General features: G+C 63.3%; 53 protein-coding genes, 1 tRNA gene and 1 pseudogene. 26 read left to right on the top strand and 29 right to left on the bottom strand.

Going from position 1 to position 53,382, the window contains the following annotated elements:
• Positions 1 to 229: 229 nt before the first annotated feature.
• From NKH01_RS30845 to NKH01_RS30820, 6 genes are all read right to left on the bottom strand, one after another.
• On the bottom strand, positions 230 to 2,011 hold the full coding sequence (locus NKH01_RS30845; protein WP_353024070.1) for an NAD(P)-binding domain-containing protein: 1,782 nt from the start codon (positions 2,009 to 2,011) through the stop codon (positions 230 to 232).
• A gap of 139 nt (positions 2,012 to 2,150) precedes the next feature.
• Positions 2,151 to 4,184 carry an aldo/keto reductase gene (locus NKH01_RS30840; protein ID WP_353024068.1) on the bottom strand — a complete coding sequence of 678 codons (2,034 nt, stop codon included), beginning with the start codon at positions 4,182 to 4,184 and terminating at the stop codon, positions 2,151 to 2,153.
• 56 nt (positions 4,185 to 4,240) lie between these two features.
• The gene (locus NKH01_RS30835) at positions 4,241 to 5,338 is read right to left on the bottom strand and encodes an ABC transporter ATP-binding protein (RefSeq protein ID WP_023720570.1); all 1,098 of its coding nucleotides are present in this window, start codon (positions 5,336 to 5,338) and stop codon (positions 4,241 to 4,243) included.
• An 8-nt stretch (positions 5,339 to 5,346) separates the two neighbouring features.
• Entirely contained in the window at positions 5,347 to 6,213 is an 867-nt protein-coding gene (locus NKH01_RS30830; RefSeq protein WP_352481103.1) for a carbohydrate ABC transporter permease, read from the bottom strand.
• A complete protein-coding gene (locus NKH01_RS30825; RefSeq protein WP_352481102.1) occupies positions 6,210 to 7,070 on the bottom strand; it encodes a carbohydrate ABC transporter permease in 861 nt (286 codons plus the stop codon). The genes NKH01_RS30830 and NKH01_RS30825 overlap by 4 nt, the downstream gene beginning before the upstream one ends.
• Positions 7,071 to 7,278: 208 nt before the next feature.
• Positions 7,279 to 8,550, bottom strand: coding sequence for an ABC transporter substrate-binding protein (locus tag NKH01_RS30820; RefSeq protein ID WP_352481101.1), 1,272 nt, complete (start codon positions 8,548 to 8,550; stop codon positions 7,279 to 7,281).
• A gap of 106 nt (positions 8,551 to 8,656) precedes the next feature.
• Between NKH01_RS30820 and NKH01_RS30815 the strand changes: the two genes are divergently transcribed.
• Positions 8,657 to 9,529, top strand: a complete 873-nt coding sequence (locus NKH01_RS30815; protein WP_352481100.1) for a helix-turn-helix domain-containing protein — start codon at positions 8,657 to 8,659, stop codon at positions 9,527 to 9,529.
• 14 nt (positions 9,530 to 9,543) lie between these two features.
• Here NKH01_RS30815 and NKH01_RS30810 read toward each other — a convergent pair whose 3' ends face one another.
• The 3 genes from NKH01_RS30810 to NKH01_RS30800 form a co-directional block, all read right to left on the bottom strand.
• Positions 9,544 to 10,782, bottom strand: coding sequence for a M24 family metallopeptidase (locus NKH01_RS30810; protein WP_353024064.1), 1,239 nt, complete (start codon positions 10,780 to 10,782; stop codon positions 9,544 to 9,546).
• Positions 10,783 to 11,098: 316 nt separating this feature from the next.
• Positions 11,099 to 11,437 carry a hypothetical protein gene (locus tag NKH01_RS30805; protein ID WP_353024062.1) on the bottom strand — a complete coding sequence of 113 codons (339 nt, stop codon included), beginning with the start codon at positions 11,435 to 11,437 and terminating at the stop codon, positions 11,099 to 11,101.
• 278 nt (positions 11,438 to 11,715) lie between these two features.
• Positions 11,716 to 11,790: transfer RNA gene (locus NKH01_RS30800), tRNA-Gly, on the bottom strand.
• Positions 11,791 to 12,021: 231 nt separating this feature from the next.
• On the opposite strand from NKH01_RS30800, the gene NKH01_RS30795 reads away from it, so the two are divergent.
• The 4 genes from NKH01_RS30795 to NKH01_RS30780 all read left to right on the top strand — a co-directional run bounded on the left by NKH01_RS30795 (position 12,022) and on the right by NKH01_RS30780 (position 14,875).
• On the top strand, positions 12,022 to 12,519 hold the full coding sequence (locus tag NKH01_RS30795) for a prolyl-tRNA synthetase associated domain-containing protein (RefSeq protein ID WP_353024060.1): 498 nt from the start codon (positions 12,022 to 12,024) through the stop codon (positions 12,517 to 12,519).
• 86 nt (positions 12,520 to 12,605) lie between these two features.
• Complete coding sequence (trxA, locus tag NKH01_RS30790; protein WP_352481097.1) at positions 12,606 to 13,598, top strand: thioredoxin; 993 nt, start codon at positions 12,606 to 12,608, stop codon at positions 13,596 to 13,598.
• A gap of 163 nt (positions 13,599 to 13,761) precedes the next feature.
• Positions 13,762 to 14,433: an LON peptidase substrate-binding domain-containing protein gene (locus NKH01_RS30785; protein WP_023720579.1), complete on the top strand. Its 672-nt coding sequence runs from the start codon at positions 13,762 to 13,764 to the stop codon at positions 14,431 to 14,433.
• 205 nt (positions 14,434 to 14,638) lie between these two features.
• Positions 14,639 to 14,875: a Trm112 family protein gene (locus NKH01_RS30780; RefSeq protein WP_023720580.1), complete on the top strand. Its 237-nt coding sequence runs from the start codon at positions 14,639 to 14,641 to the stop codon at positions 14,873 to 14,875.
• Positions 14,876 to 14,965: 90 nt separating this feature from the next.
• Here NKH01_RS30780 and NKH01_RS30775 read toward each other — a convergent pair whose 3' ends face one another.
• The 3 genes from NKH01_RS30775 to NKH01_RS30765 are packed head-to-tail and all read right to left on the bottom strand — an operon-like array spanning position 14,966 to position 20,731.
• Entirely contained in the window at positions 14,966 to 18,268 is a 3,303-nt protein-coding gene (locus tag NKH01_RS30775; RefSeq protein ID WP_353024056.1) for an error-prone DNA polymerase, read from the bottom strand.
• Positions 18,265 to 19,743 carry a DUF6504 family protein gene (locus tag NKH01_RS30770; protein ID WP_353024054.1) on the bottom strand — a complete coding sequence of 493 codons (1,479 nt, stop codon included), beginning with the start codon at positions 19,741 to 19,743 and terminating at the stop codon, positions 18,265 to 18,267. The genes NKH01_RS30775 and NKH01_RS30770 overlap by 4 nt, the downstream gene beginning before the upstream one ends.
• A complete protein-coding gene (locus NKH01_RS30765) occupies positions 19,676 to 20,731 on the bottom strand; it encodes an ImuA family protein (RefSeq protein WP_353024052.1) in 1,056 nt (351 codons plus the stop codon). Before NKH01_RS30765 ends, NKH01_RS30770 begins: the two co-directional genes overlap by 68 nt.
• A 183-nt stretch (positions 20,732 to 20,914) precedes the next feature.
• Between NKH01_RS30765 and NKH01_RS30760 the strand changes: the two genes are divergently transcribed.
• Positions 20,915 to 21,337: a metallopeptidase family protein gene (locus tag NKH01_RS30760; protein ID WP_023721935.1), complete on the top strand. Its 423-nt coding sequence runs from the start codon at positions 20,915 to 20,917 to the stop codon at positions 21,335 to 21,337.
• Positions 21,338 to 21,424: 87 nt separating this feature from the next.
• Here NKH01_RS30760 and NKH01_RS30755 read toward each other — a convergent pair whose 3' ends face one another.
• Together NKH01_RS30755 and NKH01_RS30750 are read right to left on the bottom strand one after the other, a co-directional pair.
• Positions 21,425 to 21,631, bottom strand: a complete 207-nt coding sequence (locus NKH01_RS30755) for a DUF1737 domain-containing protein (RefSeq protein ID WP_023721934.1) — start codon at positions 21,629 to 21,631, stop codon at positions 21,425 to 21,427.
• 24 nt (positions 21,632 to 21,655) lie between these two features.
• Positions 21,656 to 22,537 carry an HpcH/HpaI aldolase/citrate lyase family protein gene (locus tag NKH01_RS30750; protein WP_353024049.1) on the bottom strand — a complete coding sequence of 294 codons (882 nt, stop codon included), beginning with the start codon at positions 22,535 to 22,537 and terminating at the stop codon, positions 21,656 to 21,658.
• Between the two features lie 278 nt (positions 22,538 to 22,815).
• Here NKH01_RS30750 and NKH01_RS30745 point away from each other — a divergent pair, with 278 nt between their 5' ends.
• The 7 genes and pseudogenes from NKH01_RS30745 to NKH01_RS30715 form a co-directional block, all read left to right on the top strand.
• Entirely contained in the window at positions 22,816 to 24,369 is a 1,554-nt protein-coding gene (locus NKH01_RS30745; RefSeq protein ID WP_353024047.1) for a DUF4153 domain-containing protein, read from the top strand.
• A 4-nt stretch (positions 24,370 to 24,373) separates the two neighbouring features.
• Entirely contained in the window at positions 24,374 to 25,066 is a 693-nt protein-coding gene (locus NKH01_RS30740; RefSeq protein ID WP_352481091.1) for a response regulator transcription factor, read from the top strand.
• A gap of 74 nt (positions 25,067 to 25,140) precedes the next feature.
• The gene (locus tag NKH01_RS30735) at positions 25,141 to 26,640 is read left to right on the top strand and encodes an ATP-binding protein (protein WP_502895842.1); all 1,500 of its coding nucleotides are present in this window, start codon (positions 25,141 to 25,143) and stop codon (positions 26,638 to 26,640) included.
• A 31-nt stretch (positions 26,641 to 26,671) separates the two neighbouring features.
• Positions 26,672 to 27,838 (top strand): NAD(P)/FAD-dependent oxidoreductase, encoded by a 1,167-nt coding sequence (locus NKH01_RS30730; RefSeq protein ID WP_353024044.1) that lies wholly within the window; start codon positions 26,672 to 26,674, stop codon positions 27,836 to 27,838.
• 210 nt (positions 27,839 to 28,048) lie between these two features.
• A complete protein-coding gene (locus NKH01_RS30725; protein ID WP_353024042.1) occupies positions 28,049 to 28,444 on the top strand; it encodes a hypothetical protein in 396 nt (131 codons plus the stop codon).
• Positions 28,445 to 28,679: 235 nt separating this feature from the next.
• A complete protein-coding gene (locus NKH01_RS30720) occupies positions 28,680 to 29,555 on the top strand; it encodes an MBL fold metallo-hydrolase (RefSeq protein ID WP_353024040.1) in 876 nt (291 codons plus the stop codon).
• A 58-nt stretch (positions 29,556 to 29,613) separates the two neighbouring features.
• Positions 29,614 to 29,779 (top strand): annotated as a pseudogene (locus NKH01_RS30715) (IS630 family transposase); the annotation flags it as partial.
• Between the two features lie 16 nt (positions 29,780 to 29,795).
• Here the strand turns inward: NKH01_RS30715 and NKH01_RS30710 are convergent.
• Positions 29,796 to 30,221 carry a GNAT family N-acetyltransferase gene (locus NKH01_RS30710; RefSeq protein WP_352496013.1) on the bottom strand — a complete coding sequence of 142 codons (426 nt, stop codon included), beginning with the start codon at positions 30,219 to 30,221 and terminating at the stop codon, positions 29,796 to 29,798.
• Positions 30,222 to 30,387: 166 nt separating this feature from the next.
• On the opposite strand from NKH01_RS30710, the gene leuD reads away from it, so the two are divergent.
• From leuD to leuB, 5 genes are all read left to right on the top strand, one after another.
• Complete coding sequence (gene leuD / locus NKH01_RS30705; RefSeq protein WP_023721924.1) at positions 30,388 to 30,993, top strand: 3-isopropylmalate dehydratase small subunit; 606 nt, start codon at positions 30,388 to 30,390, stop codon at positions 30,991 to 30,993.
• A gap of 60 nt (positions 30,994 to 31,053) precedes the next feature.
• Positions 31,054 to 31,983, top strand: coding sequence for an Ivy family c-type lysozyme inhibitor (locus NKH01_RS30700; RefSeq protein WP_352516119.1), 930 nt, complete (start codon positions 31,054 to 31,056; stop codon positions 31,981 to 31,983).
• Between the two features lie 148 nt (positions 31,984 to 32,131).
• Positions 32,132 to 32,515, top strand: coding sequence for a RidA family protein (locus tag NKH01_RS30695; protein WP_352495997.1), 384 nt, complete (start codon positions 32,132 to 32,134; stop codon positions 32,513 to 32,515).
• A 51-nt stretch (positions 32,516 to 32,566) separates the two neighbouring features.
• Positions 32,567 to 32,917, top strand: a complete 351-nt coding sequence (locus NKH01_RS30690) for a VOC family protein (RefSeq protein ID WP_352570210.1) — start codon at positions 32,567 to 32,569, stop codon at positions 32,915 to 32,917.
• Positions 32,918 to 33,053: 136 nt separating this feature from the next.
• Entirely contained in the window at positions 33,054 to 34,157 is a 1,104-nt protein-coding gene (leuB, locus tag NKH01_RS30685) for a 3-isopropylmalate dehydrogenase (protein ID WP_353024037.1), read from the top strand.
• Positions 34,158 to 34,215: 58 nt separating this feature from the next.
• On the opposite strand, the gene NKH01_RS30680 is transcribed toward leuB, so the two are convergent.
• Both NKH01_RS30680 and NKH01_RS30675 read right to left on the bottom strand, forming a co-directional pair.
• Positions 34,216 to 34,929, bottom strand: a complete 714-nt coding sequence (locus NKH01_RS30680) for a DUF805 domain-containing protein (protein ID WP_352859656.1) — start codon at positions 34,927 to 34,929, stop codon at positions 34,216 to 34,218.
• A gap of 88 nt (positions 34,930 to 35,017) precedes the next feature.
• Positions 35,018 to 36,850 (bottom strand): DEAD/DEAH box helicase, encoded by a 1,833-nt coding sequence (locus NKH01_RS30675; RefSeq protein WP_352495995.1) that lies wholly within the window; start codon positions 36,848 to 36,850, stop codon positions 35,018 to 35,020.
• Positions 36,851 to 37,050: 200 nt separating this feature from the next.
• Between NKH01_RS30675 and NKH01_RS30670 the strand changes: the two genes are divergently transcribed.
• The 3 genes from NKH01_RS30670 to NKH01_RS30660 all read left to right on the top strand — a co-directional run bounded on the left by NKH01_RS30670 (position 37,051) and on the right by NKH01_RS30660 (position 38,881).
• Positions 37,051 to 37,200, top strand: coding sequence for a hypothetical protein (locus tag NKH01_RS30670; protein WP_023721917.1), 150 nt, complete (start codon positions 37,051 to 37,053; stop codon positions 37,198 to 37,200).
• A 103-nt stretch (positions 37,201 to 37,303) separates the two neighbouring features.
• Positions 37,304 to 38,338 carry an aspartate-semialdehyde dehydrogenase gene (locus NKH01_RS30665; RefSeq protein WP_023721916.1) on the top strand — a complete coding sequence of 345 codons (1,035 nt, stop codon included), beginning with the start codon at positions 37,304 to 37,306 and terminating at the stop codon, positions 38,336 to 38,338.
• A 159-nt stretch (positions 38,339 to 38,497) separates the two neighbouring features.
• Positions 38,498 to 38,881 carry a GNAT family N-acetyltransferase gene (locus NKH01_RS30660; RefSeq protein ID WP_352516117.1) on the top strand — a complete coding sequence of 128 codons (384 nt, stop codon included), beginning with the start codon at positions 38,498 to 38,500 and terminating at the stop codon, positions 38,879 to 38,881.
• A gap of 3 nt (positions 38,882 to 38,884) precedes the next feature.
• Here NKH01_RS30660 and NKH01_RS30655 read toward each other — a convergent pair whose 3' ends face one another.
• Positions 38,885 to 39,292: an ACT domain-containing protein gene (locus NKH01_RS30655; RefSeq protein ID WP_352481080.1), complete on the bottom strand. Its 408-nt coding sequence runs from the start codon at positions 39,290 to 39,292 to the stop codon at positions 38,885 to 38,887.
• A 258-nt stretch (positions 39,293 to 39,550) separates the two neighbouring features.
• On the opposite strand from NKH01_RS30655, the gene NKH01_RS30650 reads away from it, so the two are divergent.
• Both NKH01_RS30650 and NKH01_RS30645 read left to right on the top strand, forming a co-directional pair.
• Positions 39,551 to 39,961 carry a DoxX family protein gene (locus NKH01_RS30650; RefSeq protein ID WP_023721914.1) on the top strand — a complete coding sequence of 137 codons (411 nt, stop codon included), beginning with the start codon at positions 39,551 to 39,553 and terminating at the stop codon, positions 39,959 to 39,961.
• Between the two features lie 192 nt (positions 39,962 to 40,153).
• Complete coding sequence (locus NKH01_RS30645; protein ID WP_023680734.1) at positions 40,154 to 40,417, top strand: YMGG-like glycine zipper-containing protein; 264 nt, start codon at positions 40,154 to 40,156, stop codon at positions 40,415 to 40,417.
• A gap of 93 nt (positions 40,418 to 40,510) precedes the next feature.
• Here NKH01_RS30645 and rpsP read toward each other — a convergent pair whose 3' ends face one another.
• From rpsP to NKH01_RS30610, 7 genes are all read right to left on the bottom strand, one after another.
• Entirely contained in the window at positions 40,511 to 40,912 is a 402-nt protein-coding gene (rpsP, locus tag NKH01_RS30640; protein ID WP_023721913.1) for a 30S ribosomal protein S16, read from the bottom strand.
• A gap of 51 nt (positions 40,913 to 40,963) precedes the next feature.
• Positions 40,964 to 41,290: a chorismate mutase gene (locus NKH01_RS30635; protein ID WP_023721912.1), complete on the bottom strand. Its 327-nt coding sequence runs from the start codon at positions 41,288 to 41,290 to the stop codon at positions 40,964 to 40,966.
• A 7-nt stretch (positions 41,291 to 41,297) separates the two neighbouring features.
• Positions 41,298 to 42,908 (bottom strand): signal recognition particle protein, encoded by a 1,611-nt coding sequence (gene ffh, locus NKH01_RS30630; RefSeq protein WP_023721911.1) that lies wholly within the window; start codon positions 42,906 to 42,908, stop codon positions 41,298 to 41,300.
• A gap of 312 nt (positions 42,909 to 43,220) precedes the next feature.
• Entirely contained in the window at positions 43,221 to 44,189 is a 969-nt protein-coding gene (locus NKH01_RS30625; protein ID WP_352962056.1) for a CPBP family intramembrane glutamic endopeptidase, read from the bottom strand.
• A 147-nt stretch (positions 44,190 to 44,336) separates the two neighbouring features.
• Positions 44,337 to 44,939: a DUF1236 domain-containing protein gene (locus NKH01_RS30620; RefSeq protein WP_023721909.1), complete on the bottom strand. Its 603-nt coding sequence runs from the start codon at positions 44,937 to 44,939 to the stop codon at positions 44,337 to 44,339.
• 63 nt (positions 44,940 to 45,002) lie between these two features.
• Positions 45,003 to 46,100, bottom strand: coding sequence for a zinc-binding metallopeptidase family protein (locus NKH01_RS30615; protein WP_353024031.1), 1,098 nt, complete (start codon positions 46,098 to 46,100; stop codon positions 45,003 to 45,005).
• Between the two features lie 90 nt (positions 46,101 to 46,190).
• The gene (locus tag NKH01_RS30610) at positions 46,191 to 47,438 is read right to left on the bottom strand and encodes a flavin monoamine oxidase family protein (RefSeq protein ID WP_352845393.1); all 1,248 of its coding nucleotides are present in this window, start codon (positions 47,436 to 47,438) and stop codon (positions 46,191 to 46,193) included.
• A gap of 185 nt (positions 47,439 to 47,623) precedes the next feature.
• Here NKH01_RS30610 and NKH01_RS30605 point away from each other — a divergent pair, with 185 nt between their 5' ends.
• Positions 47,624 to 48,424, top strand: coding sequence for a lytic murein transglycosylase (locus NKH01_RS30605; RefSeq protein ID WP_353024073.1), 801 nt, complete (start codon positions 47,624 to 47,626; stop codon positions 48,422 to 48,424).
• Between the two features lie 58 nt (positions 48,425 to 48,482).
• Here NKH01_RS30605 and NKH01_RS30600 read toward each other — a convergent pair whose 3' ends face one another.
• Positions 48,483 to 48,977 carry a hypothetical protein gene (locus NKH01_RS30600; protein WP_353024029.1) on the bottom strand — a complete coding sequence of 165 codons (495 nt, stop codon included), beginning with the start codon at positions 48,975 to 48,977 and terminating at the stop codon, positions 48,483 to 48,485.
• 13 nt (positions 48,978 to 48,990) lie between these two features.
• On the opposite strand from NKH01_RS30600, the gene NKH01_RS30595 reads away from it, so the two are divergent.
• Positions 48,991 to 49,371 carry a hypothetical protein gene (locus NKH01_RS30595; RefSeq protein ID WP_352516116.1) on the top strand — a complete coding sequence of 127 codons (381 nt, stop codon included), beginning with the start codon at positions 48,991 to 48,993 and terminating at the stop codon, positions 49,369 to 49,371.
• Between the two features lie 99 nt (positions 49,372 to 49,470).
• Here NKH01_RS30595 and NKH01_RS30590 read toward each other — a convergent pair whose 3' ends face one another.
• Positions 49,471 to 50,694 carry an argininosuccinate synthase gene (locus tag NKH01_RS30590; RefSeq protein ID WP_023721903.1) on the bottom strand — a complete coding sequence of 408 codons (1,224 nt, stop codon included), beginning with the start codon at positions 50,692 to 50,694 and terminating at the stop codon, positions 49,471 to 49,473.
• 178 nt (positions 50,695 to 50,872) lie between these two features.
• On the opposite strand from NKH01_RS30590, the gene NKH01_RS30585 reads away from it, so the two are divergent.
• A complete protein-coding gene (locus tag NKH01_RS30585) occupies positions 50,873 to 51,514 on the top strand; it encodes a LysE family translocator (RefSeq protein ID WP_023721902.1) in 642 nt (213 codons plus the stop codon).
• Here NKH01_RS30585 and NKH01_RS30580 read toward each other — a convergent pair.
• Both NKH01_RS30580 and rlmN read right to left on the bottom strand, forming a co-directional pair.
• Positions 51,486 to 51,965: a hypothetical protein gene (locus NKH01_RS30580; protein ID WP_353024026.1), complete on the bottom strand. Its 480-nt coding sequence runs from the start codon at positions 51,963 to 51,965 to the stop codon at positions 51,486 to 51,488. The genes NKH01_RS30585 and NKH01_RS30580 overlap by 29 nt on opposite strands.
• Positions 51,962 to 53,194, bottom strand: a complete 1,233-nt coding sequence (gene rlmN, locus NKH01_RS30575) for a dual-specificity RNA methyltransferase RlmN (protein ID WP_352481073.1) — start codon at positions 53,192 to 53,194, stop codon at positions 51,962 to 51,964. Before rlmN ends, NKH01_RS30580 begins: the two co-directional genes overlap by 4 nt.
• Positions 53,195 to 53,382 lie beyond the last annotated feature (188 nt).

Below are 53,382 nucleotides of genomic sequence, written 5' to 3'. Positions count from 1 at the left end.
CTGGCCCGTCTGCTTCACTGCCATCGCGATTCCCTCAGACCGTCCACCTCAGAGAATCACAATCAGCGAATTACGCAACAGGCCCCTTGTGGGAGAAGGTGTCGCCGAAGGCGACGGATGAGGGGTGCTCCAGCTTGGCACCCACGGCGATCCGTCCAACACCCCTCATCCGTCTCGGCGCTACGCGCCGATCCACCTTCTCCCACAAGGGGAGAAGGGAAAGGCGGCCCTATCGCACCGGCGCTCCATAGACTGGCGTCGGAATGCCTTCCATGCGCGCCTTGATCTGCAGCGCCACGAATTTTGAATAGAAGCGCGACAGCGCAAGATTGCCGCCGTGGAACCACAGCGCTTCCTGCGCTGTCGGCTTCCACATGTTGCGCAACTCGCCTTGCCACGGACCCGGGTCGCCTTTCACGCCCGAGCCAATCCCCCAGCACGGCCCGACCTTGTCGGCGACTTCGCGCGAAACGATCGCCGCCACTGTCTCGTTCATCGAGAGATAGCCGGTGCAGGCGATGATTGCGTCGGCCGCCAGTTCCGTGCCGTCGTCGAAGAGGATGCCTGTCGGCGTCAGCGACTTGATCCCGACGCCGCTACGGATGCCGATCTCGCCGTCGATGATCAGATCGCAGGCGCCGACGTCGATGTAGAAGCCCGAGCCGGTGCGGTAGGCCTTCATCAGGAGCCCAGTCTCGTCGTCGCCGAAATCGATGGCGAAGCCGGCGCTGCGCAAGCGGTCGTAGAAGGCAGCATCGCGCGCCTTGATGACGTCGTAAAGCGCCCGCTGGCCTTGCGGCAGCAGCGCGAACGGCGTCGAGGCGACGATCATGTCGGCCTTTTCAGTGGTGATGCCGCGGGCCAGCGCCTTTTCCGAGAAGATCTCGAAGCCGATCTCCATCAGCGTGTCCGACTTGACCACCGTCGTCGGCGACCGCTGGACCATGGTCACCTCGGCGCCGCTCTCCCAGAGATCGACGCCGACGTCATGGCCGGAACTTGCCGCGCCGATGACGGCGACCCTTTTGCCGCGGAATTTCTCGCCGTTGGAATACTGGCTGGAATGCAGGATCTCGCCCTGAAAGACCTCGGCACCCGGCAGGTCGATGCGCCTGGGCGGGCCATAAGCACCGGTCGCGAAGACGATGTGCCTGGGCTTCAGCGTGATGCGCTCGCCGGCGCGGTCGAGCTCGACCGTCCAGACCTTTTCGGTCTCGTCATAGGAGGCACTGACGCATGCCGTAGAGGTCCAGTAATTGAGCTCCATGACGCGCGTATACATCTCCAGCCAGTCGCCCATCTTGTCCTTGGGGGTGAACACCGGCCAGTTTTCCGGAAACGGGATGTAGGGCAGATGGTCGTACCAGACCGGGTCGTGCAGCACGAGCGAGCGATAGCGGCTGCGCCAGGAATCGCCGGCCTGGGCGTTCTTCTCGATGACGATGGCCGGCACGCCCAATTGCCTGAGCCGCGCCCCCAGCATGATGCCGCCCTGGCCGCCGCCGATGACCAGGCAATAGGGCTGCTGGCTAACGCCGAGGTCACGCGCCTCGCGGCGCCTTGCCTCCAGCCAGGTTTCGCGTTCCGGATCGGCCTTGTGGCGGACGCCCAGCGGCCGCGCCGGGCCTTTGCGCTCTTCAAACCCCTTGAGATCGCTCATCGCCGTGAACAGCGTCCGGCACTTGCCGTCCCTGAGGCGCATGATGCCTTGGCCCCACGCCGATGACGTCTCGAAAGAAAACCAGGCTTCGATGGTGCCTTCGTCCGAGGTGGCTTCGCCGCTGAGCTGCCATTGAGCAGGCCTTGTGGTTGCCAGCGTCGCCGCCAGCATGTCGCGGATCGCGGCGCGGCCTTCCATCGTCCTGATGTTCCAGGTGAAGGTCAAAAGATCGCGCCAGTAGCAATCCTCGACGAACAGATTGGTTGCGGCCTCGACGTCGCCCGCTTCGAGCGCTCGCGCAAAAGAACCGAGCCAGGTGGCCGCCTGTTTCGACGGTGAAATGTCGAGCATCTGTCTTCCCTATCTTCCAGTGACGTTTGCGCTGCCGCCATTCTTACCCTGTCCCGGTTCTTTGCGGGAGAGGGTGAGGGCAGCGCAAACAGTCCGGAAGCTATGGCGCAGCGCAAGGTTGAAGCGACTGCCGCTGCTGTCAGGCCCGCGCGCGGGCCTGATCCGAACCGCTGTCCAGCCATGCAAGGTCGTCCGGCGAAAGCGAAATGTCGAGCGCCTGGAGGCTGTCTTCCAATTCGTCGAGCGTGCGCGGCCCGATCAGCGGGACGGACGGGAAGGGCTGCGCCAGGACGTAGGCGAGCGCGACGTGAATCGGGCTTTTGCCGAGCCGCTTGGCGAGCTCGATGGCACGGTCGCGGCGGCCGAAATTCTTCTCCGAGTACCAGACCCGGACCAGCTCCTCATTGTCGCGCCGGTCGCGGCCGGCGCGGTCGGTGAAGAAGCCGCGGCCCTGGCTCGACCAGGCGAAATTCGGCATCTGCCGGGCGGTAAGCCAGGTCTTCCACGCGTCGCTGGAGGAGGTGACGCAGCCTGCCCAGATCGGCTCCAGCATCTCGGCCAAGGAGAAATTGTTGGAAAGCGCGCCGGGCTTCTGCTTGCCGGTGCGCTCGGCATAGGCAATCGCCTCGTCCATGCGTTCCATCGTCCAGTTCGAGCCGCCGAACGGACCGCGGATGCGGCCGGCCTTGACCTCGCGGTCCATCGCATCGACGAATTCGTCGACCGGCACGTCCGGATTGTCGCGGTGCATGAAATAAACGTCGATATGGTCGGTCTGCAGCCGCTCGAGCGACTGGGTGAGCTGCTTGCCGATGACGTCGGGATAGCAGAGCGGCGAGTGCGCGCCCTTGCCGATGACCACGGATTGCTCGCGCACGCCGCGGTTTTTCAGCCATTGGCCAAGCAGGGTCTCGGTATAGCCGGAACCGTAGACGAAGGCCGTGTCGAACAGATTGCCGCCGGCCTCGAAATAGGCGTCGAGCAGGATGGCGCCCGACGAAAAGGTGCGGAAATCCTCGAAGCCGAGCGCCAGGCACGAGGCCCGCCGCGGCAGGCCCGGAATGCTGCGCTTGGGGATGGCGGTCCCGCCGGAGCGCAGCTTCCGTCCGGAGATCGTGTTGACGCGCTTTGCCGGTTTCTCGATGTCGTATTCGAGCCCGATCGCGGCACGCCATTTGTCGAGCACGCGCAGATTGCCGAGACTGTCGGCCCAGCCCATGCCGGGCCAGGCGAACTCCTGCTTCCCGCCGAGAATGGCCTCGCCGGCGGCGTCGACCTCGAACGCGTAAAGCCAGCCGTCCTCCTTGACCTCGACCACCTCGGTGTAACCCGGACGGATGATGCGGATTTCGCCGGTGCCGCCTTGCTGGCCGCCGGCATACCAGAAATCCGCGACCTCGATGCGGCCTTTGCTGCCGAGAATGCGCAAGACATTGTCCTGAGCGAGCGAGATGCTGCAGGAGACTTCCGCGACGATGCCGCCCGGAAAATGCAACAGCGCCGACGCCCATTCGTCGACACCGGATTGGCCGAGATGCGCAGTACCCACCACTTTGTCCGGCTCGGCGAAGGGCTTTCCCGCCGCGGCGCCGGCAATCAGCCGCGCCATCGACACGGGATAGCCGCCGACATCGAGGATGCCGCCGCCGGCAAGATCCTTGGCGTAAAGCCGGTGCTCCGGCATGAAGCCCGGCATGGCGAAGCCGAAGCTGGATTTGATCATCTTGATCTCGCCGATCGCGCCGGCACTGATCAGCTCGACCAGCTTGGCCGTCTGCGGATGCAGCCGGTACATGAAGGCTTCGCCGAGAAAGGTGCCGGCCTTGCGCGCCGCATGGATCATCGCGTCGGCCTCGAAGGCGGTCAGGCCAAGCGGCTTTTCGCAAAGCACATGCTTTCCGGCCTCGGCTGCCTTGATCGCCCATTCGGCATGGCTCGGATGCGGCGTCGAAATATAGATCGCGTCGACATCCGGATCGCCAAGCAAAGCCTCGTAGCCGTCGAGGATGCGGGCGCCGGGGAAAGCCTCGGTGAGCCCGGCCTTGCCGGGATTGCGCGCCCCTAAGGCGACCAAGGTGCCGGTGCGCGAATGGGCGACGCCGCCGGCAAAGGCCTTGGCGATGTTGCCGGGCCCGAGAATGCCCCAGCGAATTTTTTCTGGTTTGGAAGTCATGTCAAATCTCCGTGGGGTGGCCGCGAGCAATCGCGATCGGACAAAAGAAAGATGGGTTAGCGAATGCGTGCGCCGGTGGCGTCGAAGAGAAGCGAGCGGTCGGCCTTGATCGACACCACCAGGTCGTCGCCGTTGGCGCGATGCCGCGAGGCCTCGCGCTCGATGATCAGTTCTTCGCGCCCGCCCCCGGTCCCGGAATTGGCATAGACATAGCTCACCGATCCCAAGTGCTCGGCGACGTCGGCCTTGAGGGTAAGGTCGCAATCGCCCTGGCCGGCGTCGAAGAAATGCTCCGGCCGCACGCCAACCACGACATCGCCGCCTATCGCAGGCAAGGCATCGGAAAGCGGCTTGCGCAGTCGCACGCCGCGATGGTTGACCAGCTCCACGATCGCCGCGCTGTTGTCGGTTCCGACCACTTTCGCCGCCAGAAAATTCATCTTCGGCGAGCCGACGAAGCCGGCAACGAAGCGGTTGGCGGGGTCGTCGTAGAGATCGAGCGGCGCGCCGATCTGCTCGATATTACCGGCGTTGAGCACGACGATCCTGTCGGCCAGCGTCATCGCCTCGGTCTGGTCGTGCGTCACATAGACCATGGTAACGCCAAGCTCCTTGTGAAGGCGCGATATCTCGACGCGCATCTGCACCCGGAGCTCGGCATCGAGATTGCTGAGCGGTTCGTCGAACAGGAACACTTGCGGCTCGCGCACGATGGCGCGGCCGATGGCGACGCGCTGGCGCTGGCCGCCCGACAATTGCCGCGGCCGCCGCTTCATCAGCTCGGCGATGCGCAGGATTTCGGAAGCCCGCTTCACCCGCCGCTCGGTATCTGCCTTGGGGTTGCCGGTCATTCTCAGGCCGAAGCTCAGATTCTGCTCAACCGTCATGTGCGGATAGAGCGCGTAGGACTGGAATACCATGGCGATGCCGCGATCGGCCGCCTCGACGTCGTTCACCACCTTGCCGCCAATGGCGATCTCGCCGTCGCTGATGTCCTCGAGCCCGGCGATCATCCGGAGCAGCGTGGACTTGCCGCAGCCGGAAGGGCCGACGAAGACGACGAATTCGCCGTCATCGATATCGATATTGGCGCCGTGGACGATCTCGAAGACGCCGAAGCGCTTGATGACGTTTTTGAGTGTGACTGCCGCCATGCTGATCCTTACTTGATAGCGCCGGCGGCGATGCCGGCGACGAAATGGCGCTGCAGAAGCACGAACACGACGAGCATTGGCGCCGTCAGCATCACCGCGCCCGCCATGATGCCGCCCCAGGACACCTTGGTGAGACCGATCAGCGTGCCGAGTGCCACGGGCGCGGTCATTGCGCCCGGCTTGGAATTGATCAGCAGCGGCCAGAGATAGTTGTTCCAGGAGGCAAGGAACAGGATGATGGCGAGCGCTGCCAGCATCGGCCGCGCCAGAGGCAGTGCGACGAACAGGAATATCCGCCATTCCTTGACGCCCTCGACTTTGGCGGCGTCGAACAGTTCGTGCGGCATCATCGAAAAGCTCTGCCGCATGAAGAGCACGCCCAGCGAATTGAACAGCGGCGGCACGATCAGCGCCACCCAGGTGTTGGCGAGCTTGAAGTCGCGCGCCACCATGATGAATTGCGGGATCAGCACGACCGCATAGGGCAGCGTGATGGTGCCGAAGATGATGGCGACGACCATGCCCTTGCCGAAGAAGTTGTAACGCGCCAGCGCCCAGCCGGCCATCGAGGTCAGCATCACCGACAGGAAGGTGTAGGTCACCGCCACCGAGACGGAGATGCCGATGGCACCGATGAAATTGGTGCCGCGCTGCAGATTGCTGACATTGTCGAGGAAATTGCCGTGCGGCAAAAGCTCGATGTCGGGGCTGAAGATGCCGTTGTCGGGCATCGTGGAAAAGACCACCATCATCCACAGCGGAAACAGCCAGACCAGCGCCAGCGGCGTCAGGAACAGATGCAGCGCGATGCTGCGGCCCAATCTGGCCTGGGAACGGCCGACCCGGGAATGGCTGATTGGGGAGCGCGAGGTCATTTCGGTTCCCTCGTCAGCCATATCTGCACCAGCGAAATGGCAATCGCCAGTCCGGCCATGGTGTAGGCGATGGCCGAAGCGTAGCCGAAATTGAGCGACCGGAAGCCCTGGCGATAAAGCAGCAGCCCGAGCGTTTCGGTGCCGCCGCCCGGCCCGCCGCGCTCGGTGATTAGGAAGGGCTCGGTGAACAGCTGCATGGTGCCGATGATCGACAGCACGGCGCAGAACACGATGATCGGCTTGAGCAGCGGCAGCGTGATGTAGAAGAACTGTTTGACCTTGCTGACCCGGTCCAGGGTCGCCGCCTCGTAAACATCCTCGGGGATGGACTGCAGGCCGGCGAGCAGGATGATGGCGTTGTAGCCGGCCCAGCGCCACGTCACCGCCATCATGATGACCGCCATCGCCGGGGTGACGTTGGTAAACCAGTCGACGTTGGGCAGGCCGATGCTGTTCAGCAATTTGTTGATGATGCCGTAGTCCAGATTGAACATCAGCCGGAAAACCGCCGAATAGGCGACCTCGCCGACCACGACCGGCGCGAAGAAGGCAAAGCGGAACAGGCCACGCGCCTTGAGCAGCGGCGAGTTCAAAAGCACCGCCATCACAATCGCTAGCGAAATCATCACCGGCACCTGGATGACAAGGATCAGCAATGTGTTCTTCAAGGCATTGAAGAAGGCCGGATCGCCGATCAGCCGGCCCCAGTTGAAGGTCGGCGCGAACCGCCACGGCACGGTGCGCGTCGCCTGGAACGAGATCAGGAAGGAATCGATGATCGGCCACAGCCAGAAGATCGAGAAGATCAGCAGATAGGGCGCAAGGAAGCGATACGCCGTGGCGTTCTGGTAGCGCATCGTTTTCCTCCTTTCTGCTTTTTCAAGTCTCTTGCCTTCTCCCCTTGTGGGAGAAGGTGGATCGGCGCGTAGCGCCGAGACGGTTGAGGGGTGCTGGCCGGAGTGCCGTCAGCGCCAAGCTGGAGCACCCCTCATCCGTCGCCTTCGGCGACACCTTCTCCCACAAGGGGAGAAGGGGAGCCGCGCGCTCGGAGCCGCCTCGTTTAGATCACGACTTGACCGGCAGGCCGGTCGCCGCGGCGATCTGGCTTGCGGCATCGTCGAGCGCTGCCTTGGCGTCGGGATAGCCCCCGGCCAGATATTTGGTCTGCACCGCGCGGATGATGATTTCGGCGTCGCTCTGGAACGGCGTACCGCGGCTGGGGACGACCTTGGGCAGGGTGCCGAGGATGTCCTTCCACACGGCTTGGCCACCCCAATAGGGCAGGCCCTCGGAGACATAAGGGTCGTTGAGCGCCGAAATTAGCGACGGCACCAGGCCGAAGCCTTTCAGCATGGTGATCTGGCCCTCATTCGTCCCTAGCGTGTATTTCAGATAGGCGTAGGCGGCTTCCTTGTTCTTCGACACCGAGGTGATGGCGAGCGAGGAGCCGCCGAGATTGGCGGCGCGCGGACCGTCGGCGGTCAGGCTCGGCATCAAATAGACGCCCCATTTGCCTGTCCCATCGGGCGATTCGGTGCGCACAGTGCCTTCATACCAGCCGCCATACATCTGCGTGGCGACCTTGCCGGCGGTGTTGTTGGTGATCTTGGTGCTCCAGTCGGCAGAGGAAATGATGCCGGCGTCCTTCATCTCCTTGATCTTGGTCATGGCATCGACGCATTTGGGCTGGTTGACCGTGATCGATTGACCATCGGCGGAGAAGTAGGCGCAGCCCTGCTCGTTGGAGATCATGCGGAAGAATTCGGAATCGCCGTTGAAATCGGCGTTGGTCATCGTGACGCCGGGATTGGCGGCCTGGATCTTCTTGGCGGCAGCGATGAAATCGTCCCAGGTCTTGATCGAGGACGGATCGACGCCGGCCTTCTCGTAGAAGTCGCGTCGGTAGAACATCGCCACCGGCCCCGAATCCCACGGCATCGCATAGGCCTTGTCGTCCACCTCGAGCTCGGTGCGCTTGAAGTCGGGGAATTTTGCCTGGTCTTCCGCGGTGTAGCCGAGCGTGTGCAGGTCGACGAAGCAATCCGGGAACTGGCTCCAGTAGTTTTCCGCTTCGCCGTTCTCGATCGTCACGATGTCCGGCAGGCCCTCGCCACCGGCGGCACAGCCGGCGATCGACTTGTCGTAGGTCGGCTGGTTGCCGAGGTCCTCGACCGTGACCTTGATGTCGGGAAACTGCTTGTTGAAGCCCGCTATGGTGGCCTTCAGCGACGAAGCGGCGATATTCCAGCTCCAGATCGTGATTTCACCGGACTGCGCAAAGGCCGGGCTGGAGCCCAAGGCAAGCGCGAGCGCGGCGCAGGTCGATTTTATGCGCATTGAAATCCTCCCATTTCAGTTGCTCTCTGTTTGCGAGCGTGGCTAGACTAGGCCTCGGGAAAGCCTTGTCCGCGACAAAGGGAATAAGAAATGAGCGGAAAGTAAGATGCCGGAAAGGCCGTTTTACCAGCCTGGCGCCAGCAGCGTAGAGGGCCTGCCGCTGCTGCTGCAGATGTTCCACACCCAGCCCCTGGTGATGCTCAAGCCGCATTGGCATGCCCAGGTCGAGGTGAATTTCATCGTGCGCGGGGCCGTGCATTACCGCATGGACGGGCACGAGCTTTCGCTCTCTGCTGGCGACATGTGTCTGTTCTGGGGTGGCCTGCCGCACCAGATGGACGAAGCCTCCGACGATGCCATCTATGCCGGCGCGCATCTGCCGCTGGTGCATTTCTTCCGGCTGCATTTGCCGATCGAGGTCCGCAACAGGCTGATGACCGGCGCGACGCTGGTGACTGACGCCACCGACCGGTCGGACGACCACAATTTCGAGCGCTGGAACCGCTATGCCCGCTCCGGCGACCCGGTGAAGGCCGAGCATGCGGTCAACGAGCTTTTGCTGCGGCTGGAGCGGGTGCGCTTCGAGCCTTACCGGCTCGTGCCCGAAACTCCGGTCGAACAGGAGATAGGCAGTCCCTTCGATCAGCAATCGCTGCGCAATGTCGGGCGCATGTGCGACTTCATCGCCGAGAATTTCCTCTACGAGATCGATTGCGTCGACATTGCCGCGGCGGCCGACATCCATCCCAAATACGCCATGAGCATCTTCAAGAAATCGACCGGCATGACGCTCAACGAATATGTGAATTTGCTGCGCCTCAGCTACGCGCAGGCGCTGCTGATGCATCAGGATGCCAATGTGCTGCGCGTCGCCATGGAATCGGGTTTCGGCTCGCTCAGCGCCTTCAACAAGTCGTTCCGCAAGCTTTCCGGCATGTCGCCGTCGGATTTCCGGAGGGGCGTGGCCGGCGCCAGATAAGGGGCCGGCTGGATTCAGCCTATAGTCTCCAGGCGCCTCGGCAAGCGGTTCATCGGCAGCGGCCCGTTCGCGGTGATCAGGAACTGGTCTTCGAGATTGAAGCTGGCGAGACCGTCGATGTAGAGCGGGATCTCGAATGCCAGCACCATGCCGGCTTCGATCACGACATCGCTGTCGGCCGAGATGAACGGCCATTGCTCGGAAAACACGGAATGGCCGACGCTGTGGCCGAAATGGCCGCGGCGATAGGAACGCAGGCCCTGGCGCGCCAGGCTTTCGCTGGCGGCGCGATGAACGGCGGCGAACGGCTTTCCGGGCATAAGCGCGGCAAGCCCATCGGCGAAGGCGCGTTCGGCTATCGCATGCAATTCGGCCTGTTCGGGCGACGGCGGCCCGAAGGTGAAATTCCGCGACATGTCCGAAGCATAGCCGTTCACGCTGCAGACCATGTCGGCCTTCAGCGGATCGCCGGCGGCGGCGACCGCATCGGCGCTTTTTGGGCGAGCGCCCAGCGTGACGTATTCGGCCGTCGCGATTTGCTGCGATAACCCGGCGGCTGCATCGGCGATGCCTTGCCGGTAGAGCGCGACCAGATCCGACTGACGCATGCCGACCGCTGCATGCTGCTGCAGCCGCGACAGGCCGGCTTCCGACAGGACGATGCCCTGCTGCAGAAGGTCGATCTCGCTTTGCGATTTGATTGCCCGCAGCCTGTCGAGGATCGGCGAGCCGTTGACCAGGGCCGTGCCGGGCAACATCGCCTGCATCGCGGACAAATCGCTGGCCGAGACAAAATCCAGCTCGATGCCGAGCGTTGCACGCTCCAGCCCGAGTTCGGCGAGCATCGTCTTCAGCTCGCGGACAGAGCGGGCAAGCTCAAAGGTCGCTGGACGTGCAAAACCGGGGGCGCGGCCAACCAGGCCGGCCTCGATGCGCTGCGCAACGGGCCGGCCGGCCGTCGCCGGCTCAAGCGACGCGGATTCGATCCAGATCGGATGCGTGCGCACCACGGCATCCGCCACCGCCGCCCGGAGCTGGGCAGCCTGGAAATCGGCAACCACTACGCCGATCGGCAGGTCGTCTCGTCTCGGGATGACCACGAAACCGGCGCCGGCCCGGCGGAACAGGCCGGCCGGGCCGATCCAGGCGCCGGTGGCATATTGGAATGCCTCAGGCTCGCAAAGCACCAATGCCTCGATATTGGCACGCTGCATCAGGTCTGTTGCGCGTTCTCGGTCGACAAAGCCGGTCACGGGATCTCCTCGCATGCAATCGAATCCGACGCCGATGCGGCGGCGTTTGGCCTCAGCGTAGCTTCAGTGCCGCTGTGGAGCAGCTTTTTTCTGGAAGCGCTGTTGACCTGCCGACCCTAAAAGCGCGTTGCGTTCGACCGGCCTCATGCGACGCGCTTCAGGTTCTTGTTTCATGCATGTCGGTGTCGCAAAACCGCTGCACAGTTTTGCGCGACATGCATCAAAGGCCTTGAGAGTTCGAACGCCAGGCGGGGAAACGAAAAAAAGCCGCGGCGAACCACGGCTTTCAACGCGACAAGTTGTCAGTTTCGAATGCTTACTCGGTTTCGTCAGAGGTGTCGTCGGCAGTGTCTGCCGCGTCTTTCGCGGCCTTCCTATCCAGCGCTGCCTGCAAGGCCAGGGTGGCCTGCGGTGAGGCCGGTGTCGTGGCAACGACCGCCATTGCATGAGCAACTCCGGTCGTCGACTTGTCCTTGGCCGCGGCCGAGGTGGCGGCTCCGTGTCCCTGCGAGCCGGCCCCAGCCGCGTTTCCGCCGTTGCCGTGGCTGCCGCCATTGCCGTTCCCGCCGCCATTGCCGCCGGGGGCAGCGAGGACCGGAGACGCGACAAGGGTGAGAGCGGCCGCCGCTGCGAATAGATAGGTGCGCGTTTTCATAATTCCTCCTTCGAGTGGCCCTCCCGCCAGGATGGGTTCCAGTGAGAAACGTGAGGACTTTCCAAAGTGGAGCCCGCTGTCCAACAAGTTCCGTTCAAATAGAGCATTCTGCAAGACGGACCTTGGTCCGAGGACGACACGCAAAAGTCCTGAATTCTATCTGCAGCGTACTTGGCGCGACCGCAGCGCCTGCTGGCAAGTGCGTCCTGTGCCGCCCAAATGCGAAAAAGCCGCGGCGGACCGCGGCTTTTCGATGCTTGATTTCCCTTGAGAGAAACTGGAGCGGGTGAAGCGATTCGAACGCTCGACCCCAACCTTGGCAAGGTTGTGCTCTACCCCTGAGCTACACCCGCTCGCGCGGCTTTCGGGCCGCAAGCCGCGCCTATATGGCTGAAGAGCGCGGCGATTGCAACAGGGAATTCGCAGGCTTTTTGCTTCGCCGGCAATGCGGACAAGCCGTCCCGCGACACGTCGCAAGGCAATCACCCCTGCATTGCGCGACGGGCTTGTCTTGGCCGCATCATTGGCCGTAAACGGCGTAGGCCGAACAAGCCGTTGAAAGCGGGCCATCAGAAGAAAGACCGATGCCGAAGACCGAAGCCGACCTTTTCGCCTTTCTTGCCGGACTCGGGATCGAGGTATCGACACAGCGGCACCCGCCGCTGTTCACTGTCGCCGATTCGCAGGTGCTGCGCGGCGAGATCGCCGGCGGCCACACCAAGAACCTGTTCCTCAAGGACAAGAAAGATAATTTCTTCCTGGTCAGCGTCGGCGAGGAGGCGGTGGTCGATCTAAAGCAGATCCATCATCTGATCGGCGCCGCGGGCCGCGTGTCTTTCGGCCGGCCGGAGATGCTGATGGAGCTTCTCGGCGTCGTCCCGGGCGCGGTCACCGTTTTCGGGCTGATCAACGACACGGAGGGAAGGGTCAAGGTCGTTCTCGACGAGGAGCTGATGAGCCATGCTGTGGTCAACGCCCACCCGCTGACCAATGAGGCGACGACTTCCATCGCCGCCACGGACCTGGTCAAATTCGTCGAGGCAACCGGACATGATGCTGTTATCTTGAAAGTCTCGGCATGATCGCCACATGGGTGACTGAAACCGGGTTCTGAAGAAGGATGTTGCGCCTGTCCCTTGGCCGGCGGCGCGACCGAAAGGGCGACGAGATGAGCGATAGCAACCCCTTTGGCCGCCCATTTGGCAGCAATGGCGGTCAGTATGCCACCACCGTGCAGTATGGCGGCACCGATGCCGCGCGTGAGAAGGTCGCACTTGCGGAGGTGCCGGCCGACGTCATCAAGGACACCACGACCGCTGGATTTGCCGCCGACGTCATCCAGGAATCGCGCCGCCAGCCGGTGCTGGTCGATTTCTGGGCGCCATGGTGCGGCCCCTGCAAGCAATTGACCCCGCTGCTGGAAAAGGCGGTGAAAGCCGCCGGCGGCAAGGTCAAGCTGGTCAAGATGAACATCGACGACCATCCATCGATCGCCGGCCAGCTCGGCATCCAGTCGATACCGGCGGTCATTGCCTTCAAGGACGGCCAGCCGGTCGACGGCTTCATGGGCGCCATTCCCGAGAGCCAGATCACGCAATTCATCCAGAAGGTCGGCGGCAAGGATGGTGGCGCACCGCAAGTGGCCGAGGCGCTGGCCGCGGCCGCCGAGGCGCGCGAGGCCGGTGACGTGCAGACCGCGGCCGACATCTACGACGCTATCCTGGAACAGGCGCCGGAGACGATCGAGGCGATCGCCGGCTTGGGCGATCTGCTGTTCGAGGCCGGCGATACCGAAGGTGCCGATGCGATGCTGGCGCGGGCGCCGGAGGCAAAGAAGGATGCGCCGCAGCTCGCCGCGCTGCGCGCCAAGATGGCGCTCGCCGCGCAAGCAGCAGTGCTCGGCAATCCGGCGGAACTGGAACGGCGGCTGGCCGAAAATCCCGGGGATCACCAGGCGCGGTTCGAGCTTGCGATGATCCAGAACGCCAAGGGTGATCGCATGGCGGCGGCCGACAATCTGCTGGCGATCATCAAGGCCGACCGCTCGTGGAACGACGATGGCGCCAGAACCCAGTTGCTGCAGCTCTTCGAGGCATGGGGCATGACCGACGAGGCAACGCTGTCGGCACGGCGCAAACTGTCGTCGCTGCTGTTTTCCTGAGCCGGCGCAGACTGTTTTGTCCGGCGGGCTTGCGGTCGGCGGCGGCTGCGCCAGATTAGGTTTTCGGACGGCATTCGATTTCGGGTTTCCGGTGTCGCGCCTTGTGCCGGCCGGGAGGAGACGGGTTTGGTGCGCTTCCTGACGAAGCGATCGGAGGATTGAGGTGCAGGCGGGAAACGCGCATTACCGACTCGCTGCGGACTTACCGTCGACCATGCCGATCTTTCCGCTTGAGGGCGCATTGCTGCTGCCGGGAGGCCGCATGCCGCTCAACATCTTCGAGCCGCGCTATCTGCAGATGGTCGATGAGGCGATCGCCGGGGCGCGGCTGATCGGCATGATCCAGCCCAGCCTCGACGGTGCGCTGCGTCCCGACGGCGAGCCGGAACTCTGCAATGTCGGCTGTGCCGGGCGCATCATCGCGCTGTCCGAGAGCGGCGACGGTCGTTATCTGATTTCGCTGCAGGGCGTGTGCCGGTTCCGCATTGTCCAGGAACTCACCGTCAGGACGCCGTTTCGCCAGTGCCGGTTGGCACCCTTTCTCACCGATCTCGACGACGACCAGGCGGAAGCCGAGATCGACCGGCCGGCGCTGCTCAAAGCGTTTCGCGCCTATCTGCAGGCCAACGATCTGGAGGCCGACTGGGAAAGCGTCAGCCGCGCCGAAAACGCCATGCTGGTCAACGCGCTGTCGATGATGGCGCCCTACGGGCCGGCCGAGAAACAGGCGCTGCTCGAAGCGGCCGATCTAAAGACACGTGCCGAAACGCTGATCGCCATCACCGAAATGGCGCTGGCGCGCGACAATGAGGATTTCGGTTCGAGTTTGCAGTAGGCTCTTGCCTTCTCCCCTTGTGGGAGAAGGTGGATCGGCGCGTAGCGCCGAGACGGTTGAGGGGTGCTGGACGGAGTGCCGTCGGTGCCAAGCTGGAACACCCCTCATCCGACCGAGATTCGCTCGGCCACCTTCTCCTACAAGGGGAGAAGGGAAGTCCGCGCGCGAAACCCCGAAGCGGTTGCCTTGTGGAAGGACGGATCGAATGGCGGATGGACGTGACGGGAACAGGACTGTCGATCCCAAGCTGCTGGAACTGCTGGCCTGCCCGCTGACCAAGGGGCCGCTTGCCTGGGATCCGGAGCGCGGCGAGCTTGTCTCGCGGGTGGCAAAGCTTGCCTATCCGGTGCGGGACGGCATTCCTATCATGCTGCCATCGGAGGCGCGGGTCATCGCCATAGACGATGCCATGCCACCGCCGCGCCTGGGTGGCTCGGAATAAGGGCCGCTCCGCAGCGATCCTTCGCGCCCCCCTCTGTCCTGCCGTCATCAAATTCCGCACCGCAGCAACGCTCTGACGAAGACAGGGGGCCTATTGAAAATTGCGTCCCTTGGGCATGACCTTCTCCGCCTTTCCCAATAATTCCGTTTGCGCGATGCTGCCCGGCCGAGCCTCGTCTGTACGGCTCGAAGGCTCAGGTCCTGCCTCTTCCAGCAGCACCGACAGCCACGGCGTCAGATCCTCGACCTTCTCGGCGACGATATGGATGACGTCCGATTCCGATTGCAGCTTGCCGGTGACGCGGATGAGACGTGCGCCCATGACGATGGGGCGGAAGCGGTCGAAAGTCCTTTCCCAGAAAATGATGTTGGCGACCGCATTCTCGTCTTCCAGCGTCAGGAAAATCGCCTTGCCATTGCCCGGCCGCTGCCGCACCAGCACGAGGCCGGCGACCGAAACGCGCCGGCCGTCCCGCACCTGGCCGAGCCGCGCATTGGGCGTGACGCCGGACCGATCCAGCCTTTGACGCAGGAAGGCGACCGGGTGCGCCTTCAGCGACAGGCCGAGCGAGCGGTAGTCGTGGACGACGTGCTCGCCGAGCGGCATTGTCGGGAGCCGGGTTTCAGGCTCGAGATCGCGCAAGCGGATCGCCGGCTGATCGAACAGCGGCAGCTTTTCGGCGGCACTCTTGCCGTCGAGCGCGCGGACCGCCCATAGAGCGTTGCGGCGGTTCAATCCAAGCGAGCGGAAGGCGTCGGCCTGCGCCAGCTTTTCGATCTCGTCGACGTTGAGGCCCGAGCGCAGCCAGACATCGCGCACGGATGTGTAGCCGTCGCCGCGCCTCACCACAAATGCTTCCATGCGCTCCTTCGACAGGCCTTTGACCTGGCGAAAGCCAAGCCGGACGGCATGGCTGGTCCGGATGACACCGCGCATTTGAACATGGCGGTCGAGAATGCGGGCCGGATCGAAAGGCGATTGCTCCAAGGCGCAATCCCAGCCGGAAAAGTTGACGTCGACCTCTCGGATCTCGACGCCATGATCATGCGCGTCGCGGACAAGCTGAGCCGGCTGGTAAAAACCCATCGGCTGGGAATTCAGAATCGCGGCGCAGAACACGTCGGGATAGAAGGTCTTGAACCAGCAGGAGGCATAGACCAGCAGGGCGAAGGAGGCGGCATGGCTTTCGGGAAAGCCGTATTCGCCAAAGCCCTCGATCTGCTTGAAGCAACGCTCGGCGAAGTCTTTTTCGTAGCCCTTGGCAACCATGCCGTCGACCATCCTCTTGCGGTAATTGCCGATCGTGCCGGTGCGCTTGAAGGTGGCCATGGCGCGGCGCAATTCATCGGCCTCGCCCGGCCTGAAGCCGCCGGCAACGATGGCAATCTTCATTGCCTGTTCCTGGAACAGCGGCACGCCCAGCGTCCTGCCGAGTATTTTTTCCAGTTCCGGCTTCGGGTATTCGGGCTTTTCCTTGCCTTGCCGGCGGCGCAGATAAGGGTGGACCATGTCACCCTGGATCGGGCCGGGCCGCACGATTGCCACCTCGATGACGAGATCGTAGAAGTTTTTCGGCCGCAGCCGCGGCAGCATCGACATCTGCGCGCGCGATTCGATCTGGAAGACGCCGATCGTGTCGGCGCGGCAGATCATGTCGTAGACATGTTTGTCCTCGGCCGGGAGAGTGGCCAACACATAGGGTTGGCCATATGCGTCCCGCGCCTCGGGATAATGATCCTGGAGCAGGGTGAAGGCGCGCTGCAGGCAGGTCAGCATGCCGAGCGCCAGCACGTCCACTTTAAGGATTTTCACCGCGTCGAGGTCGTCCTTGTCCCACTCGACCATCTTGCGCTCGTCCATCGCCGTCTTGACGATGGGTACGATCTCGTCGAGCCGGTCCCTTGTGATGACGAAACCGCCGACATGCTGCGACAAATGGCGGGGAAAGCCCATGATCTCGTTGGCGCATTCGATCACATGCCTTGTCGAGGGATCGGTCTGATCGAGGCCGCCGGCTTTTGTCTCCTTTTCGCCGAGCTCCGAGGTCGACCAGCCCCAGATCGAACTGGACAGCGCGCTCCGGACGTCGTCCGACAGGCCCATCGCCTTGGCCACTTCGCGCACCGCAGAGCGGCCGCGGTAGCTGACGACGGCGGCGGCCAGCGCGGTGCGCTTGGTGCTGTATTTGGAATAGATGTACTGGATGACCTCCTCGCGCTTTTCATGCTCGAAATCGACATCGATGTCGGGCGGCTCGTTTCTTTCTTCGGAAATGAAGCGCTCGAAAAGCGTGTCGATCTTGTCCGGGCCAACTTCGGTGATGCCGATGCAGAAGCAGACGATCGAGTTGGCGGCGGAGCCGCGCCCCTGGCAGAGAATGTTCTGGCTGCGGGCGAATTTGACGATGTCGTAGACAGTCAGGAAATAGCGCGCGTAGTTCAGGCGCTCGATCAGAGCGAGCTCCTCCTCGATGCGCTGCGTCACAAAAGCGGGCACGCCCGAGGGGTAGCGGATGGCGGCCCCCTCCTTGGCCAGCCTTTCCAGCTCGGCCTGTGGCCCGAGGCCCGATTCCGTCGGCTCGTCGGGGTAGTTGTATTGCAGGTCACTGAGCGAGAAGCTCAGCTCGCCGGCAAAACGCAGCGTTTCCGCCAGCGCTTGCGGATGCCTGCGAAAAAGCCGTGCCATCTCCAGCGGCGGCTTTAAGTGACGCTCGGCATTGGCCATCAACTCCAGCCCCACCTCGGCGACGGGCACATTGAGGCGGATCGCCGTCAGCACGTCCTGCAGCGGGCGCCGTTCCGACGTATGGTAGAGCACATCGTTGGTCGCCATCAGCGGGATGCCGGCCAGCTCGGCCATCGCCGCCGCCTGCTCGATACGGAAGCGGTCGCTGCCGCGGTAATCCGGCGAAACCGCAAACCGCAGGCTTTCGCCGAAGCGATCCGTGAGCCGGCTAAGCACAGCAAGGCTATCGGCCGCGCCCGTCGACACATCCGGCAGGATGGCCAGCGACAAGAGATCGCCCCATTCGAGAAGATCGCTTTGTTTGAGAAGCGTTGCTCCCTTTTCGTTTTCGTCGCGCAAATTGGCCTGCGTCAGCATGCGGCAGAGATGGCCCCAGCCCTTGCGGTTCTGCGGGTAAGCGAGAATGTCCGGCGTGCCGTCGCAAAATACCAGGCGGCAGCCGGGATGATAGGAAACACCCTCCACCTTGGCCTGCTGCCAGGCGCGCACGACGCCCGCCACCGTATTGCGGTCGGCGAGCCCGATCGCTGAAAACCCCATGAATTTCGCCGCGACCACCAGCTCCTCCGGTTTCGAGGCGCCGCGCAGGAACGAGAAGTTCGACTGGATGCCGAATTCGGCATAGGGAACGGCTGTCAGCGCATTCATGCGAAGACTCCATGCATGAACCAGCGCGGAGCGGGCTGCGAGGCGCCGTAGAGGCCTTGGCGGTAAAGCCAGTAACGGCGGCCGTCGGCATCCTCGATGCGGAAATAGTCCCGGGTCGGCGCATCTTCCCGTCCCGCCGCCTCTCGCCACCATTCAGGCGCAATGCGCTCCGGCCCTTCGGCGCGCGCGACCCGGTAGAGCGCGCGCCGCCAGCGGAAGTTCAAAGGTGGGCCTTCCGGCATTTCGGTGGCCGGCACCTCGATCGGCTCGGGCGAACGGAAAAGCCGGATCGGCCGTTCCGGCTGGAAGACGGTCGTGGGAGCATCCTTCACCTTGTCCGGCTGCTTCGGCGGCGAGCTTCTCTGCGGCGCTTCGGCGAAGGGAATGGCGGCGACGGCGCGCTCCGGCAGATGGCTCTCGACGGCGACCGGCTTCAAGACCGCGCCTTCGCCGAGCCGGGCGCGGATGCGGTCGGCAAAAAGCGCGATGTCGGCGCCCCCGTCGTTCGTCTCGCCGGCAAGGTCTGCCTGCTGCATGTCGAAGGCGGCGGCGGTCAGCACCGAGAGGCGCGCGAGATCGAAACCATAGCCGGCGTCGATATCCTGTTCGAGCGCGGCAAGCCTTTCGTGAAACAATTTCTGGATCAGCAGCGGCTCGCGCAAAGGTCGCGAGGTGCCGACGGCGATGCGGCTGACGCCGCCATCGACGCGAAAGAGCAGCAGCGCCAGCCGCCTTGCGCCCTCGCCGCGACGCTCGAGGTCCTTCTTCAATGTGGCCGCCAGCATGCCTGTCAGCCGCTCGATGTCCTCGGTCAGCATGATCGGCTCGGCGAGGTGGCGTTCGACCGAAAGCGGCGCGACCGGCAGGCGCGGCGACACGGCTTCGTCGAGGCGGCCGAGCGCCTGGTCGAGGCGCAATAGCAGCGATGCGCCGAAGCGGCGGGCCAGCGGCGCGCGCGGTGCCGCCATGACGGCGCCCGCCGTGCGCAGGCCGACGCTTTCGAGGCTGGCGCGGACCTCTGGATCGATGCGCAGTGCCGCCAACGGCAAGGGCGCGAGAAGCGCTTCCTCCTCACCATCGGGAACGATGCGGTCGCCGGCAAACCGCGCCGCCGCCCAGGCCGAGCCCGGCGTGGCGGCAAGCCCGGCGCGGACATCGAAGCCCTGATGGAAAAAACGCGACAGGATGTCGTCCAGCATCGAGCGTTCGCCGCCGAAAAGATGGGTGCAGCCGGTGACGTCGAGATAGAGGCCATCGGCCCCGTCGAGCGCCACCAGCGGGGTATAGCGGTCGCACCAGTCGGCGAGGCCTTCGAGCAGGCGCCGGTCGGCTTCCGGATCGGCCTCCACGATGTCGATCGAGGGATGCATGGCGCGTGCATCGGCTATGCCCATGCCGCGTTTCAGGTTAAGCGCCTCGGCCCGCTCGTCGAGGGCGGCGATGCGCTGGGCGTTCCGGTCGCGGTGACTGATCACCAGCGGCAGGTGATCCGACGGCCGGGAACGCCAGGACCGCCCCAGGCGCTGTCGCAGGATCCTCTCGGCGGCGAGATGTGGAAACCACAGGGACAGGATTCTTTGCCCATTCCTCGCCCCGTCTTTCTTCGAATATGCGTTCATCGGGGTTCCACTCCAGTGTGAATTTTCCGGGCAAGGCAGTGCGGCTCTTGCCGATGGTGATGGTGAAGGCGGGCCGGCCGATCGAGCCGGCGAGCGGCCCGGCGATCGTCTCGCGCGCTGCCGCCGGTGCCGCCGACAGGATGAGGCGGACGGGCGCTGCCGTCGGCTCGGGCTCGCCGGCCTGGCGCAGCAGGAACAGCGGCCGGCCGGCACTCTGCGCCCGGGCGTGCAGCCGCCGCGTCGCGGTGAGATCCAGCCGCTGCGGGTTGCCACGGATTTCGAGGATGACTGCGGCCAGCGCCGTCATCCTGGCGGCCTCATCGGCGACCCACAGCGCATCGAGCAGCCTTGGCGCCTCGGAAAACAGCAATTGCTCCGGCTCGATGCCGAAGAAGGCGTGAAGCCCCCCGGCATAGGGAAAGCCGGCCTCGCGGAAAACCTCGGATGTGCCGATCCACAGCACCGGCAGTCGCGGCCCCTGGCTGAGGATCAGGCTGATGAGCGACAGGACAAAACCGGCGACTGCTCCGGCATCGCGGGTCGCGGCGCCATGAAACTCGCTCAGCGCCGCCTTCGGCAGGCCGCCGCTCAGCGCAGCATCGAGGCGCTCGGCACCGGTGCGCAAAAACGCATCGGGCGGCGCCACGGCGAGGCCGCGACGGACAATCGTCAGATTCCGAGCGGGTGTCGGATTCCGAGAGGATGCCAGACTCTGGCGAGGCACATCCGCGTCAAACGACGAACCGGCCGGCGCTTCCAGGCGCTCGGACAAGGTCCCTTCGATCTTCGCGATCTGGCGGCGCAGGGCAAAAACAGTCTCCCGCGCCACGGCGCTTGTCGCCATGACGGTCAGCTTCCACTCACAATTGTTCCTGTTATGTTCCTATAGATTCCAGAGGGCGGCCAAAGAGTCAAGCGGAGTCATGGGGAATTTATTCCTGCCTTGATGGCATGGTCCGGGCGCTCCAGCCCGACCATTTGCCGAGTCCGGCCCGAAAGCCTATATGCCGGGATCAAAGGACAAAGCATGGCTCGCATCTACCAAACACGCATCTGGCACGACCAGCTTTCGCCAACGATGGAGGAAATCGAGCTCCTGGCGCTGGAGGCCTATGCCCATCTGCCGGAGGAGTTTCGCAAGCTGACCGGCGAGATCGTCATTCAGATCGCCGAATTCCCGACCGACGAGATCATGGACGACCTTTCGCTGGAAACGCCCTTCGACCTGCTCGGCCTGTTCGAGGGGCGCGGCATCGCCGAGCGCTGGAATCCGCAGACCGGCGAAGGCCCGAACCGGATCACGCTCTACCGCCGCGCCATCCTCGACTACTGGGCCGAGAACGAGGAGACGCTGGGCGACATCGTCACCCATGTGCTGATCCATGAGATCGGTCACCATTTCGGCCTGTCGGACGATGATATGGAGAAGATCGAAGAGGCAGCGGAGTGACGTCGTTTTGACTGGAGAGCGCAGCGTTCCTTCGCGCCAGCGTCCAGAAGTGTCCCGCATTCGCGGGCACCCGAAGCGATGTCAGCGCTACCAGTCGCTGAGCTTGGTGTCGGGGCCGTATTCCTGGCCTTCGATGTCCTTCACCACCGCCTGGCCGCAGCGCATGGTCTTGGCATTCTTGTCATAGGCATAGGTCGGCGAGCCGAACAGGTGCCAGCCCTTGTTGAGCGCCGCCGTCACCTTGTGGCAGAAGCTGGCGTCGTCCGGGCCGGACAAAAAGCGGTAGAGTTTCATTTTCAATCCCGTCGTGAGTTGCAATCATGCGCGAACAGCGGCGGCCTTCGCCAGCAGTTTTTCGGCCTGCGCCAGATGCAGCCGCTCGACCATCTTTCCGTTCAGCGCAATCACCGCCTTGCCGGTATTTTCGGCGAGCGCGAAGGCATCCTTGATCGCGCCCGCCTCGGCCATCGCTTCAGGCGAAGGCGCAAAGGCCCGGTTTGCGGCCTCGATCTGGGCCGGATGGATCAGCGATTTGCCGTCGAAGCCCATGGCGGCCGCTTCCGTGCACTCGCGCGCAAACCCGTCCATATCGCTAAAATCATTGAAGACGCCGTCGAGCAGGTCGAGGCCGCCGGCGCGCGCGGCGAGCACCATCTGCATCAGCCACGGCACGAGATAGCGCCGGTCGGGCGTGGTGAGAATTCCGGTGTCCTTGACCAGATCATTCGTTCCGGCAACGAAACAAACCAGTCGAGAGGCTGGGTCGCGGCCAAGCTCGGCGATCGGGCCGATGTTGAGCAGCGCCTTGGGTGTCTCCATCATCGCCCATAGCTTGACCTCGTCCGGCGCAAAATTGTCGTCGAGAACGTCACCGGCCTCGAGAATGTCGCGCGGCGTGTCGACCTTGGGCAGCAGGATGGCGTCGGGAGCGCATTTTGCCGCAGCCAGCAGATCGTCGGCGCCCCATTCGCTCGACAGCGCATTGATGCGCACAACCATCTCGCAGCGCCGGTTGGAACGGCCGGCGAAAATCCCCGCCAGTTTTTCGCGCGCGGAAAGCTTGTCGGCCGGGGCGACGGCGTCCTCGAGATCGATGACGACGGCATCGCAGGCCAGCGACCGGATCTTGGCCAATGCCTTGTCGTTCGAAGCCGGGACGTAAAGCACCGAGCGGCGCGGGCGGGAGGGTTCGGCAGTCATGTCCGATCTATGCCGCCTGCAGACGGCCGAGGCAAGCCGTGCATAAAAACTGCACGCAATTTCGGAAAATCTCCTCGTCTCCGCCCCGCTTGCCACCCGACAGAATGCGACAAGGGCGGCATGCAAGAGCAAACAAATTGCCGTTGGTCCCTGCCGTACCGGCTTCGCCGCGACAGCTGGTGGCTTGTCGATCCGCCCCCGGCAAACCTCCTCCCTTTCGTCCGCAAATCCCCGCCCAGATATTCCGGCCGCATCAAAGCGGCCGAGAAAGCCCGATCATGACAGCGTTCCTCACGCCGGCGCCGAGCTATTGCAGCCGCTTCGGCGTTGCCGTCCTGCGCGTCGCGCTGGCCGATTTTTTCTTCTATAGCCAACCGGCCGGCATCACGCTTTTCCTGTTCGGCGTTGCGATTGCCACCACGAGCATGGCTGTCCATCCTCTCGGCTCCTTCAATGATGGCAGGCCCTGGTTCAAGCCAGTTGCGCTGCTTGTGGCGCTGCTGCCGGTCGCGGAAAATGTCAGTGCGCTGTCCGTCTCGATCGGGCTGGCGGCGCTGGCCGTCTTCGCGCTTTCGCTGGCCGGGCGGTTGAAGCACGGGGTTGCCCGCATTGCCGGCCAACTCTCGCTATTCCTGCTTGCAACGCCCTTTCGGTTCATCCTGGATTTCTTTCGCTGGCGCAAGGCGGCCCGGCAGCTTGGCCGACGGCGCGTGCGCCTTGCGACGATTGCCGTCTGGGTCATGCCGCTAAGCCTCGGCGCGGTGTTTCTCGCGCTGTTCGGCGCCGCCAATCCGGTCGTCGAATACTGGCTGTCGCTGATCGACCTAATGGCACTGCTCGAGCTCATCCAGCTGCCGCGTCTCGCCTTCTGGCTGTTCGTGCTGGTCGGCGTCTGGGCCTTTCTGCGCCCGCGCCTACCGCGCTTTCTCCGCTCCATTCCGCGTGTGCTGTCGCCTGTGCCTGTCGGCCGGGCGACGACAAAACCCGCCAAGGCGATCGAGGACATCATCTTCGGCAAGGCCGCGATTCTTCGTGCGCTGGTCGTCTTCAACATCCTTTTCGCGATGCAGACCGCGCTCGACGCCACCTATCTGTGGGGCGGCATCGCGCTTCCCGACCGGCTGACCTACGCCGCCTATGCGCATCGCGGCGCCTATCCCTTGATCATCACAGCGCTGCTCGCAGCCGGCTTCGTCCTGGCGGCGCTGCGGCCGGGCAGCACGACCTCCAGCGATCCGCTCATCCGCCGGCTGGTCTACGTCTGGGTGGCGCAGAACATCGTGCTGGTCATCTCGTCGATCCTGCGGCTCGACCTCTATATCGGCATCTACGCGCTGACCTACTGGCGCATCGCCGCCTTCGTCTGGATGGGACTGGTGGCGGCGGGCCTTGCCCTGATCATCGCCCGCATCGCGTTCGAAAAATCCAATGAATGGCTGCTTTCCGCCAATCTTCTGACGCTTTCAATGACGCTCTATGCCTGCTGCTTCGTCAACTTCGCGGCGCTGATCGCCAACTACAATGTCGAGCACTCATTCGAAATGACCGGCCAAGGCACCGAACTCGATTTCTGGTATCTGCGTACGCTCGGTCCCAGCGCCTGGCCGGCGCTCGACCGTTTCCTCGAGCATCAGGGCAGGACGAATGCGGCCAGCGTTTCCTCGTACCGCGAACTCGCCCGTTTGCTTGGGCAGGACGAGGCCCGCTACCGCGCCGGCCTAGAAAACTGGCGCGCCTGGAGTTTTCGCGACTGGCGGCGCCTTCGTGCTCTCGACACACGTATCCCGTTCGTGGTTCCTCCGATGTCCGAACCCTTCATGCCGGGCCGCTGATTTGATGCCGCACCACATACTGGTCGCCGACGACGATCCGCACATTCGCGAAATCATCTGCTTCGCGCTCGAAAAGGCCGGCATGAAGACGCTGGCGGTGCCGGACGGCGCGGCTGCCTTGCAGGCGATCGAACGCCGCGCGCCCGATCTCGTCGTGCTCGACATCGGCATGCCGGAAATGGACGGGCTGGAAGTGTGCCGGCGGCTGCGCCACACATCCGACGTGCCGGTGCTGTTCCTGTCAGCGCGGGATGAAGAGATCGACCGCATCCTCGGGCTGGAAATGGGCGGCGACGACTATGTCACCAAGCCGTTCAGCCCGCGCGAGCTGGTCGCCCGCGTCAACGTCATCCTGCGCCGCGCCCGGCCTGCGCCCGAACATGCCGACGATCGGCAATTCTCGCATGGCAGACTGGCCTTAGTGCCGGCAAGCCATACAGCCAGCTTCGACGGCAAGCCGCTGGTGCTGACGGGCATCGAATTCGCGATCCTGAAAGGGTTTTTGGCGCGTCCCGCGCATGTGCTCGGCCGCGACATGGTGATGGCTAATGCCTATGCTGCCAATATCCACGTCGCCGACCGCACCGTCGACAGCCATGTCCGCAACATCCGCGCCAAGCTGGCGGCGGTCGGCTGCGTCGATGCAATCGAGACCGTGCATGGCGTCGGCTTCCGGCTCGGCAAATGCGGCGCGTGAGCGCCCAAGAACGGATTGGCAGCAAATGGCGGCCACGGCTTGCCACGGTCGTCATTGCCATCCTGATCATGGTGATGGCACTGCCGCTGGCCGGCCTGTTCTTCTTCCGGCTGTACGAGAACCAGCTGATCCGCCAGACCGAGGCCGAGCTGATCGCGCAAGGTGCCGCCCTTGCCGCGATCTATGCGCTAGAGGTCCGTGAGGCCGGCCTTGCCCCGGAAAAGCTCGGCACACCCATGCCTCCACCCAGTACAAGGGATCGGGCTTCTGCCTACCAGCCGATCGAACCGCGCCTCGATCTTGCGTCCGACAGGATACTGCCGACCCGGCCCGCGGCCACGGCGGCCAGCGTCGATCCTGCCTTCGCGGCAATCGGCGCGCGGCTGTCGGGCATTCTTGCCGAGACGCAGAAAACCACGCTGGCCGGCTTTCGGCTGCTCGATCCCAGCGGCGTGGTCATTGCCGGCCGCGAGGAGGCCGGCCTGTCGCTCGCCGCGGTCGAAGAGGTTCGCGCAGCGCTTGCCGGCCGCTACGCCAGCGCGCTCAGGCTGCGGGTTCCCGACCAGCCATCGCCGCCGCTCTATTCGGTCAGCCGCGGCACCAAAGTCCGCGTCTTCGTCGCCATACCAGTTGCGGTCTCCGGCAAGGTCGCCGGCGTGGTCTATCTGTCGCGGACGCCGAACAACATCGTCAAGCATCTCTTTGGCGAGCGCGGCAAGGTGGCGCTGGCGGCAATCGCCATCCTCGGCGGCACGCTGCTGATCGGGCTGGTCTTCCTGCGCACCGTCAGCCGGCCGATCTATGCACTGATCGAGCGCACCGAGCGCATCGCCGCCGGCGACCGTGAGGCGATCAGGCCGCTTGATCACCACGGCACGCGCGAAATGGCGGCGCTCTCCGCGGCCTTCCTCGACATGGCCGAAAAGCTGCATGCGCGCTCCGACAGCATCCAGACCTTCGCCACCCACGTCTCGCACGAACTCAAATCGCCGCTGACGGCGATCCAGGGGGCAGCCGAACTGCTGCGCGATTCGGGCGGCGCGATGGACGAGGCCGAGCGGCGGCGTTTTTCAGACAATATCGTCACCGATGCCGGCCGGCTCAATCTGCTGGTGCGCCGCCTGCTTGACCTTGCGCGTGCCGAAAATCTCGAGCCCAGCGGCCAAGGCACATCACTCGCTCCGGCACTGGCGCTGCTGCCGGCCGACCACAGGCTGGCGGTGCGCCTCGAGGCGGGCGCCGATATCGGCCTGCGCATATCGGCCGAAAACGCCGCGATCGTGTTGGCCAATCTCATCGACAATTCGGCGCGACACGGCGCGACGCTGGTCTCGGTCACGGCAGCAAGCGCGGACGGCAAGGCCACCATTGTGGTGGACGATGACGGCGCCGGCATTTCGCCCAGCAACCGAGGCCGCATCTTCGAGCCGTTCTTCACCACGCGCCGCGATTCCGGCGGCACCGGCATGGGCCTCGGCATCGTGCTGGCCCTCCTGAAAGCGCATGATGGCACGATCCGGCTGGTTGACTCGGCGAGCGGCACGCGCTTCGAGATCATCCTGCCGGCGGCGTGACTCGGCGGTTCAGACCGGAAGGGCGAAAAAGGTGCATTACGACATCATCATCATCGGCGGAGCCATCGTCGGCTCCTCGGTCGCCTATTATCTGCGCGAGGAAGGGTTTTCGGGCCCGATCGCGGTTGTCGAGCGCGACCCGCAATTTTCCCATGCGGCGACAACGCTGTCCTGCGCCTCCATCCGCCAGCAGTTCTCGATCGCTGAAAACATCCGGCTGTCGCAGTTCACGCTGAAACTGTTCCGGCGGTTGAAGGAAGAATTCGGGGCGGACGCCGATATCGGCTTTCGCGAAGGCGGCTATCTGATCCTTGCCGGCGAAAACGGGCTGCCTATCCTGCAGGCCAACCACCAGGCGCAGATGGCCGAGGGCGCCGACATCGTGCTCGAGGATGCCGAGGCGCTTGTTCGTCGGTTTCCGTGGCTATCGGCCGAGGGTATCACTGCCGGGGCCTACGGCCGCAGCGGCGAGGGCTGGTTCGACGCGCATGCGATGCTGATGCTGTTCCGCAAGGCGCTGCGGACGAAGGATATCGACTTCATCACGGCGTCGGTGACCGGCATCGAGCGGCAAGGCGGCCGCGTCACCGGTGTGACCCTCGAAAATGGCGAGCGGCTTGAGGCCGGCATCGTCGTCAATGCTGCCGGGCCGAATGCCGGCAAGGTGGCAGCAATGGCCGGGCTGGCGCTGCCGGTGGAGCCGCGCAAGCGCAATGTCTTCGTCTTCGAGGCGCGCGAAAAATATGACGACATGCCGCTGCTGGTCGACCCGAGCGGCATCTATGTCCGGCCGGAAGGTTCGGTCTACATCACCGGCGGCGCCGAGCCGGAAGAGGGCGAAGGCCCCGCCGACCCCACAGATTTCGAACCCGACTGGCCGCTGTTCGAAGAGGTGATCTGGCCGGTGCTGGCGACCCGTATTCCGGCCTTCGAGGCGATCAAGCCGACGCGCGCCTGGGTCGGCCATTACGACTACAACACGCTCGACCAGAACGCGGTGATCGGTTCGCATCCCGAGGTCGGCAATTTCTTCTTCGCCAACGGTTTTTCCGGCCACGGCTTGCAGCAGGCGCCGGCGGTCGGCAAAGCGCTGGGCGAACTGATCGTCCATGGCGGCTATCGCACGGTGGATTGCTCGGCGTTTGGGTATAGCCGTGTCGCTGAGGGGCGGGCGTTTCGTGAATTGAACGTGATTTGAGGGAAGGCCGCCCAGAATAAGCCGCTCTGTCGAGTTCCCGCCCTCCCCTCTGTCCTGCCGGACAGAGGGGAGGCTGCCCCGCCGATATCAAAAGTCCGCACGCTAGTAGTCAAAACCTGACGCTTGGTACCCGAAACGGAATACCGCTGCCGACTCATTTCGGACATCTAGGGCAGATACTTAAAGAGCCATGGAAAGCAGGAATTTGACTTGACCTCCACTAGTTGGAAGGCACTTTCAGTGTTGATGTTCGCAATTATCCCATTCTCTGGATGCAGCAACGACCCTGAGTCACCGGAGAACAAACGTATATACTCTGTTCTCCAGCATCAGGAGTTTGAATTACGTCAGCAAAATAATCGTGCCAATTATTTTTTTGGCAAGCGAGTAATGGATACTGAAATCAATACTATCGCCTTCCCTCTCGCCGGTGAGGCGAAAGGCTATGTAGTGTTTTATGCCACGCCCGAAGAGGGTGAGTTAATTCTGTCGGTTCCGCAGCAATATGACGATATCAGTCTGACGAAGCAGACGCTTGAAGCCATCGTTGATAAAGGCCTCATCTCAAAGCCGCTTGAAATTCACCTTGCGTCACGCGCGCACTGAGCGCTTTGCCAAAAAGTACATGGTAGCGTCCGCTTTCCACCCTGAGCGGGCTTACGGCCCCGGAACCAAGCGTCAGATTTCGACCACTAGTGGTTAAGTTCTAACGCTTGGTACCCGATCGTGAGCGCGGCCACATCGCGAGCGCTCCTTCTCCTACAGGCAGAAATGTCTGACGCCATCTGGCCGCAAATGTTATCTCTAGTGATCCGTCCTCGATCGAAGAAGGATGCAGTCAGTGGATGACTGGAGAATCGGGAATATCTGGATAACCAGAATTCTGGAGATGTGCGACCCCCTGCGGACGCCGTCGGAATGGTTTCCCGACTGCACCGATGAAGCGCTCGAACCGCATCTTCATTGGCTCACGCCGCGATTAATATCGCCTGCAACCGGCCGGCTTATTCTTCCCATCCAGAGTTTTCTTGTTCGTACCGGACACCACACCATTCTGGTCGACAGTTGCGTCGGCAACGATAAGACGTTCGCATACTTCCCCCATTGGCATCGCCGCAATGACGGCACCTTTTTGGAGCGCCTGGCAAATGCAGGTGTTGCTCCCGAGCAGATCGACTATGTGCTGTGCACCCATCTTCATGTCGACCATTGCGGTTGGAACACACGATTGGTGGACGGGCGTTGGATACCGACATTCCCGAACGCCCGCTACATCATGGCGCGGCGCGAGTTCGAGGCCGCACAGGCGGCCTCCGGTGATAACGAAGATCGGACCTATGAGGACAATGTGTTGCCAATCGTCGAGGCTGGTCGGGCTGTGCTTGTCGATATGGATTATGAACTCGATGGCGAAGTGTGGCTGGAACCGACGCCGGGCCACACCCCGGGGCACGTAGCCATCGGCCTGAAATCTCGAGGCGTAGGGGCAGTGTTTTCCGGCGATCTCATGCATTGGCCGATGCAATGCATATACCCTGACTGGAGCTTTCGGTACGACACGGACCCTGACCAGGCACGTCGGACGAGATGGGCATTCCTGGAGGCTTGCTCGGACAATGGCCGCATCGTAATGACGTCGCATTTTCCCTTGCCGTCGGTGGGAACCATCTCGCGACGCCAGTCATCATTCTGGTTCGAGGATCAGCAGCCGCCGTAATCGCCGAGGACGCCGACTGGGCGATCGCCCTCGGCCACCCGCACTTGTCGAAGCGCCGCTCAAGCGCGGCGTCTTTCACTCGGTGGTCGACCTCCAGGGCGGCAATCTACCCCTTCCTCGCCGAGCACAACCAGCAGCCCAGACCCTTCATCTGGACCGCCGACCCCGACAGGATCGCCGCCGCGGTCAAACGCGGGCACCAAACGTTAGATTCGATCCACTAGCTGGCAAGGCAACGCGTCAGCGCTTGCGGTCGAACCAGAACGCGTCGGACACGCGCTTCATGCCGATGCGCTCATAAAAGCCGACGGCGTCGGGCATGGAAATCAGGCTTATGGCAACGGAAGGCCCGAGTTGCCGGCGCGCTTCATCAAGCAGGCCCTTGCCGATGCCGAGCCCTTGCGCCGATTTGCAAACGGCGAGCTCGGAAACGTAACAGACCCACGAGAAATCGGTAACACCGCGGGCAACACCGACCAGCGGCTTGCCTTCTGTATCGAGACGCGCGGTGAGCACCAAATTGGCCCCTGACAGCATCGCGTTCAATCGGGTGTCGTCATCGACGGGGCGATTGGCGCCGAGGCCGGATTCCACCAGAACGCGGCGGAACTCGGCGATGCCGAGACCCGGTTCGCTGGCGTAGAGGACCTTGGATCGCGTTGTCATGTCGACAAAAGTGCACCATGGGCCGGTGGTTTTGAAGCTGTTTTGTACCGATCTTGCGTTTCGATCGACGACGGAGGTCCAAAAACAGCCGCCTTTTATTTGCCCGCGGCTTTGTGTAAACCGGGCGCCAGCAATTTCCCGCAACAAGAAGAAGACGGGCAAGGACATGGAAAAATTCACCAAGCTCACCGGCGTCGCCGCGCCGATGCCGATCGTCAATGTCGACACCGACATGATCATCCCCAAGGATTATCTCAAGACGATCAAGCGCACCGGACTCGGCACCGGCCTGTTCGCCGAAATGCGCTACAAGGACGATGGTTCGGAAAACCCGGACTTCGTGCTCAACAAGCCGGCCTACCGCAAGGCGCAGATCCTGGTCGCCGGCGATAATTTCGGCTGCGGCTCGAGCCGGGAACATGCGCCGTGGGCGCTGCTCGATTTCGGCATCCGTTGCGTCATCTCGACCTCGTTCGCCGACATTTTCTACAACAATTGCTTCAAGAACGGCATCCTGCCGATCACCGTCAGCCCGGAAGATCTTGAGAAACTGATGGACGATGCTTCGCGCGGTTCGAACGCGACGCTGTCGGTCGATCTGGAGGCCAAGGAAATCCGTGGGCCTGACGGCGGCGTGGTCAAGTTCGACCTCGACGAGTTCAAGCGCCATTGCCTGCTCAACGGGCTCGACGATATCGGCCTGACCATGGAAAAAGCCGGCGCCATCGCTTCGTTCGAGAAGAGGAACGCCGCTGAGCGCCCCTGGGCCTGAGCGGTACGATGCCCCGGCCGCGACAGGCCGGGTTCGTGGCGGCTGAACGGAGGGACAGTCATGACACGTTCGCTTCTTGTCGGCGCCTGCGCGCTGGCGTGGATTCTGATGCCGGTGGCTGGCGCGCATGCACAGACCGACATGGTGCTCGTGCCGGCTGACGATGCGCCCGGCAGGGCCGCCGACCAGGGCGCGTTGAGCAATGCGGCCCTAGCCGACAATGACAAACAGGCGCCGATCCCGTTCGAGGGCGGCCAACTGACCATCACCCAGGAGGAAGAGTACGGGGAACGGGTGCTCGCCTTCGACGGCAAGGAACTGGCGCGCAATTACGACGTCTTCTTCGACAAGATCGTCGAGGTCGGCGGCGTCAAGGTGGCGCTGATCGATGTCGGCGACGGCGGCAATCAATGCGGCCCGGCCAAGGTGATCGTGTGGAAGCCGGAAGGCGGCACGATCCAGACGGTCACGGTCGAGCAGGACGAATGCGGCGCGCCGCCGACCGCGATCTCCGACAGCGCCATCTATTTCGTGCCCTATCTGCTGCCGGGCGATTCCAAGCCGGCGCTGCAATGGTCGCCGACGGCCGGACTGATGACTTCCGGCAATCTCACCTACATGCCGGAGCCGGGCACCGACTGGAAAGACGTCGATCCGTCGAAATACGACAACATCATCGACGCCTTCCACAACGAGGCTGTCTACAAGCAAGCCGAGACGCTGCTTGGCAAGGACATGCCCGACATGGCGACCAGCCTGCTGGTCGGCGGCGGCACGGAAAAAACCGCGTCGGGTGCCTTCTTTGCCAGCGGCTGCGTGCCGCATGATTGCGGCGGCAATGACGGCTTCATGGCGGTCGACCCGGTCAAGCACAAGCTCTATTTCGCCCGCCGCGGCGACAAGCCCGAGCCGGACGCGTGGCCAGCGGTGAGTACATGGCCGGCCGACGTCAAGGAAGCGCTGGACAAGGCGCTGGGGTCGGCGAATTAGGTACTTTTGCAAAGCGCAGTGACCACCACGCCTTGGACGAGAGGGCTTTGTCGAGGCGGGAGACTCATAACAACCGTCAGTTCTATCTGGCCCATGGCGGGATCGGCTCGTTCCCTGCAAGATATCCGCGACGATTTGCGGAGGACCCATGCGAAAACTGATCTCCACCGGTTCGCCCTTCGAAAAGACCGCCGGCTATTCGCGCGCCGTGGTGCAGGGCGACTGGTGTTTCGTGTCCGGAACGACCGGCTACGATTATGCGACCATGTCGATGCCGGAGACCGTGGAGGCACAAACGCGCAATTGCCTGACGACGATCGCCAAGGCGTTGCGAGATGGCGGCTTCGAAATGGCTGACGTGGTGCGGGCACATTACTACATCACCGATGCGGCTTTCGTAGATGTGGTGTTCCCGATCCTCGGCGAGGCGTTTGGCGAGATCAGGCCGGCAGCAACGATGATCGTGTGCCAGCTCAACAAGCCGGAGATGAAGATCGAGATCGAGGTGACGGCGCTGCGGCGCACAGCCTGATACCTGTCACGGTTGTGACAACGATACGGTTAGCACGAGGATCGGCCCATGGTGAAGGTCAGACGCATCGTTGCAAACATAGACACGCAGGATATCGCGGCGGCAAAACCCTTCTATCAGGATGTGCTCGGCCTCGATCTCAAGATGGATATGGGCTGGATCGCTACCTATGGCTCGCAAGAGACGATGTCCGTACAGGTCAGTTTCATGGCCGAAGGGGGATCAGGAACGCCGGTGCCGGACATCTCTATCGAAGTCGACGACGTCGATGCCGCGCTTGAAAGCATGAGGACGGCCGGCTTTGCCATCGAATACGGTCCGGCGGACGAACCCTGGGGCGTGCGGCGCTTCTTCGTGCGCGACCCGTTCGGCAGGCTGGTCAATATCCTTTCGCATCTGTAGGCGTTTTGTCTTGAGCATCGGATTTTCCCAAAACCGGTTTCCACTTTGAGTCCGATGCTCTGAACCGCAGGCTTGCGCGCCGGCTGCTTGGCGTTTAGCAAGGCCGCGGCTCACGACACAATCAGGACGGTTCCACATGGCTTCCAAAAATCTTCTCCTGCTTGCCGGCGATGGCATAGGCCCCGAGGCGATGGCCGAGGTGAAGAAGCTGATTTCCGCCATGAACGACAAGCTCGGCAGCGATTTCGTCACTGATGAAGGCCTTGTCGGCGGCTGCGCCTATGATGCGCATGGCGCGGCGATATCCGATGCCGACATGGCCAAGGCAATGGCGGCCGACGCCGTGCTGTTCGGCGCCGTCGGCGGTCCGAAATGGGATTCCGTGCCTTACGAGGTGCGCCCGGAGGCGGGTCTGCTGCGGCTGCGCAAGGACATGGAGCTGTTCGCTAATCTCCGACCCGCCATCTGCTATCCGGCGCTGGCGGCCTCCTCCTCGCTCAAACAGGAGGTGGTCGAGGGGCTAGACATCCTGATCGTGCGCGAGCTCACCGGCGGCGTCTATTTCGGTGAGCCGAAGCAGATCATCGATCTCGGCAACGGCCAGAAGCGCGGTATCGACACCCAGGTCTACGATACTTTCGAGATCGAGCGCATTTCGGGCGTTGCCTTCGAATTGGCACGCACGCGCAAGAACCATGTCACCTCGATGGAAAAGCGCAATGTGATGAAATCGGGCGTGCTGTGGAACGAGGTCGTCAGCCAGACGCGAAAGGCCAGGTATGCCGACGTCAAGCTCGACCATATGCTCGCCGATGCCGGCGGCATGCAGCTGGTGCGCTGGCCCAAGCAGTTCGATGTCATCGTCACCGACAATCTGTTCGGCGACATGCTGTCCGACATCGCCGCCATGCTGACCGGCTCGATCGGCATGCTGCCGTCGGCCTCGCTCGGCGCGCCGGATGCGAAGACAAAAAAGCGCAAGGCGCTCTACGAGCCGGTGCATGGCTCGGCGCCCGACATCGCCGGCAAGGGCATCGCCAATCCGATCGCCATGATCGCCTCCTTCGCCATGTGCATGCGCTATTCCTTCGGCATGGTGACTGAAGCCGACAAGCTCGAAGGTGCGATCGCCGCCGTGCTCGACGACGGCCTGCGCACCAGGGATATTCATTCGCCGGGGATGACCGAGGTCGGCACCGCTGAGATGGGCGACGCGATCATCGCCAAGTTCCTGGGCTGATCCTGTGTAGGTCGACGTCCGCTGGGCGACTGCCGCCGATGCGGCGGCACTCCCGCGGTTAGATTTGGACACCCGCCGGCACCGGACCCCACTGGTTTTCACGCGGCTGGGTCGGGATCAGCGCAAAGATCAGGATGATCACGGTGCCGAAGGTCGGGATCAGGAAAAGCAGGAAGAGCCAGCCGGTCAGGCCGATATCGTGCAGGCGGCGCACGTTGAGCCCGAACCACGGCAGGGCTGTCGCCAGCAGGAAGAGGCCGCAAAGGCCGACCGTCACTGCCGGCAATTCACTGTTGTCGAGATTGCCCATGGCGTCGTCGATGAAGACGCCGAATCCTATCGCCACGATCAGCGCGATCGTCCAGAACAGGCAATAGCCCCAATATTCCTTGCGGCGGGCACGGCCGGCGAAGTTGAAATAATTTTCGGTCAGGCCACGCGAGAAGTAGCTCCACAGGCCGGTGGATTCGGCGGTTTGATTTTCAGCGGAACGGCCGAAATGTTGCGGCTGACGTGCCGCGGGCGCATTGCCGGCCTGAGATGGGGCGGCGGTTGCAGCGGAGGCGTCGGCGGGTGCACTGGCAGGTTGGGCGTGGATCGAAAAAACATCGCGTGCCCGTCCGCCAGCCGGCTGGAATTCGACGGTCGTGCCTCCGGCAACCGACGCTTGGCGGCGCAAGTCCTCGCGCGCGAAGCTGTAGCGGTTGCCATCGGCCCCGGTAATGAAACCGAAGGCCTGGTCCTCGTCATAGTGAAGAACTTCGCCGCGCATGTCCTGCCCACCCCATTGCCCTGCCCCAGACTGTGCAAAGTTCCGGTAGACCGCAAGGGGCGTGCGCGAAATGGAAGGGGCAGGCTATTCACCCCGGCCGTTTCTTCGATTTCTTGTGTTTCGCCGGTCCGCCTTCGAATTTCGCCTTGGCCGGTTTGCCGGCCCAGGGCTTTGCCTCGAATGCCGGGCGCTGGTCAGCCGGTGCGCGCTTCTCGAATTTGGGCGCGTTCTGATCGAATGTCCGCTTGCCGCGGTGCGGCTTCTTGTCGGGGCGCGGCTCCTGATAGCCGGCCCGCGACAGATCGGGCGTGCCGTCCAGCCGCTTGACCGCAATGTTGCCCTGCAGCTTGCGGTCGGGGCCGATCGCGGCGAGGAAGCGCTCGGCCCAGTCCGCCGCGATCTGCACGAAGGTTTCTTCCGGCTGCATCTTGATGGCGCCGATCTCGCGCTTGGAGATGCCGCCTGTCCGGCACAGCATCGGGATCAGCCAGCGCGGCTCGGCATTCTGCCGGCGTCCGACCGACAGCGAGAACCAGACGCTGTCGCCGAAATCGTCGCGGCGGCTCGGTGCCTCGTCCCGGCGCGCAAATTTTTCGCCCGACGGCGTGAACGGTGCGACGTCGAGAAGGTCCTCCGGCGCCGAGCGGCTGGAGCGGCACATCCGTACGAAGGCTGCGGCGACCTGTTCCGGCCCGTGCTGATCGAGAAGCGCCTGGACGAAGCCGCGCTCCTCATCCTTCATAGGCTCGCTGAGGACCGGGTCGGCGAGAATGCGCTCGTCATCGCGCCGTATCACGTCGTCGGCCGAGGGCGGGCTCGCCCAGGTCGCCGCAAGGCCGGCACTTTGCAGCAGCCGCTCGGTGCGCTTGCGGGCATTGTTCGGCACGATCAGCGCGCTGACGCCCTTGCGCCCCGCCCGTCCCGTTCGCCCGCTTCGGTGCAGAAGCGTCTCCGGGTTGGTCGGCAAGTCGGCATGGATGACCAGCTCGAGATTGGGCAGGTCGATGCCACGCGCCGCGACGTCAGTGGCGATGCAGACTTTGGCGCGGCCGTCGCGCATCGCCTGCAGCGCGTGGCTGCGCTCGTTTTGGCTCAGCTCGCCGGACAGTGCCACGACGGAAAAGTTGCGGTTGTTGAAGCGTGCTGTCAGGTGATTGACGGCGGCACGCGTGTTGCAGAACACCAGCGCGTTCTTCGCCTCATAGTACCGCAGCACGTTGATGATGGCGTTTTCGCGGTCGGCCTGCGCGACGCCCAGCGCCCGGTATTCGATGTCGAGATGCTGCTTCTCCTCGCCCGAGGCCGAGATGCGCACGGCATCGCGCTGGTAGCCCTTGGCCAGCGTGGCGATGGAGCGCGGCACGGTCGCGGAAAACATCAACGTGCGGCGCTCGGCAGGGGCGGCGTCGAGGATGAATTCCAGGTCCTCGCGAAAGCCGAGATCGAGCATCTCGTCGGCCTCGTCGAGCACGACTGCCTTGAGCGCCGACATGTCGAGAGAATTGCGGGTGATGTGGTCGCGCAGGCGGCCGGGCGTGCCGACGACGATATGGGCGCCACGCTCCAGCGCGCGTCGCTCGGTGCGCATGTCCATGCCGCCGACGCAGGACGACACCGTGGCGCCTGTCAGCTCGTAGAGCCATTCCAGCTCGCGCGTCACCTGCAGGGCCAGCTCCCGCGTCGGCGCCACGGCCAGCGCCAGGGGTGCCGCCGCGTGGGAAAAGCGCTCCGCGCCGTCGAGCAGCGTCGGCGCCAAGGCCAGTCCGAAAGCGACGGTCTTGCCGGAGCCGGTCTGGGCTGAAACCAGCGCATCGGCCTGACCGAGCTCAAGAACCGCTTTCTGCACCGGTGTCAGCTCGACATAGCCGCGTTTTTCCAGCGCCTTTGCCAGCACGGGGACAATAGCTTCGAAGTTGGACATATGCTTCTTTCGAAATTCGGATTCTTAAATGCCCGGCGACGGGTCTGATGTCGGCAAGCGCCACGACGGGCGCCACGAGCCAAACGATGCCCGTTCGTACTTCGTGCCGCCCTCGTTGTACAGGGCGGGCGATCCGCCTGGTTGCGATTGACTCCTTACGCAAACCGCGTAAAAGCCGGCACCGAACGGGATAGTTTTCGATGCGCGGCCTTTTGATGGCGCTTCTTGCCTTCGACATCCCCGGCCCCAATGCGAACCATTGGGCCGGACGTCTCGGTGCGCCTTTCCGTTCCAGCAAAACCACGTTCTTGGTCAAAAAAACCGGTAAAACGACCACCAAAACGGTCTGATTCCCTTGGCCCAACCACCCTCTCCCGGGTCCGGCCCGGGGTGAAACCCGCATTGGCCGGCGGGTTTCTCCAGAAACCGAGCGGAGAGGGACAGGAGATTTCGATGAGTTTCAAGGTTGCGATCGTCGGCGCCACGGGCAATGTGGGCCGGGAAATGCTCAACATACTGGAAGAGCGCGGCTTTCCGGTGAGCGAGGTGGTGGCGCTGGCCTCGCGGCGCAGCCAGGGCACGGAAGTGTCGTTCGGCGACCGCACGCTGAAGGTCCGGACGCTCGACCAATATGATTTTTCCGACACCGACATCTGCATCATGTCGGCCGGCGGCAACGTCTCCAAGGAATGGTCGCCGAAGATCGGCAAGCAGGGCTGCGTCGTCATCGATAATTCATCGGCCTTCCGCTACGACCAGGACGTGCCGCTGATCGTTCCCGAAGTGAACCCGGATGCGATTTCGCTGTTCACACGCAAGAACATCATTGCCAACCCGAACTGCTCGACGGCGCAGCTGGTCGTGGCGCTGAAGCCGCTGCATGACTTCGCCACCATAAAGCGCGTCGTCGTCGCCACCTACCAGTCGGTCTCCGGCGCCGGTAAGGAAGGCATGGACGAACTGTTCACGCAGACGCGGGCGGTGTTCGTCGCCGATTCCGTCGACGTCAAGAAGTTCACCAAGCGCATCGCCTTCAACGTCATCCCGCATATCGACGTCTTCCTCGACGACGGCTTCACCAAGGAAGAATGGAAGATGGTGGCCGAGACCAAGAAGATGCTCGATCCCAAGATCAAGCTGACGGCGACCTGCGTGCGGGTGCCGGTGTTCATCGGCCATTCGGAAGCGGTCAACATTGAGTTCGAGAAGCCGATCACCGCCGATGAGGCGCGCGAGATCCTGCGCGAGGCGCCGGGCTGCCAGGTCATCGACAAGCGCGAGGACGGCGGCTACATCACGCCGCTGGAATCGGCTGGCGAGGACGCCACCTTCATCTCGCGCATCCGCGAGGATTCGACCATCGACAACGGCCTGTCGATGTGGATCGTCTCCGACAATCTGCGCAAAGGCGCGGCACTCAACGCGGTTCAGATCGCGGAGCTGCTGGTCGAGCGCGGGCTGATCCAGCCAAAGAAGAAGGCGGCATAACTTCTCGCTCACGGGCCGCATCGCCGCTTCGCGGCTGGCCCTCCGCGGGGGCGCCGGACGGCCGGCGGCCCGCGGTCGCAGGCTTGTGAGATGAGCATTGCGACTAAAATCGCGCTGCGTCCGGCTAACGGGTCGGACGCAGGCGCAATTGCCAGGATCATGCGCGCAGCGCTTTCGTCGTTCGACTGGATGCCGGTCCTGCATACACCGGATGAGGATATGGCCTTCATCAGCGGCACCGTGCTGGCGCAGCAGCACGTGACGGTCGCCGAAATCGACGCGGCCATTGTTGGCTTTGTCGCCGTTGCAGGAGAATGGGTCGAGCAGCTCTATCTGGATCCTGCCTGGACTGGCCAAGGCATCGGCGCCCGGCTGCTGACACAAGCAACCGCGAATTTGCCGGTTGTGAAATTGCATTGCTTTCAGTCGAACTCAGGCGCTCGGCGCTTCTACGAGCGCCATGGCTTTCGCGCGGAAGCTTTGGGCAACGGCACGAACAATGAAGAGCGATTGCCCGACATTTTGTACGTCCGAAGGCATTGATCCTTATCGTGCGGCGTCCGCAGCGAGTTTCTGCAAAACATCCAGCGCCTCCTCCGCCCGGTCGGCGGGCACGAACAGGTGATCGTGGTAGAAGGCCGAGACCGGATTGACGCCGATGCCGGCGGTGGCCAGCCGCGCGGTGATGGCGGCGAGGAAGCCGACCGCTTCCAGCGACGAATGGACGTTCAGCGTCAGCATCCGGCAGCGGAACACGGTTTTCAGGCCAGCGGTCTTGGCCTGGTCTTCAAGCACGATCAGCGTCATGCCCTCGTGCTCGCGAAACAGCATTACCGGATCGAGCTGGTCGGGAACGGCCGCATCAGGTGGCAACGTGGTGAAGACATGAACGCCGGCAAGCAACTCCGGCGTCATTGCCGCCAGCAACTTTTTCAGGTCGGTCTCTCCGGCCATCGCTTACTTTCGTTGTGCGATTAGGCGGCTGCTGCCGTCGAGCGCTCGGGAGATACCCTTACGGATTTCCAATAACGCCCTCCACCTCACCTCGCAAGGTGGACTTGGCCAGGTTGGTTGCTGGCTGAACTTGCACATCCAAGGTCGCCGTCCCCGGAGTGAAAAGCACTGGAGGCATGTCGGATGGCCGTCATGGGACGCGTCCTTGGTTCGAGCTGGCAGAAAAGCCAGTGCTCGCAACGACCGGAGGGAACATCAATGACCAAGTCTCAGGCAGCATCCGTCTCACCGCGCGCCCTCTGGGCCGGTCGCGTGCTCAGCGCCGTCATCGTGCTGTTCATGATCTTCGACGGCGTCATCAAGCTACCGCCGCTCGAAATCGTCACCCAGACCATGGTGCAGCTCGGCTGGCCAGCCGATGCCAATGTCTCGCGCATGCTCGGCATCATTGGATTGGTCTCGACAGCACTTTATGTACTGCCGCGCACCTCGGTGCTCGGCGCCATCCTGCTCACCGCCTATCTCGGCGGCGCCATCGCCACGCATGTGCGTATCGGCAGCCCTTTGTTCTCGCATATGCTGTTCGGCGTCTACCTCGGCGCCATCCTCTGGGGCGGCCTGTATCTGCGCGATCCAAGGGTGCGCGCGCTGATCCCGTTCAGCCAATAGCAGCGACTTCCAAAGCCGTTCGATGGCGGCCACGCCGCCAGAGAGGGCGCTGTCTGCCGCCGCCTTTCTTCTCTTTGGATCAAATCGAGCGCCGCCCGGTCTGCTGCCGATCTTCTTCTTTGGATCAAATTGGCTGGTTGCGAGTTAGGGGGCGCAGCGGCGAGGACGGCACCCTGTTGGAGAGGAACGACAATGAAAAAGGTGATGATCTTGATGGCCCTGCTGGTGCCGCTCGGTGCCTGCTCCCGTACTGAGCAAGGCGCGGCCGTTGGTGGCCTGGGCGGTGCGGCGGTCGGCGCCGCAGTGGCCGGCAACCCGACCAAGGGCGCGGTGATCGGCGGTGCGGCCGGCGCCTTGGCCGGTGCGCTGATCGGCCGTGCCAGCGAAAGCGGCCAGTGCCGTTATCGCGATCGCAATGGCCGTGTCTACGTTGCGAGTTGCCCGGAAGGCTATTGATCGGGCCGCATCATACGGATGGACAGCAAAACGGCGGGCAAAGGCCCGCCGTTTTGTGACTGGTCAGCCGTTTTGTGAAGGGCAATCGATGACTTATTCGGCGCTGGCGGCTTCCGCCTCGGCCGGCGCGGCGGAAGCGGCGGCAACAGCGGCTGCAGCTTCCTCCTGCGCCTTCTTCAGCAGGGCTGCGCGCTCTTGCGCCTTCTTGCCGGGCTCGGCCTTCTTCGGGTTGGCGCGGGCTTCGCGCTTGGCGAGGCCGGCCTCGTCGAGGAAGCGCAGCACGCGGTCGGTCGGCTGGGCGCCGTGCGACAGCCAATGCTTGACGCGCTCGGCGTCAACCTTGACGCGTTCGCCGTCCTTGGGCAGCAGCGGGTTCCACGAGCCAAGCGACTCGATGAAACGGCCGTCGCGCGGCGAACGGGCATCGGCGACGACGACGTGGTAATAGGGACGCTTCTTCGAGCCCGCACGGGCCAGTCGGATTTTCAGTGGCATTTCTTTTCTCCTAAAAAGCTCTGATTTGGTTGATCGGTTGGTGGCTGGTCCTCAGCCGGTTTTCGTTATGCCGTTGGATGCGGCGATCTGCTCGTGATGGCGGATCACTTCGCGGACGACGAAGTTCAGGAATTTTTCCGCGAAATCCGGGTCGAGATGGGCGTCCTTCGCCAGTTGGCGAAGACGGGCGATCTGCTGCTGCTCGCGTGCCGGATCGGCAGGCGGCAGGCCATGCTCCGCCTTCAGCACGCCGACCGCCTTGGTGCAGCGGAAGCGCTCGGCCAGCATGTGGATCAGCGCCGCGTCGATGTTGTCGATCGAGGCGCGATAATTGACCAGCGCCGCGCGCGCGTCAGCCATGTCCTTTTCTTCGTTCATGGCGCCCTCATTTCTTCTTGCCGAGGCCAGGCAGCCCGCCGCCGGATCCCGGCAAACCAGGGAGCTTCATGCCGCCGGGCAAGCCAGGCAGGCCACCGCCAGCGGGAAAGCCGCCGGGCAGGCCCTTCATGCCGCCGAGCCCGGCCGCCTGTGCCTGCTTCTGCAAGGCCTCGAGCTGCTTGGGGTCCATCTTGGACAGATCGGGCATGCCGCCGCCCATCATGCCGCCTTGGCCGCCCATGCCGGGCATCATGCCGCCGAGCCCCATCTTGGAAGCGAGGCCGCCCATCATGCCGCGCATCAGGCCGCCACCTTTGCCCTTGCCGCCCATCGCCTTCATCATGTCGGCCATGCCGCGATGCATCTTCAACAGCTTGTTGATTTCGGCCGCGTCGGTGCCCGAGCCGGCGGCGATGCGCTTCTTGCGCGAGTGCTTCAGAATATCGGGATTGGCGCGCTCGGCCTTGGTCATCGACGAGATGATGGCGAGCTGGCGGCCGAACATCTTGTCGTCGAGACCGGCGGCGGCCATCTGGTCCTTCATCTTGCCCATGCCCGGCATCATGCCCATGATGCCGCCCATGCCACCCATTTTCGACATTTGCTGAAGCTGGCCGGCGAGGTCGTTCAGGTCGAACTTGCCCGACTGCATCTTCTTGGCCATCGCCGCCGCCTGCTCGGCGTCGATGTTCTCGGCTGCCTTTTCGACGAGGCTGACGATGTCGCCCATGCCGAGGATGCGGTCGGCGATGCGCTTGGGGTGGAATTCCTCCAGCGCGTCCATTTTTTCGCCGATGCCGATCAGCTTGATCGGCTTGCCGGTGACGGCGCGCATCGAGAGTGCTGCGCCACCGCGACCGTCGCCGTCCATGCGGGTCAGCACGAGGCCGGTGATGCCAACACGCTCATCGAAGCTTTTCGCCAGATTGACGGCGTCCTGGCCGGTCAGCGAATCGGCAACCAGCAGGATCTCGTGCGGCGACGACACCTTCTTGATGTCGGCCATCTCGACCATCAACGGCTCGTCGATGTGCGTACGGCCGGCGGTGTCGAGGATGACGATGTCGTGGCCGCCGAGCTTTGCCGCCTGCACGGCGCGGCGGGCGATGTCGACTGGCGTCTGGCCGGCGACGATCGGCAGCGTCGCGACCTTGACCTGCTCGCCGAGCTGACGGAGCTGCTCTTGCGCGGCGGGACGCCGCGTGTCGAGCGAGGCCATCAAGACCTTCTTGTTCTGGCGCTCGGCCAACCGCTTGGCGATCTTGGCCGAGGTCGTCGTCTTGCCGGAACCTTGCAGGCCGACCATCATGATGACGACCGGAGCCGGCGCATTGAGGTCGATGGCGACGCCCTCGGCGCCGAGCATCTCGACCAGCTCGTCATGGACGATCTTGACGACCATCTGGCCGGGCTTGATCGACTTGACCACGGCGGCGCCGACGGCCTTCTCGCGCACCTTGTCGGTGAAGGAACGCACCACTTCCAGCGCCACGTCGGCCTCGAGCAGCGCGCGGCGCACCTCGCGCAGCGCCGCCGAGACATCCGCCTCCGACAAGGCGCCGCGGCCGGTGAGGCCGTTCAGGATCGAACCAAGACGTTCCTGTAGCGATTCAAACATTCTTTTTCCTTTTCCCTGGCACCCGGATGATGCCCGAGAGGTAATGCGTTCGCGCCAGCTGTCCAAGCAAAAGCCGGTCCGGGCAAAAGCCCAAAGCCAAAAAGCACCCGGGGGCGCACAGCGCTGCCGGGTGTTGGCCTCCGGGATCGATTTACAGCACTTCACCTCAAAGAGGTTTCGGCGTCCCGGTCGGTTTGCTCGGAGGAATACTCGTCGCGGAATTTCGCGGCGTGTAGACAGGAAATCGGCCGCGGAGTCAAGCTTTGGTCAGGCTTTGCGCCAAATATGCTCAGGACAACCAGGCAAGGCGCATCAGCGCACGCTGCTGGCGCGCGCCATATCCGGCTCGACCTTCAGCGGGGAGCGCGGATGCAAAAGCAGCAGAACGGTCAACAGGCTGCTGACGATGCCGATCGCGGCGATGAGGACGGCGTCTGAAGTCGTCCAGCCGGCGGCTTCGAGCGGCTTGGCGTTGAACAGGGCGAAGGAATTATAGCTTTGCTGGTGCGAAATCAGCAGGAAGCCGGTCAGATTGTTGCCGAGATGGGCGCCGAAGCCGGCACCGAGATTGCCGGTTGCATAGACCAGAAGCGTCAGCAGCAGCGCAAAGGCGGCGATCGAGGCCAGCACGCAGGCATTGATCGCGGCGCTCGAGCCTGGGCTCCAATGTAGCGAGGTGAACAGCAATCCCGGCAGCAGCGCCCAGATGAAAGGGTTCTGGAACCGGCTCGCCAGGCCCCTGAGCAGATAACCGCGAAACAGCATCTCCTCCGACGAGGTCTGCAGAAAGGTCAGCGCAGCGATCGGGATCAGGAACAAAAGCCACGAAGACAGGCCGATCGTACCGCGCGCAATATCGGGCTGCAGGCCGTAAAGCAGGATCTCGGAAAGCAGCGAGGTGATCAGCACGGCGGCCAGCCCTTTCAGGAACCCCGACCATGAAATGCGCCGGCTGACGCCGATCAGGGCCGTCAGCTTCTCGCGATGGATCCAGCGCATGGCAGCCCAAAGGCCGAGCCAGATTCCGGCAAACGAAGCCAGCGCCGCGAGGATGCCCGCTGGAGAGGCCATGAAATCCTGCACCGCTCCTCCACCTGGCGGGGCGGTGCCAGACGACGCCTGCCAAACGGCAAAGGCATAGGTGCCGCCGAACAGCACGGCGGCAGTGATTCCGAGCCAGAACAGGATGACGACGACCGTTCCAAGCAGAAGGCGCGGCAAAGTGGTCTTCTCGTAGGCGGTGTGCCGGTACTGTTGGAAGGCGGTCGGGTCGATCGTCACGCGGGCTCGCTGGCTGGTGCTTCGGCTCGCATGATCTAGAGCATCGGACGCAAAAGTGGAAACCGGTATTGCAGCGGCAATGCCGGCTTGTGGCAATGTCGGGGTGTGAGCGGCCGCCATTACAGGGCGACCGCCCTGTTTTGCGCGTCAGCGCACGACGTACACGATACGCCGGCTGCTCGGATCGACCAGCGCCGGCTGGCCGTTCACATAGACGTAGCGATAATCATAATCGGGTATCTCGCGCAGCTCGACGGTGTCGGGCAACATCGCGCCGGTAACCACCTCGCCTTCGAGATAGACCGGATCGAGCCGGTTCGTTTCGACATAGGTGCGGATTTCCGCCGGCGGCCGCCGGATGGGCTCGATCGCCTCGCCGGCAACGATCGCTCCGGTATAGCTGTCGGAATATTCGGCGCTATCGGCAGGCGGTGTCACGACGGCAATGTCGGCGCCGGCCGGACGCTGTGTCAGGACCACACGGCTGCCGCCGAAATCGGCCGTCACATAGTCGGAATAGACCCAGCCTTGGCCGTTGGCCTCGGCGATGGTGCACCATTTGCTGTTGGCGATGCAGCCGTCGAGCGTCGCCGACTGGCCGGCCGCGAGTACCCCGATGACCGGATATTGCGGGCCGGGGCCGGCGCGTACATTGAGATCGGTGATGGCCGAGACGGCGGTTTCGGCCAAAGCAGAGCCCGACATCGCTATGAGCGCTCCGGCCACCGCCGGAAACAATATGCGTTTCATGGTTTTCTCTCCGTTTCACAGTCCCTCGGGACCGAAAACGAAGCAAAGCGGCATGCGTTCCGGCTAAAAAGCCTCCGCCGGCTCACGATTTGTTCCAATAGTTTTCGGCAGGTCAGTCAAAAGCTCGTGAACAAAAGCAAGCTTTTGCGCCGCCACGTCGGAGATTACGAAGGGATACAGATCGGGCAGGCCCATGCAGCGGTTGATCGAGTTGGAAGCTTCCGACAGCACCAGCCAGCGGTCGAGGATCTTTTCGAAAGGCTCCGGCCTGGCGGCGGGTTCCGATGGTGCCGGCTGCAGCTCGCCGCCGGTATCGGCGCGCGGCAGCTCGTTGGCTTCGACGGTCTCCAGCCGGCCGAGCGGGAAATTCAGCGCATGCACCATCTCCAGCGTGTCGGTGATGTGCATGTGATGCGCCCATGTCTCGGCCCAGTCCTCCCACGGGTGCGACGTCGCATAGGCCGAGATATGGCGCTGCTGCCAGTCGGGCGGCGCGCCATCGGCGTAATAGGTCTTCAGCGCTTGTTCGTAGCCGGCGCGTTCGTCGCCGAACAAAGCGCGAAAACCGGCAAGCTTTTGCGGATCGTCACGGATCAGGCGGTCCCAATAGTAATGGCCGAGCTCATGGCGGAAATGGCCGAGCAGCGTGCGGTAGTTCTCGCCCATCTCGACGCGCCGCCGCTCGCGCTCAGCCGAGTCCGCCTCGGCGACGTTGAGCGTGATCAGGCCGTTGTCATGGCCGGTCAGGATACGCTCGCCACCGGGACCGCCACCGATAGGATCGGCAAGAAAATCGAAAGCGAGGCCGATCTCGTCGCCGGGATTCTGCTTGGGTGCGACCGGCAGGCCGAAGGCGAGCAGCGAATAGACGGCACGCTTCTTTGCCGCCTCGACACGGATCCAGCGGCGGCGATTGCCGTCGACCGACAGATCCGGGATCAGCTGGTTCAGCGTGCAGGCGCGGCAGAAGGCGTGGCCAGGCTCCGCCATCCAGTTGCAGGCGCATTCGTCGGCGTTGGTGCATTGGAAGATGTCGTCGATGCCGGACAGCACAAAACGCGCATGCTCGGGATCATAGAGCACGAGGCTGGCGCAGTTCAGGCATTGCGCGTTCTCGAAATAGAGACGGTGGCCGCAATGCGGGCAGTCGAAAAGCTTCATTGGCGTCTCAAATCATTCGAAATGCGGAGGACGAGGCGAACAGGACAAGGCCAAACGCCTGTCACCGGCCCACGTTCCTGCCGGCCGATGCTATTTTGCCGCAAGCTGGGCCACGACCTCCCTGGCCACTGCCTCGCCCGACAATCTGGCGCCGCCGCAGGTCTGCATCAGCGGACCGGCCAAATGCTCGCCGGCGAAGAAGATCTTTTCCGCCACCGGCTGCATCAGCGTGGCGCGCGCTTGCGAGCGGCCGGGCCGCGCCGCCGCATAGGCGCCGCGCACAAACCGCTCAGCGCCCCAATTGGTCATCATTGCGCGTCCGACATGCTTTCGTACGTCGCCGCCAAAGATGCCGCAGAGCCGGTCGACGACGAAGTCGATGCCGGCCGCCTCGCCCGCCGCCGACATCTCCCAAGCGAAATCGCCGCCGACGAAACCGACCATCAAATCGAAGTCGAAGGGAAAGCAGAGGAAGTAGATGTCGTGCCGGGCCAGCCGCTCGATCAGCAAATCGTCGAACGGCTCCAAGCCAAGCCTCGTGCCGGATATTTCGACCGGCAGCTTGGTCAGCATGCCCATCGGCAGATCGAAGAAGGCAGCGAAATGCCCATCGGGGAGTGCGGGCGAGAACGCAATCTCCTCGAAGGCGAGCACTGCCGGCGAGGCGGTGACGATGACAGCCTTGGCGCGGATGGTACCGCGATCGGTGACGCAGGCTACGCCCGGCCCATCCCAGAGGATCTTGCGCACCGGCGTCGACAGCTCCACCGGCACGTCGGCGCCGAAGCGCGCAACCAGCGTGCCGAAGCCTTCCCTGGTGAAATAGTTCGGATCGAGATCGGCGGCGGCCTGAAAGTCGCGGATCGATATCTCGTCCTCGTCGGCGCCGAAATCCATCGGCCCCGCGAAGGTTGCGGCGGCGCGCGGCGCGTGGCCTTTGGCGAGCAATGCCGAAAGGCGGTCATCGTCGCCTTCCCTCACCTGATGTGCCGCCACCAGTTCGAGCAGTCTTGCGTCGGCCACCTTCATCGCGGCCTCTTCGGCTTCGCTTGCCTTTCGCTCGCGGTAGTAGAGATGATCGACATTCATGTCGTGGTGATGAAGCGTCCAGGCGGCGGCTTTCGCCTCGGGAAAGTAGGGATTGCGGTCTGCGGCATGCAGCCAGGCGCAGCCGATGTCGAACGGCACGCCGAAATGCTGGTCGCTGGTCCAGGCGCGGCCGCCGACGCGGTTCATCGCTTCTAACAATTTGAAGGAAAAACCGGCGGCGCGCAGGGTCTTGGCAGCCGAAAGTCCGGCCGAACCGGCGCCGACGATCACGACATCAACGTCTTTCATGCTTATTCTGTCCCCGCCACAATAATTACTTGATCGTAGGCAAATTCCCGGGCATCCGCCAGTGTGGTGGATTTGAAGTTCCTGCTGTATTGAGTGCATCGGCGCAGCGCCGGGACAGTGACAAGCAGGTGTTTCGCTGGCAAATTCGCAATTGGGAACGTGATTCAGGCAACCAGGAGAGCAGCATGGCATTTCTTGCCAAGGGGAAGATGTTTGTAGTGGCCGCGGTGGTGGCGGTGCTTGCGCTGGCGACGGGCGCGCAGGCGGCGGCCAGTTGTGGCAAAAACGGCGCCGGCTTCGAGGCGTGGAAACCGGAGTTTGCCGCGGAGGCCAAGGCCGACGGTGTCGGCTCGAAGGGTCTGGCCGCTCTGGCTCGCGCAACCTACGCGCCAAAGACGATCTCCGTCGACCGCGCCATCCATAAGGCTTTCAGCGGCTCGGTCGAAGCTTTCATGAAGCGCCGTGGCGCGTCCGCGATCATTGCCAGGGGCCGTGCGCTGAAGAAGGCCAATGCGGCGCTGTTCGACAAGATCGAACGGAATTACGGCGTGTCGCCGGGTGTGTTGATCGCCATCTGGGGTATGGAGACGGGCTTCGGTTCCGCCATGGGCAACCAGAATACGGTCTCTGCCATTTTAACGCTCGCCTATGATTGCCGCCGTCCGGAGTTCTTCTATCCCCATGCCATTGCAGCCCTGAAGCTGGTCGATCGCGGAGCGTTGAGCGCCTCGTCGGTCGGTGCCGCACATGGCGAGATCGGCCACACGCAGTTCCTGCCCGGAAATGTTTTGACGTATGGCGTCGGCAACAAAAATCTGCGCGACAAGAGCACTGCGTTGGCTTCCACGGCCAACTTCCTCAAGGGCCATGGTTGGCGGGCCGGAGCGAGCGCGCAGGCGAATATGGGCGCAATCGCTGGCTGGAATTCCGCTAGCGTCTATCAACAGGCCATCGCCCGCATGGCCACAGCCATCGATGCCGACTGACAGAAATCTCTATTCGATAGAATGATTCGACAGAAAGCCCGGCCATGCGCCGGGCTTTCTATTTCACGTCGAGCGCGTAGGAGCAGCCGGCGAGAACCTTGCCGGGATGTGAATTAACGGTTGAGACATTGAGCGCAATGTGCGTGGAAAATGTCATGCCGTCGGCTTCCTCGCTGCTTTCGACGAGCACCTTCTCGCCAAGGAATTTGTCCGGTGTCGAGATTTGCGCTGTGACGCCGAGCGCTCGAGCGAGATCGGGCGCGGAAACATCGTCAACCACCGCCATCGGCCCGGTTGCGGTAAGGACGACGGATGCCATCTCGCGCCCGAAGACGTGGACCGGGACAGGCAACTGATATTGCCGGAGGAAGGGATTGCCGGCGGTGACTTCCTTCCAGCCAAGTTTTTCCGCCGCGCCGGGCTCACCGCTCAGCCACAAGGCGAATCCGTTATAGGCCGGCACGTCGGCCCTGCATTCAATCAGCGCGGCGAGGTCGAGCGAGGTGGGATCGAATTCCTCCGCTCCGGCTGCTGCCAGGCCCGCCAGCAACATCAGCGGAAGTCGCGTGGCGCGTCGCAAACTAACCATCGCCGACCTGTCACTTGCCTTTGATGACCTTCCAGATGTCGGTGGATTGGTCGAGCTGAAGGCTGTTTATGTCGGAGAAGCCAATTCGGCCGCTGCGCACCGCATCGCCCAAGCGCCGGCAGAAGAGGCTCGGCATGCGTTCCTGAGAAACGCCCATGAAGGCTGCGATCTCATGTTTGAACGTAATGGTCCATGTAGCGACAGCGGCGATGCATCCCGCCTGGGGATCCTTCTTCGTGATGTCCTGTCCGGTCTGGCAGCCCGCCAGAATGCCGATCATCGCCGTCAAAATCAAAAGACCAAGTCGCATTATTACAGCCCCATTGCCCAAAAAAACAATTGGACAATCCGGCCATGAGGTCAAGCAAGAAAAGCTCTGCAGCTGTCATTAGAAACAACTACATTAGCTCACTAAGAGTATGGATCCAGGCTAAGCAGGATTTTCATGAATATATACTTAGCCTTTACGACCACGCGCCGCCAGCGTGCGCAGCCTCAGCGCATTGAGGCGGATGAAACCTTCGGCATCTTTCTGGTCGTAGGCGCCGCGGTCGTCCTCGAAGGTGACCAGCGCGTCGGAATAGAGCGTCTTCCTCGACTTGCGGCCGGTGACCATGACGTTGCCCTTGTAGAGCTTCAGCCGCACGATGCCTTCGACGTCTTCCTGGCTCTTGTCGATCATCGCCTGCAGCATCAGCCGCTCGGGCGCGAACCAGAAGCCGTTATAGATCAGCTCGGCATAACGCGGCATGAACTCGTCCTTGAGATGGGCGGCACCGCGGTCGAGCGTGATCGATTCGATCGCCCGGTGGGCCGATATCAGGATGGTGCCGCCGGGGGTCTCGTAGACGCCGCGCGATTTCATGCCGACGAAACGGTTCTCGACCAGATCGAGCCGGCCGATGCCATTGTCGCGGCCGACATCGTTCAGCGCCGCCAGCATCGTTGCCGGCGACAGTTTCTTGCCGTTGAGCGCGACGGGATCGCCCTTGAGGAATTCGATTTCGATCTCTGTGACCTCATCCGGCGCATCCATCGGCGAGATGGTGCGCTGGTGGACGAATTCCGGCGGCTCGCTCCACGGGTCTTCCAGCACCTTGCCCTCGGAGGAGGAATGCAGCAGGTTGGCGTCGACCGAGAACGGCGCATCGCCCTTCTTGTCCTTCGGCACCGGAATCTGGTGCTGCTCGGCGAAATTGATCAGATCGGTGCGCGACTTGAACGACCAGTCGCGCCAGGGCGCGATGACCTTGATGTCGGGGTTGAGCGCATAGGCCGAGAGTTCGAAACGCACCTGATCGTTGCCCTTGCCGGTGGCGCCATGGGCGATCGCATCGGCGCCGGTCTCCCTGGCGATCTCGACAAGATGTTTCGAGATCAGTGGCCGGGCGATCGAGGTGCCGAGCAGATAGGTGCCTTCATAGACAGCGTTGGCGCGGAACATCGGAAAGACGAAATCGGATACGAACTCCTCGCGGACATCGACGATGCGAATATCCTTGATGCCCATCATCTCGGCCTTGCGCCTAGCCGGCTCCAGTTCGCCACCCTGGCCTAGATCGGCGGTGAAGGTCACGACCTCGGCGCCGAGCTCGGTCTGCAGCCATTTCAGGATGATCGAGGTGTCAAGGCCGCCAGAATAGGCGAGCACGACTTTCTTGACGGCTTTTGCTTTCGACATGGTGGGCGGTTCCGCGACAGGATTCTTGCGGGCGAGGTATCACGGCGTTTCGGGGCTGCGCAAGGGAGGAACAGGCGCCTGGGAGCCGCAAGCGCTGGACCAGACGCCGTGGCGGCGAGATGCTGGCGTCGGCGAGGCGCCTGCGCTATAGGCTGCGCCTTCTTGTCCGAGGCCGCCAATGTCCTTCATTCCCGACAACGCTACGCTTATCCAATTCGCCATCGCGACGGTGATCCTGGCGATTACGCCTGGGCCGGACATGACGCTGTTCGTGTCGCGCACGCTGAGCCAGGGCCGCGCCACCGGCTTCGCCTCGATGGCCGGCGCGCTGTGCGGCACGCTGATCCACACCACGTTGGTGGTGGTCGGCGTCTCGGCGCTGATCGTCGCCTCGCCGATGGCGTTCTTCGTGCTGAAGATTTTCGGCGCCGGCTATCTGGTCTTCCTGGCCTGGCAGGCGATCACAAAAGGGTCGGCGTTTTCACCGGAGAAGAAGAGCGGGCCGCAGATATCGCTGGTTCGCAGCTGGGCGGCGGGGCTCGGCGTCAATCTGCTCAATCCGAAGATCATCCTGTTCTTCATGACCTTCCTGCCGCAATTCGTCTCCGCGCATGATCCCAATGCGCCGGGAAAGCTGTTCTTCCTCGGCGCGATGTTCGTCGTGCTGTCGGTCCCGGTGACAGCGCCGATGGTGCTGGCGGCGGAAAAATTCTCGGCGGCGATGAAAGCCAGCCCGCGCGTGACGCGCGTCGTCGACTATCTGTTTGCCGGAGTTTTTTCGGCCTTCGCGCTCAAGATCCTGACGGCCCAGGCGAAATAGGGCGTCCGATTTGACGCCAGCTCCCGGCCGAGCGGCCGGCGCTCAGCCAGTAGAAAATACCGCCGACCATGCCGCAGCCGATCACCGCCAGCATGACGCTTGTGTTGGTAACCTCGAAATTGGCGTCGTTCGTCTGGTGGACGAAGCCGAGGAAGACCGCCGCCACCGCCGCGCCCGCCAGTGCATAGAACAGCCAGTCGCGCCGGCCGAGGATTTCGGAAACCAGGATGGCGATCGCCGCCGGCTTGAAAGCGAAATAGGCGACGAACAGCGCGACGAAGGGGACGGAAAAATAGAGGGAAGCCGTCGCCGCCGGCGGTGCCTGCTCCGGCGTGTAGCCCAGGGACGCCAGAAACATGATATTGAGAAATGCGCTGGCCGCCAGCGAGGCGACGCCATAACCGATCAGGATGACGGCGAAGCGGATCAGATAGGCGACGACGCGATTCACGCCTCGCCGTGCCCTGCGATCATCATCGCTTCCAGCGCCAGCCGGTCGACTTTGCGCATGCGCTCGGAGTCCGATTTGAGCTGGCCGCAGGCGGCGAGGATGTCGCGGCCGCGCGGCGTGCGGATCGGCGAGGCATAGCCGGCATTGTTGATGTAGTCGGCGAATTTCTCGATCGTCTCCCAGTCCGAGCACTGATAGTTGGTGCCCGGCCACGGATTGAACGGGATCAGATTGATCTTGGCCGGGATGCCCTTGAGCAGCTTGATCAGCGCCTTGGCGTCCTCGATGGAATCATTGACGTCCTTCAGCATCACATATTCGAAGGTGATGCGCTTGGCGTTGGACAGGCCGGGATAGGCACGGCAGGCAGCGATCAGCTCGTTGAGCGGATACTTCTTGTTGATCGGTACCAAAAGGTCACGCAGATCGTCATTGGTAGCGTGCAGCGAGATTGCCAGCATGACGCCGATCTCTTCGCCGGTGCGGAAGATTTCGGGCACGACGCCCGAGGTCGACAGCGTGATGCGCCTCTTCGACAGGGAAAGCCCGTCGCCGTCGGATGCAATCAGCAGCGCCTTCTTCACCGCCTCGAAATTGTAGAGCGGCTCACCCATGCCCATCATGACGACGTTGGACACTTTCCGGCCCTCGGCCGGCACGATGGCGCCGTCGGGCGTGTCGCGGTCGGGGAAATCGCCGAGCCGGTCGCGAGCTGTCAAAAGCTGGGCGAGGATTTCTTCCGCCGTCAGGTTGCGCACCAGCTTTTGCGTGCCGGTGTGGCAGAAGGAGCAGGTCAGGGTGCAGCCGACCTGCGAGGAGATGCAGAGCGTGCCGCGGCCTTCTTCGGGAATGTAGACGGTCTCGATCTCGACCGGCCGGCCGGCGCCGCGCGGCGGAAAGCGGAACAGCCATTTGCGCGTGCCGTCGGAGGAAATCTGCTCCTCGACGATCTCGGGCCTGGCAACGGTGAAATGCCTGTCCAGTGCGGCGCGCAAATCCTTGGAGATGTTGAACATGCCGGCAAAATCGGAAACGCCGCGCACATAGATCCAGTGCCAGAGCTGCTGGGCGCGCATCTTCGCCTGGCGCTCCGGCACGATGCCGGCGGCGACGAGGGCGGCCCCGAGTTCGGCGCGCGTCAAGCCGATCAGCGACGGCTTTTCAGGCGTCGTGCGGGTGCGCAACGCGTCACGCGCGCCTTCGGCGGTAAGATCGAATGAAAGGGTCATTGTTGCGCCAATATAAGCGATTTGCGGCCGATTACAGCATCGTGCCCGAAATGAAGCGCGGCGCATAGCACAGGTTGATGGCGGAGTCATGCAGGGGGTTCTTCCTTCTCCCCTTGTGGGCCTGTTGCGTAATTCGCTGATTGTGATTCTCTGAGGTGGACGGTCTGAGGGAATCGCGATGGCAGTGA

Origin of the sequence: Mesorhizobium sp. M1403, from assembly GCF_040317695.1 — a bacterium.
GTDB lineage: Bacteria > Pseudomonadota > Alphaproteobacteria > Rhizobiales > Rhizobiaceae > Mesorhizobium.
The sequence above is the reverse complement of the archived record's forward strand: the minus strand, read 5'-3'. Positions and strand labels throughout refer to the sequence as shown.

Coding starts and splice junctions, on each gene's coding strand:
- NKH01_RS30845 (WP_353024070.1), bottom strand. CDS start 2,011: ATGCTCGACATTTCACCGTCGAAACAGGCGGCCACCTGGCTCGGTTCT.
- NKH01_RS30840 (WP_353024068.1), bottom strand. CDS start 4,184: ATGACTTCCAAACCAGAAAAAATTCGCTGGGGCATTCTCGGGCCCGGC.
- NKH01_RS30835 (WP_023720570.1), bottom strand. CDS start 5,338: ATGGCGGCAGTCACACTCAAAAACGTCATCAAGCGCTTCGGCGTCTTC.
- NKH01_RS30830 (WP_352481103.1), bottom strand. CDS start 6,213: ATGACCTCGCGCTCCCCAATCAGCCATTCCCGGGTCGGCCGTTCCCAG.
- NKH01_RS30825 (WP_352481102.1), bottom strand. CDS start 7,070: ATGCGCTACCAGAACGCCACGGCGTATCGCTTCCTTGCGCCCTATCTG.
- NKH01_RS30820 (WP_352481101.1), bottom strand. CDS start 8,550: ATGCGCATAAAATCGACCTGCGCCGCGCTCGCGCTTGCCTTGGGCTCC.
- NKH01_RS30815 (WP_352481100.1), top strand. CDS start 8,657: ATGCCGGAAAGGCCGTTTTACCAGCCTGGCGCCAGCAGCGTAGAGGGC.
- NKH01_RS30805 (WP_353024062.1), bottom strand. CDS start 11,437: ATGAAAACGCGCACCTATCTATTCGCAGCGGCGGCCGCTCTCACCCTT.
- NKH01_RS30795 (WP_353024060.1), top strand. CDS start 12,022: ATGCCGAAGACCGAAGCCGACCTTTTCGCCTTTCTTGCCGGACTCGGG.
- trxA (WP_352481097.1), top strand. CDS start 12,606: ATGAGCGATAGCAACCCCTTTGGCCGCCCATTTGGCAGCAATGGCGGT.
- NKH01_RS30780 (WP_023720580.1), top strand. CDS start 14,639: ATGGCGGATGGACGTGACGGGAACAGGACTGTCGATCCCAAGCTGCTG.
- NKH01_RS30775 (WP_353024056.1), bottom strand. CDS start 18,268: ATGAATGCGCTGACAGCCGTTCCCTATGCCGAATTCGGCATCCAGTCG.
- NKH01_RS30765 (WP_353024052.1), bottom strand. CDS start 20,731: ATGGCGACAAGCGCCGTGGCGCGGGAGACTGTTTTTGCCCTGCGCCGC.
- NKH01_RS30760 (WP_023721935.1), top strand. CDS start 20,915: ATGGCTCGCATCTACCAAACACGCATCTGGCACGACCAGCTTTCGCCA.
- NKH01_RS30755 (WP_023721934.1), bottom strand. CDS start 21,631: ATGAAACTCTACCGCTTTTTGTCCGGCCCGGACGACGCCAGCTTCTGC.
- NKH01_RS30750 (WP_353024049.1), bottom strand. CDS start 22,537: ATGACTGCCGAACCCTCCCGCCCGCGCCGCTCGGTGCTTTACGTCCCG.
- NKH01_RS30745 (WP_353024047.1), top strand. CDS start 22,816: ATGACAGCGTTCCTCACGCCGGCGCCGAGCTATTGCAGCCGCTTCGGC.
- NKH01_RS30740 (WP_352481091.1), top strand. CDS start 24,374: ATGCCGCACCACATACTGGTCGCCGACGACGATCCGCACATTCGCGAA.
- NKH01_RS30735 (WP_502895842.1), top strand. CDS start 25,141: ATGGCACTGCCGCTGGCCGGCCTGTTCTTCTTCCGGCTGTACGAGAAC.
- NKH01_RS30710 (WP_352496013.1), bottom strand. CDS start 30,221: ATGACAACGCGATCCAAGGTCCTCTACGCCAGCGAACCGGGTCTCGGC.
- leuD (WP_023721924.1), top strand. CDS start 30,388: ATGGAAAAATTCACCAAGCTCACCGGCGTCGCCGCGCCGATGCCGATC.
- NKH01_RS30700 (WP_352516119.1), top strand. CDS start 31,054: ATGACACGTTCGCTTCTTGTCGGCGCCTGCGCGCTGGCGTGGATTCTG.
- NKH01_RS30695 (WP_352495997.1), top strand. CDS start 32,132: ATGCGAAAACTGATCTCCACCGGTTCGCCCTTCGAAAAGACCGCCGGC.
- leuB (WP_353024037.1), top strand. CDS start 33,054: ATGGCTTCCAAAAATCTTCTCCTGCTTGCCGGCGATGGCATAGGCCCC.
- NKH01_RS30680 (WP_352859656.1), bottom strand. CDS start 34,929: ATGCGCGGCGAAGTTCTTCACTATGACGAGGACCAGGCCTTCGGTTTC.
- NKH01_RS30675 (WP_352495995.1), bottom strand. CDS start 36,850: ATGTCCAACTTCGAAGCTATTGTCCCCGTGCTGGCAAAGGCGCTGGAA.
- NKH01_RS30670 (WP_023721917.1), top strand. CDS start 37,051: ATGCGCGGCCTTTTGATGGCGCTTCTTGCCTTCGACATCCCCGGCCCC.
- NKH01_RS30665 (WP_023721916.1), top strand. CDS start 37,304: ATGAGTTTCAAGGTTGCGATCGTCGGCGCCACGGGCAATGTGGGCCGG.
- NKH01_RS30660 (WP_352516117.1), top strand. CDS start 38,498: ATGCGCGCAGCGCTTTCGTCGTTCGACTGGATGCCGGTCCTGCATACA.
- NKH01_RS30655 (WP_352481080.1), bottom strand. CDS start 39,292: ATGGCCGGAGAGACCGACCTGAAAAAGTTGCTGGCGGCAATGACGCCG.
- NKH01_RS30650 (WP_023721914.1), top strand. CDS start 39,551: ATGACCAAGTCTCAGGCAGCATCCGTCTCACCGCGCGCCCTCTGGGCC.
- NKH01_RS30645 (WP_023680734.1), top strand. CDS start 40,154: ATGAAAAAGGTGATGATCTTGATGGCCCTGCTGGTGCCGCTCGGTGCC.
- rpsP (WP_023721913.1), bottom strand. CDS start 40,912: ATGCCACTGAAAATCCGACTGGCCCGTGCGGGCTCGAAGAAGCGTCCC.
- NKH01_RS30635 (WP_023721912.1), bottom strand. CDS start 41,290: ATGAACGAAGAAAAGGACATGGCTGACGCGCGCGCGGCGCTGGTCAAT.
- ffh (WP_023721911.1), bottom strand. CDS start 42,908: ATGTTTGAATCGCTACAGGAACGTCTTGGTTCGATCCTGAACGGCCTC.
- NKH01_RS30620 (WP_023721909.1), bottom strand. CDS start 44,939: ATGAAACGCATATTGTTTCCGGCGGTGGCCGGAGCGCTCATAGCGATG.
- NKH01_RS30615 (WP_353024031.1), bottom strand. CDS start 46,100: ATGAAGCTTTTCGACTGCCCGCATTGCGGCCACCGTCTCTATTTCGAG.
- NKH01_RS30610 (WP_352845393.1), bottom strand. CDS start 47,438: ATGAAAGACGTTGATGTCGTGATCGTCGGCGCCGGTTCGGCCGGACTT.
- NKH01_RS30605 (WP_353024073.1), top strand. CDS start 47,624: ATGGCATTTCTTGCCAAGGGGAAGATGTTTGTAGTGGCCGCGGTGGTG.
- NKH01_RS30600 (WP_353024029.1), bottom strand. CDS start 48,977: ATGTTGCTGGCGGGCCTGGCAGCAGCCGGAGCGGAGGAATTCGATCCC.
- NKH01_RS30590 (WP_023721903.1), bottom strand. CDS start 50,694: ATGTCGAAAGCAAAAGCCGTCAAGAAAGTCGTGCTCGCCTATTCTGGC.
- NKH01_RS30585 (WP_023721902.1), top strand. CDS start 50,873: ATGTCCTTCATTCCCGACAACGCTACGCTTATCCAATTCGCCATCGCG.
- rlmN (WP_352481073.1), bottom strand. CDS start 53,194: ATGACCCTTTCATTCGATCTTACCGCCGAAGGCGCGCGTGACGCGTTG.